Annotated in this window: 58 protein-coding genes (2 of these 58 running past the window's edge); 30 read left to right on the plus strand and 28 right to left on the minus strand. The window is 62.4% G+C overall.

Annotated features, from left to right (window positions below):
- Nucleotides 1-481: the 3' end of a GlxA family transcriptional regulator gene (locus BG60_RS01275; protein ID WP_008346327.1), read on the plus strand. 485 nt of this gene lie to the left of the window's left edge; the window shows 481 of its 966 coding nt (coding positions 486-966); its start codon lies off the left edge, out of view; it ends in the stop codon at nucleotides 479-481.
- A gap of 6 nt (nucleotides 482-487) precedes the next feature.
- Here BG60_RS01275 and BG60_RS01280 read toward each other — a convergent pair whose 3' ends face one another.
- The gene (locus BG60_RS01280) at nucleotides 488-1789 is read right to left on the minus strand and encodes an aspartate aminotransferase family protein (protein ID WP_008346328.1); all 1302 of its coding nucleotides are present in this window, start codon (nucleotides 1787-1789) and stop codon (nucleotides 488-490) included.
- 76 nt (nucleotides 1790-1865) lie between these two features.
- Between BG60_RS01280 and BG60_RS01285 the strand changes: the two genes are divergently transcribed.
- The 5 genes from BG60_RS01285 (at nucleotide 1866) to BG60_RS01305 (ending at nucleotide 5537) form a co-directional block, all read left to right on the plus strand.
- Nucleotides 1866-2750, plus strand: a complete 885-nt coding sequence (locus BG60_RS01285; protein ID WP_008346329.1) for a LysR family transcriptional regulator — start codon at nucleotides 1866-1868, stop codon at nucleotides 2748-2750.
- Between the two features lie 211 nt (nucleotides 2751-2961).
- Entirely contained in the window at nucleotides 2962-3471 is a 510-nt protein-coding gene (locus BG60_RS01290; protein WP_008346330.1) for a helix-turn-helix domain-containing protein, read from the plus strand.
- Nucleotides 3468-3881, plus strand: a complete 414-nt coding sequence (locus tag BG60_RS01295; protein ID WP_008346331.1) for a VOC family protein — start codon at nucleotides 3468-3470, stop codon at nucleotides 3879-3881. Before BG60_RS01290 ends, BG60_RS01295 begins: the two co-directional genes overlap by 4 nt.
- A 50-nt stretch (nucleotides 3882-3931) precedes the next feature.
- Nucleotides 3932-4390: an SLATT domain-containing protein gene (locus BG60_RS01300; protein ID WP_033536018.1), complete on the plus strand. Its 459-nt coding sequence runs from the start codon at nucleotides 3932-3934 to the stop codon at nucleotides 4388-4390.
- A 385-nt stretch (nucleotides 4391-4775) separates the two neighbouring features.
- Nucleotides 4776-5537 carry a hypothetical protein gene (locus BG60_RS01305; protein WP_144403636.1) on the plus strand — a complete coding sequence of 254 codons (762 nt, stop codon included), beginning with the start codon at nucleotides 4776-4778 and terminating at the stop codon, nucleotides 5535-5537.
- Nucleotides 5538-5602: 65 nt separating this feature from the next.
- Here BG60_RS01305 and BG60_RS01310 read toward each other — a convergent pair whose 3' ends face one another.
- The 3 genes from BG60_RS01310 to BG60_RS01320 form a co-directional block, all read right to left on the minus strand.
- Nucleotides 5603-5821, minus strand: coding sequence for a hypothetical protein (locus tag BG60_RS01310; RefSeq protein ID WP_008346335.1), 219 nt, complete (start codon nucleotides 5819-5821; stop codon nucleotides 5603-5605).
- A 260-nt stretch (nucleotides 5822-6081) separates the two neighbouring features.
- On the minus strand, nucleotides 6082-8010 hold the full coding sequence (locus tag BG60_RS01315; RefSeq protein WP_008346336.1) for a bifunctional diguanylate cyclase/phosphodiesterase: 1929 nt from the start codon (nucleotides 8008-8010) through the stop codon (nucleotides 6082-6084).
- Between the two features lie 147 nt (nucleotides 8011-8157).
- Nucleotides 8158-9000 (minus strand): EamA family transporter, encoded by an 843-nt coding sequence (locus BG60_RS01320; RefSeq protein ID WP_008346337.1) that lies wholly within the window; start codon nucleotides 8998-9000, stop codon nucleotides 8158-8160.
- A gap of 105 nt (nucleotides 9001-9105) precedes the next feature.
- Between BG60_RS01320 and gcvA the strand changes: the two genes are divergently transcribed.
- From gcvA to BG60_RS01335, 3 genes are all read left to right on the plus strand, one after another.
- Complete coding sequence (gene gcvA / locus BG60_RS01325) at nucleotides 9106-10014, plus strand: transcriptional regulator GcvA (RefSeq protein WP_033536017.1); 909 nt, start codon at nucleotides 9106-9108, stop codon at nucleotides 10012-10014.
- A 273-nt stretch (nucleotides 10015-10287) separates the two neighbouring features.
- Entirely contained in the window at nucleotides 10288-12720 is a 2433-nt protein-coding gene (locus BG60_RS01330) for a glucose/quinate/shikimate family membrane-bound PQQ-dependent dehydrogenase (protein ID WP_008346343.1), read from the plus strand.
- Nucleotides 12721-12782: 62 nt separating this feature from the next.
- Nucleotides 12783-13766, plus strand: coding sequence for a porin (locus BG60_RS01335; protein ID WP_235366192.1), 984 nt, complete (start codon nucleotides 12783-12785; stop codon nucleotides 13764-13766).
- A gap of 3 nt (nucleotides 13767-13769) precedes the next feature.
- Here BG60_RS01335 and BG60_RS01340 read toward each other — a convergent pair whose 3' ends face one another.
- Nucleotides 13770-14126, minus strand: coding sequence for a MarR family transcriptional regulator (locus tag BG60_RS01340; RefSeq protein ID WP_034470239.1), 357 nt, complete (start codon nucleotides 14124-14126; stop codon nucleotides 13770-13772).
- 215 nt (nucleotides 14127-14341) lie between these two features.
- Here BG60_RS01340 and BG60_RS01345 point away from each other — a divergent pair, with 215 nt between their 5' ends.
- Nucleotides 14342-14635, plus strand: a complete 294-nt coding sequence (locus tag BG60_RS01345; protein WP_008346348.1) for a hypothetical protein — start codon at nucleotides 14342-14344, stop codon at nucleotides 14633-14635.
- Nucleotides 14632-15249: a hypothetical protein gene (locus tag BG60_RS01350; protein ID WP_235366187.1), complete on the plus strand. Its 618-nt coding sequence runs from the start codon at nucleotides 14632-14634 to the stop codon at nucleotides 15247-15249. Before BG60_RS01345 ends, BG60_RS01350 begins: the two co-directional genes overlap by 4 nt.
- Before the next feature lie 27 nt (nucleotides 15250-15276).
- Here the strand turns inward: BG60_RS01350 and BG60_RS01355 are convergent, their stop codons facing one another.
- Genes BG60_RS01355 through leuC form a run of 3 tightly spaced genes read right to left on the minus strand, consistent with a single transcriptional unit; the run spans nucleotide 15277 to nucleotide 18691 of the window.
- Entirely contained in the window at nucleotides 15277-16599 is a 1323-nt protein-coding gene (locus BG60_RS01355) for a 2-hydroxycarboxylate transporter family protein (RefSeq protein WP_034470131.1), read from the minus strand.
- A 60-nt stretch (nucleotides 16600-16659) separates the two neighbouring features.
- A complete protein-coding gene (leuD, locus tag BG60_RS01360) occupies nucleotides 16660-17304 on the minus strand; it encodes a 3-isopropylmalate dehydratase small subunit (protein ID WP_008346354.1) in 645 nt (214 codons plus the stop codon).
- Entirely contained in the window at nucleotides 17297-18691 is a 1395-nt protein-coding gene (leuC, locus tag BG60_RS01365; protein ID WP_008346356.1) for a 3-isopropylmalate dehydratase large subunit, read from the minus strand. Before leuC ends, leuD begins: the two co-directional genes overlap by 8 nt.
- 105 nt (nucleotides 18692-18796) lie before the next feature.
- On the opposite strand from leuC, the gene BG60_RS01370 reads away from it, so the two are divergent.
- The 3 genes from BG60_RS01370 to BG60_RS01380 all read left to right on the plus strand — a co-directional run bounded on the left by BG60_RS01370 (nucleotide 18797) and on the right by BG60_RS01380 (nucleotide 21304).
- The gene (locus BG60_RS01370; RefSeq protein WP_008346358.1) at nucleotides 18797-19687 is read left to right on the plus strand and encodes a LysR family transcriptional regulator; all 891 of its coding nucleotides are present in this window, start codon (nucleotides 18797-18799) and stop codon (nucleotides 19685-19687) included.
- Nucleotides 19688-19734: 47 nt separating this feature from the next.
- On the plus strand, nucleotides 19735-20073 hold the full coding sequence (locus BG60_RS01375) for a DUF3140 domain-containing protein (protein ID WP_008346360.1): 339 nt from the start codon (nucleotides 19735-19737) through the stop codon (nucleotides 20071-20073).
- A gap of 67 nt (nucleotides 20074-20140) precedes the next feature.
- Nucleotides 20141-21304, plus strand: coding sequence for a phytanoyl-CoA dioxygenase family protein (locus BG60_RS01380; RefSeq protein ID WP_034470134.1), 1164 nt, complete (start codon nucleotides 20141-20143; stop codon nucleotides 21302-21304).
- 4 nt (nucleotides 21305-21308) lie between these two features.
- Here the strand turns inward: BG60_RS01380 and BG60_RS01385 are convergent, their stop codons facing one another.
- From BG60_RS01385 to BG60_RS01405, 5 genes are read right to left on the minus strand one after another with little or no spacing between them, the layout of a single operon-like run.
- The gene (locus tag BG60_RS01385; protein WP_033536016.1) at nucleotides 21309-22031 is read right to left on the minus strand and encodes a FadR/GntR family transcriptional regulator; all 723 of its coding nucleotides are present in this window, start codon (nucleotides 22029-22031) and stop codon (nucleotides 21309-21311) included.
- 7 nt (nucleotides 22032-22038) lie between these two features.
- Nucleotides 22039-23076, minus strand: a complete 1038-nt coding sequence (gene yjfF, locus BG60_RS01390) for a galactofuranose ABC transporter, permease protein YjfF (protein ID WP_008346364.1) — start codon at nucleotides 23074-23076, stop codon at nucleotides 22039-22041.
- The gene (locus tag BG60_RS01395; protein WP_008346365.1) at nucleotides 23073-24131 is read right to left on the minus strand and encodes an ABC transporter permease; all 1059 of its coding nucleotides are present in this window, start codon (nucleotides 24129-24131) and stop codon (nucleotides 23073-23075) included. The genes yjfF and BG60_RS01395 overlap by 4 nt, the downstream gene beginning before the upstream one ends.
- Nucleotides 24124-25644, minus strand: coding sequence for a sugar ABC transporter ATP-binding protein (locus tag BG60_RS01400; protein WP_034470137.1), 1521 nt, complete (start codon nucleotides 25642-25644; stop codon nucleotides 24124-24126). The genes BG60_RS01395 and BG60_RS01400 overlap by 8 nt, the downstream gene beginning before the upstream one ends.
- 6 nt (nucleotides 25645-25650) lie before the next feature.
- Nucleotides 25651-26610 (minus strand): ABC transporter substrate-binding protein, encoded by a 960-nt coding sequence (locus BG60_RS01405; protein ID WP_008346369.1) that lies wholly within the window; start codon nucleotides 26608-26610, stop codon nucleotides 25651-25653.
- A gap of 412 nt (nucleotides 26611-27022) precedes the next feature.
- On the opposite strand from BG60_RS01405, the gene BG60_RS38645 reads away from it, so the two are divergent.
- The 4 genes from BG60_RS38645 to BG60_RS01420 are packed head-to-tail and all read left to right on the plus strand — an operon-like array spanning nucleotide 27023 to nucleotide 28687.
- Entirely contained in the window at nucleotides 27023-27190 is a 168-nt protein-coding gene (locus tag BG60_RS38645; protein WP_160172871.1) for a hypothetical protein, read from the plus strand.
- A 3-nt stretch (nucleotides 27191-27193) separates the two neighbouring features.
- Nucleotides 27194-27376, plus strand: coding sequence for a DUF6726 family protein (locus BG60_RS01410; RefSeq protein ID WP_033536015.1), 183 nt, complete (start codon nucleotides 27194-27196; stop codon nucleotides 27374-27376).
- Nucleotides 27377-27422: 46 nt separating this feature from the next.
- Nucleotides 27423-27998, plus strand: a complete 576-nt coding sequence (locus BG60_RS01415; protein ID WP_235366186.1) for a hypothetical protein — start codon at nucleotides 27423-27425, stop codon at nucleotides 27996-27998.
- 20 nt (nucleotides 27999-28018) lie between these two features.
- Nucleotides 28019-28687, plus strand: a complete 669-nt coding sequence (locus tag BG60_RS01420; RefSeq protein ID WP_008346373.1) for a flagellar basal body L-ring protein FlgH — start codon at nucleotides 28019-28021, stop codon at nucleotides 28685-28687.
- Nucleotides 28688-28704: 17 nt separating this feature from the next.
- On the opposite strand, the gene BG60_RS01425 is transcribed toward BG60_RS01420, so the two are convergent.
- On the minus strand, nucleotides 28705-29454 hold the full coding sequence (locus BG60_RS01425; RefSeq protein ID WP_033536014.1) for a response regulator: 750 nt from the start codon (nucleotides 29452-29454) through the stop codon (nucleotides 28705-28707).
- Between the two features lie 244 nt (nucleotides 29455-29698).
- On the opposite strand from BG60_RS01425, the gene BG60_RS01430 reads away from it, so the two are divergent.
- The 4 genes from BG60_RS01430 to BG60_RS01445 all read left to right on the plus strand — a co-directional run bounded on the left by BG60_RS01430 (nucleotide 29699) and on the right by BG60_RS01445 (nucleotide 34297).
- Nucleotides 29699-30427, plus strand: a complete 729-nt coding sequence (locus BG60_RS01430; protein WP_008346377.1) for a response regulator — start codon at nucleotides 29699-29701, stop codon at nucleotides 30425-30427.
- A 38-nt stretch (nucleotides 30428-30465) separates the two neighbouring features.
- Entirely contained in the window at nucleotides 30466-31740 is a 1275-nt protein-coding gene (locus BG60_RS01435; protein ID WP_033536043.1) for an ATP-binding protein, read from the plus strand.
- A complete protein-coding gene (locus BG60_RS01440) occupies nucleotides 31737-32630 on the plus strand; it encodes a tyrosine-protein phosphatase (protein WP_034470139.1) in 894 nt (297 codons plus the stop codon). Before BG60_RS01435 ends, BG60_RS01440 begins: the two co-directional genes overlap by 4 nt.
- Before the next feature lie 317 nt (nucleotides 32631-32947).
- Nucleotides 32948-34297 (plus strand): ATP-binding protein, encoded by a 1350-nt coding sequence (locus BG60_RS01445; RefSeq protein ID WP_033536013.1) that lies wholly within the window; start codon nucleotides 32948-32950, stop codon nucleotides 34295-34297.
- Between the two features lie 134 nt (nucleotides 34298-34431).
- Here the strand turns inward: BG60_RS01445 and BG60_RS01450 are convergent, their stop codons facing one another.
- The 7 genes from BG60_RS01450 to BG60_RS01480 form a co-directional block, all read right to left on the minus strand.
- Nucleotides 34432-34989, minus strand: a complete 558-nt coding sequence (locus tag BG60_RS01450; protein WP_008346383.1) for a hypothetical protein — start codon at nucleotides 34987-34989, stop codon at nucleotides 34432-34434.
- 143 nt (nucleotides 34990-35132) lie between these two features.
- Nucleotides 35133-35423, minus strand: coding sequence for a hypothetical protein (locus tag BG60_RS01455; RefSeq protein ID WP_008346386.1), 291 nt, complete (start codon nucleotides 35421-35423; stop codon nucleotides 35133-35135).
- Between the two features lie 100 nt (nucleotides 35424-35523).
- The gene (locus BG60_RS01460) at nucleotides 35524-36594 is read right to left on the minus strand and encodes a hypothetical protein (RefSeq protein WP_033536012.1); all 1071 of its coding nucleotides are present in this window, start codon (nucleotides 36592-36594) and stop codon (nucleotides 35524-35526) included.
- A 74-nt stretch (nucleotides 36595-36668) separates the two neighbouring features.
- Nucleotides 36669-36899, minus strand: coding sequence for a hypothetical protein (locus BG60_RS01465; RefSeq protein WP_033536011.1), 231 nt, complete (start codon nucleotides 36897-36899; stop codon nucleotides 36669-36671).
- A 404-nt stretch (nucleotides 36900-37303) separates the two neighbouring features.
- Nucleotides 37304-39049 carry a tannase/feruloyl esterase family alpha/beta hydrolase gene (locus tag BG60_RS01470; RefSeq protein WP_144403633.1) on the minus strand — a complete coding sequence of 582 codons (1746 nt, stop codon included), beginning with the start codon at nucleotides 39047-39049 and terminating at the stop codon, nucleotides 37304-37306.
- Between the two features lie 102 nt (nucleotides 39050-39151).
- Complete coding sequence (locus tag BG60_RS01475; RefSeq protein WP_051996387.1) at nucleotides 39152-40405, minus strand: porin; 1254 nt, start codon at nucleotides 40403-40405, stop codon at nucleotides 39152-39154.
- Nucleotides 40406-40660: 255 nt separating this feature from the next.
- The gene (locus BG60_RS01480; RefSeq protein WP_008346397.1) at nucleotides 40661-41608 is read right to left on the minus strand and encodes a LysR family transcriptional regulator; all 948 of its coding nucleotides are present in this window, start codon (nucleotides 41606-41608) and stop codon (nucleotides 40661-40663) included.
- A 100-nt stretch (nucleotides 41609-41708) separates the two neighbouring features.
- Between BG60_RS01480 and BG60_RS01485 the strand changes: the two genes are divergently transcribed.
- On the plus strand, nucleotides 41709-43166 hold the full coding sequence (locus BG60_RS01485; RefSeq protein WP_008346399.1) for an aldehyde dehydrogenase family protein: 1458 nt from the start codon (nucleotides 41709-41711) through the stop codon (nucleotides 43164-43166).
- On the opposite strand, the gene BG60_RS01490 is transcribed toward BG60_RS01485, so the two are convergent.
- Both BG60_RS01490 and yghU read right to left on the minus strand, forming a co-directional pair.
- A complete protein-coding gene (locus tag BG60_RS01490; protein ID WP_033536010.1) occupies nucleotides 43127-44422 on the minus strand; it encodes a glycosyltransferase family 87 protein in 1296 nt (431 codons plus the stop codon). The two genes, BG60_RS01485 and BG60_RS01490, sit on opposite strands and share 40 nt — an antisense overlap.
- Nucleotides 44423-44701: 279 nt before the next feature.
- On the minus strand, nucleotides 44702-45577 hold the full coding sequence (yghU, locus tag BG60_RS01495) for a glutathione-dependent disulfide-bond oxidoreductase (protein ID WP_008346404.1): 876 nt from the start codon (nucleotides 45575-45577) through the stop codon (nucleotides 44702-44704).
- Between the two features lie 108 nt (nucleotides 45578-45685).
- Between yghU and BG60_RS01500 the strand changes: the two genes are divergently transcribed.
- Nucleotides 45686-46297, plus strand: a complete 612-nt coding sequence (locus tag BG60_RS01500) for a TetR/AcrR family transcriptional regulator (RefSeq protein ID WP_008346406.1) — start codon at nucleotides 45686-45688, stop codon at nucleotides 46295-46297.
- A gap of 141 nt (nucleotides 46298-46438) precedes the next feature.
- Nucleotides 46439-46825 (plus strand): VOC family protein, encoded by a 387-nt coding sequence (locus tag BG60_RS01505; RefSeq protein WP_008346408.1) that lies wholly within the window; start codon nucleotides 46439-46441, stop codon nucleotides 46823-46825.
- A gap of 18 nt (nucleotides 46826-46843) precedes the next feature.
- Here BG60_RS01505 and BG60_RS01510 read toward each other — a convergent pair whose 3' ends face one another.
- Nucleotides 46844-47647: a family 1 encapsulin nanocompartment shell protein gene (locus tag BG60_RS01510; RefSeq protein WP_008346410.1), complete on the minus strand. Its 804-nt coding sequence runs from the start codon at nucleotides 47645-47647 to the stop codon at nucleotides 46844-46846.
- Nucleotides 47640-48683: a Dyp-type peroxidase gene (locus tag BG60_RS01515; protein WP_033536009.1), complete on the minus strand. Its 1044-nt coding sequence runs from the start codon at nucleotides 48681-48683 to the stop codon at nucleotides 47640-47642. Before BG60_RS01515 ends, BG60_RS01510 begins: the two co-directional genes overlap by 8 nt.
- A 169-nt stretch (nucleotides 48684-48852) precedes the next feature.
- On the opposite strand from BG60_RS01515, the gene BG60_RS01520 reads away from it, so the two are divergent.
- A complete protein-coding gene (locus BG60_RS01520) occupies nucleotides 48853-49569 on the plus strand; it encodes a haloacid dehalogenase type II (protein ID WP_008346414.1) in 717 nt (238 codons plus the stop codon).
- On the opposite strand, the gene BG60_RS01525 is transcribed toward BG60_RS01520, so the two are convergent.
- Nucleotides 49566-50183, minus strand: coding sequence for an NUDIX hydrolase (locus tag BG60_RS01525; protein WP_193788591.1), 618 nt, complete (start codon nucleotides 50181-50183; stop codon nucleotides 49566-49568). The two genes, BG60_RS01520 and BG60_RS01525, sit on opposite strands and share 4 nt — an antisense overlap.
- 372 nt (nucleotides 50184-50555) lie before the next feature.
- Between BG60_RS01525 and BG60_RS01535 the strand changes: the two genes are divergently transcribed.
- From BG60_RS01535 to BG60_RS38945, 3 genes are all read left to right on the plus strand, one after another.
- On the plus strand, nucleotides 50556-51191 hold the full coding sequence (locus BG60_RS01535; RefSeq protein ID WP_008346417.1) for a TetR/AcrR family transcriptional regulator: 636 nt from the start codon (nucleotides 50556-50558) through the stop codon (nucleotides 51189-51191).
- A 197-nt stretch (nucleotides 51192-51388) separates the two neighbouring features.
- Entirely contained in the window at nucleotides 51389-52807 is a 1419-nt protein-coding gene (gene aspA / locus BG60_RS01540) for an aspartate ammonia-lyase (protein ID WP_034470240.1), read from the plus strand.
- 66 nt (nucleotides 52808-52873) lie between these two features.
- Nucleotides 52874-53038 carry a hypothetical protein gene (locus BG60_RS38945; RefSeq protein WP_008346421.1) on the plus strand — a complete coding sequence of 55 codons (165 nt, stop codon included), beginning with the start codon at nucleotides 52874-52876 and terminating at the stop codon, nucleotides 53036-53038.
- A 54-nt stretch (nucleotides 53039-53092) separates the two neighbouring features.
- On the opposite strand, the gene BG60_RS01550 is transcribed toward BG60_RS38945, so the two are convergent.
- Nucleotides 53093-54289: a DUF2235 domain-containing protein gene (locus BG60_RS01550; protein WP_008346423.1), complete on the minus strand. Its 1197-nt coding sequence runs from the start codon at nucleotides 54287-54289 to the stop codon at nucleotides 53093-53095.
- A 195-nt stretch (nucleotides 54290-54484) separates the two neighbouring features.
- Between BG60_RS01550 and BG60_RS01555 the strand changes: the two genes are divergently transcribed.
- On the plus strand, nucleotides 54485-55399 hold the full coding sequence (locus BG60_RS01555; RefSeq protein WP_008346425.1) for a LysR family transcriptional regulator: 915 nt from the start codon (nucleotides 54485-54487) through the stop codon (nucleotides 55397-55399).
- 3 nt (nucleotides 55400-55402) lie between these two features.
- On the opposite strand, the gene BG60_RS01560 is transcribed toward BG60_RS01555, so the two are convergent.
- Nucleotides 55403-55830 carry the 3' portion of a hypothetical protein gene (locus BG60_RS01560; protein ID WP_008346426.1) on the minus strand. 325 nt of this gene lie beyond the right edge of the window, so the window shows 428 of its 753 coding nt (coding positions 326-753); its start codon lies off the right edge, out of view — the gene reads right to left on this strand; it ends in the stop codon at nucleotides 55403-55405.

A 55830-nucleotide genomic window follows, 5' to 3' on the forward strand; every position in this document is an offset into this window, starting at 1 on the left:
TATCGGCGTGACGGCCGGCGCCGCGATGGGGCATCTCGATCTCGCGCTGTGGCTCGTGCGCAAGTCGAGCCCCGAGCTGGCCGCGCTCGTGTCGCGCTTTCTGCTCGCCGATATCCGCACGTCGCAGGCGCCGTACATCATCCCGAACCATCTCGCGCAGGCAGATCCGCTGATCCAGCGTTTCGAGCGCTGGGCGCGCGACCATCTGAAGGAAGGGTTTTCGCTGCAGCACGCGGCGAACGCGCTGGCGACGAGCACGCGCTCGCTTCAGCGCCGATGCCAGGAAGTGCTCGGCAAATCGCCGCTGGCGTACTTTCAGGACTTGCGCGTCGAACGCGCGCAATCGCTTCTGCACGGCAGCGGACTCGATCTCGGAGCGATCGCCGCCGAAGTCGGCTACGAAGACGGCGCGACTTTGCGAACGCTTTTACGTCAGCGCTTGGGACGCGGCGTGCGCGATCTGCGCGCCGGCCTGCGCTGACGATGCCTACAACGAACGCTCGATAGCCTTGCCGAGCAGATCGAGCCCGAGGTCGATCTCTTCCTCGCTCACGGTCAGCGGCGGCGCGATGCGGAACACGCCCCCCATGCCCGGCAATTGCACGATGTTCATGCTCAGGCCGAGATTCATGCATTCGCGCGTGATCTTCGCGCCGAGACCATCGGCGGGTTCCTTCGTGCGGCGATCCTTGACGATCTCCACGCCGAGCAGCAAGCCGCGGCCGCGCACGTCGCCGATGCAGTCGAAGCGCTCCATCAGATCGAGCAGGCCGCGTTGCAGGCGCGCGCTCATCACGTTCGCGCGCGCGACGAGGCCATCGCGTTCGACCACATCCAGCACGCGCAGGCCGACGGCGGCGGGCAGCGGATCGGATACGTGCGTCGTGTAGAACAGATAGCCGAGCGCATGCGCCTTCTCTTCGATTTCCGCCGATGTGACGACGGCCGCGAGCGGCAAGCCCGCGCCGAGCGTCTTCGATAGCGTGAGGATGTCGGGCGTGACGCCGTCGCGCTGGCACGCGAACATGGTGCCCGTCCGGCCGATGCCGGTTTGCGCTTCGTCGAGAATCAGCAGCATGCCGCGCTCTTCGCACTTGCGCTTTAGCGCCGCCATGTAGCCTTCCGGCAATTCGATGATGCCGCCAGAGCTCAGAATCGGTTCCGCGATGAACGCGGCGAGATTGCCGCTCGACTGCCGGTCGATGAGATCGAATGCGTAGTCGAGTTCCGCGAGCCAGTCGTATCGGCCGTTGTGCTCGAAGCGCGCGCGATATGGGAACGGCGCGGGAATCGCGAATGACCCGACCGCCGCGGGACCGACGCCCTTGCGCCCCGCGCTGTACGTTGCGGACGCCGCGTGACCCGTCATGCCGTGCCACGACTGCGCAAAGCCGACGACTTCGTATTTGCCGGTGACGAGCTTCGCCATGCGGATCGCGGCCTCGTTCGATTCGGCGCCGGTGCTCAGCAAGAGCGCGCGATCGAGACCGGCGGGCGTGATATCGGCGAGACGCGTCGCGAGATCGACGACGGGACGCGATAGCATCCCGCTGAAGAGATGATCCAGCTTGCCCGCATATTCGCCGATCACCGACACGATCTCGGGATGGCTGTGGCCAAGCACGGCGCTCATTTGTCCGGAGGTGAAATCGAGGATGGCGCGGCCATCGGCATCGTAGACGAAGCTGCCTTGCGCGCGCTCGATGATCATCGGCTCGAACGTGCCGCCGTAGCGGATGAGGTGCTGTCTGGCGTTGCGCCAGAAAGTTGCGTCGTTGTTCAGGGACACCGTGCTTCTCCTGGCGGGATAGGAAGGAATCTGCAGTGTAGACAACGCTCAGGTTTTATAGAATCGAATAGTTCTAATGCGAGATAGAAGAGGCGCTAATACCTTGAGCCTGTCACTGGAAATCGAGTTGTTGCGCTCGTTTGCCGTCATCGCGGAAGTGCGTGCGCTGAGTCGCGCGGCCGAGCGCATCGGACGGACGCAATCGGCGCTGAGCCAGCAGATGAAGCGGCTCGAGGATATCGTCGATCAGCCGCTTTTTCAGCGCACCGGACGCGGCGTCGTCCTGACGAATCCCGGCGAGCGCCTGCTGGTTCACGCACAGCGCATCCTGCGTCTGCACGACGAGGCGATGGCCGATCTGTGCGGAAAAGGCTTGTCGGGCAGCATCCGCTTCGGCTGTCCGGACGATTACGCCGCCGTGTTCCTGCCGAGCCTGCTGCGGCAATTTTCGAGTCAGCATCCGCACGCGCTGGTGGAAGTCGTGTGCGGGCCGACGCCCCGGCTCGCCGAGCAACTGAAAAAGCGCGCGCTCGATCTCGCGATGCTCTCGCTTCCCGAAGACAAACCCGGCGGCGAGGTCATCCGGCGCCAGCAACTGGTCTGGATCGGCTGTCCGGGGATGGATTCCGCGCATTACGATCCGTTGCCGCTCGCGCTCTCCGATCCGGACACGCTCGATCACATCGCCGCATGCGAAGCCTTGCAGCGCGCGGGCAGGGCGTATCGCATCGCGTACGCGAGCAGCAGTCTCGCGGGGCTCACGGCGCTGGTGCGCTCGGGGCAGGCGTTCGCGGTCATCACGCAGACCGCCGTGCCCGCCGATCTGTGCGTGCTGAATGCGGATGCCGGGTTGCCGGCCTTGCCGGGCGTCGGCATAACGCTGAAGTTCGCGCGCGAGCGTCCTTCGATGTTGACATCGGCGTTCGCGGAACACATCCGTCTCACGCTGCCGTTGTTGTGATGCAAGACCGATTGCGCGAATTGGGCCGCAAAACGGCCGCTTTCCGGCACATCGCGCATCGGGGACGCGGGCTAAGATACTTTCCATCTCCTCTAGCTCTTTCTTCTCAGGGAATGAGCGACTTTTGCGTCGTGCGGATAGCCTCTGCACGACGTTTTTCTTTGTGCGCGCCGGGCTACACTAGCCGCTCGTTTTCCGCACCCCGAACGCCATGCCGACTCGCAAACCCGCCACCGCCGATGCGTTGCAAGATCCGGCATTGTTGCGGCGTCTGTTGCGCGCCAAAGATCGCATGGACGCGTGTTCGCACGAGGACTGGCCGGTCAGCCGTCTGGCCGAAGTCAGCGGGGTCTCCGAAGCGCATTTCGCGCGATCGTTCAAGCGCGCGTTCGGCGTTCCGCCGCATCGCTATCTGCTGACGCGGCGCATCGAGCAGGCCGTCACGCTGTTGCGCGACACCGAGCTCGCCATCACGGATATTGCCTTCGTCACCGGCTGGGAAAGTCTCGGAACGTTCGGCCGCATCTTTCGCGATATCACCGGCCACAGTCCGAGCGCGATGCGCGTGCAAGCGCGCGCCGGCGTCGACGCGCTCGATCGCGTGCCCGCGTGCGTGCTGAAGGCCGCGCAACGACCCGATCTCACGATCGCAGTTTTGGAGAAGCGGCGGCGCGGTGCGAAAGGTACAGTGCGGCCATCTTCAACGAAGGAGGTCACATGAATCAGGGCATCGGCGTGGTGGGCATCTATGTCGACGATCAGGACGAAGCGCTTGCGTTTTACGTCGACAAGCTCGGTTTTCGGGTTCATACCGACGTGCGCAACGGCACGTATCGATGGCTCACGGTGCAGCATCCGGATCAGCCGTCGTTTCAGCTCGGCCTGTTCGCGCCGGGCGCGCCGATCCACGACGATGCGACCGCGCAAACGCTGCGCGCGATGGTCGCAAAGGGCGCGATGCCGCCGCTCGTGCTGTCCGTCGCGGACTGCCGCGCGACTTACGAGCGGCTGAAGGCGAGCGGCGTGGAGTTCACGCAGGAACCGGTCGATCGCTACGGCAGCGTCGATGCCGGTTTTCGCGATCCCGCGGGCAATGGCTGGAAGATGATTCAAGCGCCATCGGGACGGTAAATGTCCTGATTAGCCGGGAGGATGAAGTCTGTTCGTAGAGTGCTTAGAACATGACCGAAACCTCATATCAACCGCCCCGAGACATGTCGACGCTCGTGCTGGCGTGGATCCGGCGCGCGCGCGAATCGCAGATTCGTCATTACACGATGGCCGACCGGCTGACGCGCTGCGGCAGACGGCTCGGGCTTGCGGTCATCGGCATCACGGCGGCGACGGGCACGTCCGCGTTTTTATCGCTCGTAGCGACGGCGGTGTCGCCGGATGTGCACATCCTGATCGGGATGACGAGTCTGAGCGCTGCCGTGCTCGCCTCGTTGCAGACGTTTTTGCGCTATAGCGAGCGTGCGGAATTGCATCGCCGTGCGGGTGCGCAGTACGGCGCCGTGCGGCGGCGTCTCGAAGCGATTCATGCGGCAGATGTTTCTCTGCGTGATGCGTGTGTCGTCGATGCGGTGCGCGATGAACTCGACCAGATCGCACAGACGGCGCCGCATTTGCCGCGCGCATGATTAACCGTTACTAAAGTTCCGAGTGCTGATTAGTCATTGATTAGACGTAGCGAAGCGAAACCCGCTATTCGACTGACAAATGACCCTGTTCAAAGGGGGTTGTTTGTGCTTCCGAAACAATGCCCGGTGTGCTACGGTAATTCGTATGTATTACTTGCGACCGGACGATCGCTGATTGTCGATCGGCCTTCCGAAATGATTCGGATGGAGTGTGACAATGGAACAGCGAGGCGATGGCTCGCTTTATTTCGTCATCTGCCCCCGATGTGAAACCCTTTCATCAGTAGAAGAAAGCGTGTGCCCGTTTTGCGGCGCCGACCGCCACGGGGCCGTGCTGACGAGGGGCGCGGAGACAGCTCTGCGGGCAGTCGAGGCGGCGCGAGGCGTGACGCGCCAGTTTGCGCCACAGGGCGAAGTGGCCCGCGTGCGATGGCCGGCGCGTTCGAGAACATACGAAGCGCGTTTACCCGCGCCTGCGCCTGCCTCCATCGCCAATGGCACTGCCGTGCTTGCGACGGGGCGTCCATCGCATTCGATACTCGCAACGGTCGTCATGGCCGCCGTCGTGCTCGGTGCGTGTTTTCTCGCGCGTGCTTACTTCGAGCAGCACGGATCGACACCACGCGCGGGAACGCTGCCTGTGGCCGTCGCAGGCACGGTCCGTCCGATCGAGACGAAGGCCGCGCCGATCGCCGCCATCAATATCGATTCGGCGGACAGAATCGTGGACGGCCCGCTGCGCTCCGCCGCGCGTCCGTCAGCGGAAGCTGCGTCGCCACTGATTCCTGTCACGGCATCGAGCAAGGACAGCACGCGGCAGAGCGTGATTCCCGAACGCTCGATCGCAAAAAAACCGTCGACGCACGGCGCGAAGCAATCGGTCAAGACATCGAAAGCGAAACCCGTATCGAAGTCGGCTTCTGCATGTTCGCGCAAGTCCGAGCGCGCGTGCGCTGAAGCAGCGAAAGGCCGCGTATCCAGGACCGAGCCGAAGCAGCGTCAGACGCGCGCGGCGCCGCCTGCTGCGCCCGCCGCACGAGCGAAAACCGACACGAAGGAATTTCAGAAGGTCGCGGCCATCGCTCCGGCGGTGAAGCCCGCGATGACCGCCGACGATAGCTGGCGTCCGAGCAAGAAGAAGAACTGAAAACCCGCGCGGATCGGAAAGGAAAGGGAAGCGCTTCGCGCGGGACGCGAAGCGCGCTGACGATCTTATTCGACGGCTTCCCAGTGTTCGTCGACTGTCTTATCGGTCACGCGTACCTTCGCGACCATCGGCGCATAGCCGCGCAGCTTGATCTCATCGACGGCGAGCCGCTCCGAACGATAACTCTGCTGCGTCATTCTCGTACCGTCAGGGAATTCGAGCGCGTAACCGTCGATCGGTCCCCACTGGCCCTTCGGCATCGGTTCGACATAGACATTCTGCATCGCGTTTCTCCAGCTTGATTGGAAAGCACCGGGCGGTTCGCATCGGCGAACGTGCGCCTCTTGTATAAGAGGTTAGCGAAGAAAGGGACGCGGCCGGCGACGAGGCGTGAGGCCGCGAAGCAAATATTTATCGAAGTAAATCAATGCTCTAGTTGCGGGTTCCCATGATGAGAAAGCCCATTCTCCGATATGCAACTCGCGGCATGCTGCCATGCAGCGCGCGTTTTCGTGAAACGGACCTTCATTGCATATCGTGGAAGTCAGTGATGCACGGCGCTGCGGCGATCGGCATCGAGATAGTTGTTGATCGTCGGCGCGACGTCCGCCGCGACGGATGCGAAGCGAAAGCCGTTGCGTCCCTTGCGCTTCGCTTCGTACATCGCGCGATCCGCGTCGCCGAGCATCGCTTCGGCGGACGTGTCGAAGCCGCCCGCGCACATCGCGATGCCGACGCTCGTGCCGAGATGCGCTTCGACGCGGCCGAGTTCGAACGGCCGTCCGATCGCGCGGCAAATGTCCTGCGCGATGCGGCTGCATGCACTCGATGACGAAATCCCGCGCGCCAGCAGCACGAATTCATCGCCGGCGAGGCGGCAGACGAGATCGCCCGCGCGCGTCGTCTTTTTCAGGCGCGCGGCCACCTGTATCAACAGCGCGTCGCCGACGTCGTGACCGTGCTGATCGTTGATGCTCTTGAAGCCGTCGAGGTCCATGAAGAAGAGCGCGAAAGGCACGGCGTCATCGCGGGCGGCATCGACGGAAAGCGCGAGTTGCTCGGCGAGCGCGCGCCGGTTCGGCAGGCCCGTGAGCGCGTCCAGCATGACTTCGGAGCGCATCTGATTTTCGCGCCGCTTGGTCTCGGTGATGTCCTGCGACATGATGTAGAAACCGGCAATTTCCTCGCGCTGAAACTCGGGAATATACGTCGCGTTCCAGACGCGGCTCGGCGCGCCTTCATAGACGATGTCCTCGTGCGTCACGCGTTCGCCGGCGAGCACGCGGCGAAAGTAAGGCAGACAGCGCTCGAAGGTCGACGCGCCGATCGTGTCGCGCACAGTCTTGCCACGCAACGCCGAAGGCTCGACGCCGAACACCTCGCGATACACCTGATTGTTGAAGCGATAGCGCAGGTCAGCATCGACGTGTGCGATGAGAACGGGCAGATTGTCCGTGATCGTCTGCAGCGCGGCGCGATTGCTGGTGAGCTCGCGCGTGCGTTCGAGCACGCGGCGCTCCAGTTCCTGCCGATAATCGCGCAACACCTGTTCGCTGTATTTGCGGCTCGAGATGTCGTGCGCGACGCTCACGAAATGCAGCGGCTCGCCGCGTTCGTCCCGAATCAGCGCGACGGAAAGCTCGACCCAAACCGGCTCGCCGTTACGGCGGCGATATCGTTTTTCCAGCGTATACGTCTTGCTCGTGCCGTCGAGCAGTTCCGCGACGAGTTGCAGATCGGCCGACAGATCCGCTTCGTCGGTGATCTGCTGAAAGGTCATCGTGACGAGTTCATCGGCGCTATAACCGGTGATTTCGCACAGCTTCGGATTCACTTCGACGAAGCGGCCCTCCAGATCGACGATAGCCTTGCCCGTCGGCGTCTGTTCGAAGATCGTATGAAAGCGCGTCTCGGACAGGCGCAGCTTGCGGCGGTCGGCTTCCTGAATCTCACGCGTTTCGCGCGCGGCTTCGCGCTGCACGATCTCGCGCTCGACGGTCGCCGCGAGATCGCACAGCGCGGCCTGCGAGCTTGCCGTGAGTTTGCGCGGCTTCGTGTCGATCGCGCAAAGCGTGCCGAGCACGAGACCTCTGGACGAGCGCAACGGCACGCCCGCATAGAAGCGGATGTGTGGCGCGCCCCTGACGAGCGGATTGCCGGCGAAGCGCGCATCCGCGTGAGCGTCCTCGACGAGCAGCAGACGTTCGGAGTGAAGCGCGTGCGCGCAGAACGACACGTCGCGCGCGGTTTCGCATACATCGAGTCCGACACGCGACTTGAACCATTGCCGATGTTCATCGACGAGCGATACCAGCGCGATCGGCACCTGCAACAGCTCGGCGACGACGCGCGTTACGCGGTCGAACACTTCTTCCTGTGGCGTGTCGAGCAGGTCGAGACTGTGCAGCAACTGGAGCCGCTTCGCTTCGTCGGCGGGCAGAGGCGCCGTGTGCCATTCGTGTACGGGTTGCAAGGTTCTTCTCGATTCGGTATTCGCCATCGGGCCCAATGCCACGATGAGCAATTTATCGAACCTTCCGCAATCCCGATTCGCCGATCAAAGGCCGGCTTTTCCCTCAGTTCGCGAGATGTGCCTTACGGACGAAATGACGCAGAGCGGTCAGAGCCCCAGGCAAACCGCCCCGACCGCGACCACCACGCAGGCGAGCCAGCGCCTCGCGCTGACGGCTTCCTGAAGGAACACGCGCCCGATGAGCGCCGCGAACACGACGCTCGTTTCGCGCAACGCGGAGACCGTGCCCATCGCGCCGGATTGCATCGCCCAGATCACGATGCCGTAAGCCGCGATCGACACGAGGCCGCCCGCGAGCGACGAACCCACGGCCATCGGCGCTCGCTTCACGGGCGTCCATAGCGCCGCGGGCCCGCGTTTCGCGACGAAAATCATCGGCATGAACCAATAGAACATGAACATCCACGCGGTGTAGGTGAGCGCTTCGCCATCGGACAGACGCACGCCGATGCCGTCGATCACCGTGTAGATCGCGATGGTCACGCCCGTCGTCAACGCGGCGAGCACCCCCGCGCGCGATACGCGGCCGCCCTGCAATGCAAGCGCGATGATGCCGCCCGAGATCAGCACGATCCCGAGCGCATGCAGCGGGCCGATCGCCTCGTGCGCGAAGATGGCCGCGCCGAGCGTGACGAGCATTGGCGACGATCCGCGCGCGATCGGATAAGCCTGGGCGAGATCGCCGCGCCGATACGAGCGCACGAGGCTCACGTTGTAGACGATATGCACGAGCCCCGACGCGACGATGTAGGGCCACGCGGCTTTCGCGGGCATCGGCAGATAGAAGACGACGATCGCGGACACGGCGCCGATCGCGATGCTCATCCACGTCATCGAGAGGAACCGGTCGCGGTTGCCATGGAGCATCGCGTTCCAGCTTGCGTGGAGCACGGCTGCCAAGAGAACGACACCGCCGGTGTAGGTGAACATGCTTTCTTATGTCGGTTATATGACGGATAGTTACTAGAATAACTATCTTGTGAGCCGCCCACAAACCATATAAATTGCATCGTCGCGTTAGAAAAGCTCTTGCGAATGAGACCGGCATTGCCTTCACTCAATGCGTTGCGCGCTTTCGAAGCCGCTGGGCGACTCGGTAGCTTCAAGGAAGCCGCCGCCGAGCTGCATGTCACGCACGGGGCGATCAGCCAGCAAGTGCGTTTGCTCGAAGCGTGGCTCGGCGCACCCCTGTTCGAGCGTCATAACCGGCGTGTGGTGTTGACCCCGGCGGCGCGCGTTTATCTCGCGCAAATCGGTCCGCTCTTCGATCGGCTCTCGCAGGCCACGGCGCGCTATGGCGTGTCCGAGGCCGTGTCGCGCACGCTCACCGTGAATGCGCCCGCTACCTTCACGTTGCGCTGGCTCGTGCCGAGGCTCGAACAATTTCGCGCGCGTCATCCCGATGTGGAAGTCAGGATAGAGACATCGAACGAACCGGTAGAAAGCCTGAAGGACACTTACGACATCGTGATTCGCGGCGGCCCCGACACGTTTTACGGTTACGTGATGCGGCGCTTTCTCGAAGAGGAACGTCTGCCGGTGTGCAGCCCCACGCTGTCCAAACGTCTTCCTTTGCAGACGCCTGAAGACTTGCGGCGGCACACGCTGCTGCACACGTCGAGCTTGCCGCGCGTCTGGCCGGATTGGCTCGCGCAGGCGGGCATCGCGGCGCTCACGCCAGCGGCGGTGCTCACCTTCGATCACTTCTATCTGACCTTGCAGGCCGCTGTCGATGGCATGGGCATCGCGATGGGCCCGACCGCGCTCGTCGCCGACGATCTCGCGTCAGGCCGTCTCATTGCGCCATTCGACGGGCCGCGTTTGCCGTCGCGAAGCTATTGCACGTATGTCGCCGATGAGAAAGCGGGGCACGATCTGATCGTGCTGTTTCGCGCATGGCTCGAACAAGAAGGACAAGCGTTCGCGACCGAGCACGACGTGTGAGCCTGCGCCGCGCTGCATTCGTGCGAACTATGCAGAAATTTAACTATCTGGTTAGAATGCACGGGTTTACGCTAATGCCCCGGCCGGTCTGACTGATCGCGCGGGACATGCGATCCAGCCGCGCACATCGGCGCACGCGTTCATGCGTCGCCGCTTCTCGCGTGTCGCGGTATCGACTTCACGGAACGCTTTCATCGCGCGGTGCGATACGGCCGCGGCATTCCTATCGTCGCCGAAGCCGGATCGCATGGCAGATTCCTGGAGAAGATTTCGATGTCTACGAGTAAAGCCCGTCTTTCAGCCGCGCTGAGAGCAGGGTGTGTTGTGCTGGGCCTCGCGCTGCTGGCCACTGGTCTGATTTTCGTCGTCGGCGGCGCAAAGCTCGCGCTTCTGCACGGCAGCGCGTATTTCGTGATCGCGGGAGCGGTTATCGCCGTATCCGCGGTGCAGTTCATGCGGGCGAAGTCGTCGGCTGTGCTCGCCTTCGGCGCGGTATTTATCGGCACGCTCGTGTGGGCGCCCATCGACGGCGGTTTCGATTTCTGGCCGCTCGTGTCGCGGCTGATGCTGCCGGCCGGCTTCATGATGCTCGCGCTGCTTACATGGCCATCGTTGCGCACGCATGAGACGGGCAAGCCCGCGCCGAAGCGCGCGTATGCGTTCGCTGGCGTCATCGCGCTTTGCATGCTCGTTACCTTCGTGCAGATGTTCGAGCCGCATCCGACCGTCGCATCCGATGGCAATGAAACGCCGCTCGTGCCCGTCGCGAAGGAGCACGCGCAGAAGGACTGGAGCAACTACGGCAACACGGCCGGCGGCAGCCGCTTCGTGGCGCTCGATCAGATCACGCGCGATAACGTGAAGGATCTGCGTGTCGCGTGGACCTTCCATACGGGCGATGTCCCCGAAAGCCCGACCGGCAACGGCGCGGAAGATCAGGAGACGCCACTGCAGATCGGCGACCGCATCTACCTGTGCACGCCGCACAACAACGTGATCGCCGTCGATGCCGACAGCGGCAAGCAGATCTGGAAGCGCGAGATCAACGCGCGGGCGCAGGTCTGGAACCGCTGTCGCGGCCTCGCGTATTTCGATGCGACGAAACCTGTGGCGCAACCGACGATAAACGGTTCGACGCCTGTGACCCCCGTTTCCATCGCGGCGGGCGCAAGCTGCCAGCGCCGCTTGCTGATGAACACGATCGATGCGCGTCTCGTCGCCATCGATGCCAACACCGGCGCGCTGTGCGAAGGCTTCGGCGAACACGGCTTCGTGAACCTGAAAGCGGGTCTCGGCGCGGCCGACGATCCGAAGTATCAGCTCACGTCGGCGCCGACGCTCGCGGGCACGACGGTCGTGGTGGGCGGACGCGTGGCCGACAACGTGCAGACCGACATGCCGGGCGGCGTATTGCGCGGCTTCGACGTCATTACCGGCGAGATGCGCTGGGCTTTCGATCCGGGCCACGACGACCCCAACGCGCGCCTGCAACCGGGTCAGAGTTACGCGCGCAGCACGCCGAATTCGTGGGCGCCGATGTCCTACGACGCCGCGATGAACACTGTCTTCATCCCGATGGGCAGCTCGTCGGTGGACTTGTGGGGCGGCAATCGCACGCCGCTGGATCACAAGTACGCGACGTCGATCCTCGCGCTCGATGCGACCACCGGCAAGGAAAAGTGGGTGTACCAGACGGTCCACAACGATCTGTGGGACTTCGACGTTCCGATGCAGCCGAGCCTCGTCGACTTTCCCGAGAAGGATGGATCGACGAAGCCCGCGGTCGTGTTCGGCACGAAATCCGGTCAGATCTTCGTGCTCGACCGCATGACGGGCAAGCCGCTTACGCGCGTCGAAGAACGCAAGGTGAAGACGGGCACGATCGCGCAGGAACAGTACTCGTCGACGCAGCCGTTCTCGGCCGGCATGCCGACGATCGGCGCGGACACGCTGAAGGAATCCGACATGTGGGGCGCGACGCCGTTCGATCAGTTGATGTGCCGCATCAGTTTCAAGTCGATGCGCTATGACGGCCTCTTCACCGCCCCCGACACCGATGTCTCGCTGAGCTTCCCGGGATCGCTCGGCGGCATGAACTGGGGCAGCCTGTCGACGGATCCGAATCATCACGTCGTCTTCGTGAACGACATGCGCCTCGGTCTCTGGGTGCAGATGATTCCGCAAAAGACCGACAGCGCGCCCGCGAGCAACGGCGGCGAAGCCGTGAACACGGGCATGGGCGCGGTGCCGCTGAAGGGCACGCCGTATGCCGTGAACAAGAACCGCTTCATGTCGCCGCTCGGCATTCCGTGCCAGAAGCCGCCGTTCGGCACGCTCTCGGCGGTCGATCTGAAGACGCAAAAGATCGTGTGGCAAGTGCCCGTCGGCACCGTGCAGGACACGGGTCCGTTCGGCATCAAGATGCGCGTGAAGATGCCCATCGGCATGCCGACGCTCGGCGGCACGCTCGCGACGCAAGGCGGCCTCGTGTTCATCGCGGGCACGCAGGACTATTATCTGCGTGCGTTCGACAGCGCCACCGGCAAGGAAGTGTGGAAGGCGCGCTTGCCGGTCGGAAGCCAGGGCGGTCCGATGAGCTATGTGTCGCCGAAGACGGGCAAGCAATACGTGCTGATTTCGGCGGGCGGCGCGCGGCAATCGCCGGATCGTGGCGATTACGTCATCGCGTATGCATTGAACCACTGATCGTACGAACCGAAGATTTCATGCGTCTGACCAACACTTTCATTTGCCTGCTGGCTGTATCGATGCTGTGCGGCATCGGTGCAACGTCCGCGCATGCGCAGAGCGCCGTGACCTTGTACGGCAGCATCGATACGAGCATCGAAGTGACGAACCCGGGCTCGTCGTGGACGCCGCGCATGGATTCGGGCGCGTATCGCGGCTCGCGCTTCGGCTTGCGCGGCTACGAGCAATTGAGCGGCGATACGCGTCTGCTCTTCGATCTGGAAAGCGGCTTCAGTTCCGCCGACGGCACCTTCGCGACGGCCAACACGATCTTCAATCGACAGGCGTGGATCGGGCTCGGCGCGCCGTGGGGCGAGTTGCGCTTCGGCCGGCAGTATTCGCCGATCTACATTCCGTTCAAGGGCGGACTCGATGCATTCGGTGCGGGCACGATCGCGTCGGGGCTCAACAATCTGTCGAAGATCACGCCTTACACGAATAACGGCATCACGTATCTGTCGCCCGATTTTCACGGCTTCACGACGACGCTCATGGTCGCATTGCGCGATAGCGGCAACGGCAACGGGCTATCGGGGAACTACGAGACGTTCGCGTATCACAGCGGGCCGTTTCGCATTTCGTACGCGCATCAGGACACGCAAGGCGACACCGGCTTGCGTGCGAATCTCGGCGGCGTGTCGTATCGCTTCGGCAAGACGACGGCCTTCCTCTCGCACTTCAACGGCGATGGCGGGTCGCCGCGCTATCACAACGACGGTCTTTCGGTCTCGATGCGCTACGCGGTGACGCCGCGCCTGCGCGCATCGCTCGGCTATGCGTATGCACGCGATCGCTCGGGCAGCGATAACGACGCTGACCAGTTCAGCGTTGCGTGCGAATACGATCTCTCGCCGAAGGTGCTGCTTTACGCGAGCGGCGCGATGCTGCGCAATCATGGCGACGCGACCTTCACGCTGCGCGGCGTGAACGTAGTCGGGATTCCGGCGGCTTATCCCGGCGCGCCGGTGCGCGGCGTGCAGGTTGGCATGATCGACCGGTTCTGATTCTCAGCGTCTCTTCTTCGCCTCATCGAGGCACGCCGCGAGCTTCTCGAAGTAATCCAGTGCTTTTCGCGTCGGCACGACGGTCTTGATGCGCAGATCGTCGCTGCTTTCATCGACGGATACGAGGCCTTGCTTTCTGAGGTTCGTCAGCTTGCGATGCACCGTCGCCGGCGCGCCCGCGATAGACAGCGCCATCGTCTCCGTGACCGTCAGCGCATGGCCCGCGTGCCACGACGCCGTGAGCGCTTCGAGCAAGCGTTCTTCGGCAGCATCGAGCTTCGGCACCGAAGGCAATGCCTGCACTGCCTGAGCCAGATTCAGGAAGCGGAAATAGGCATCGAACGCGCTCTTTTTGGCCATGAAGAAATCGCTTTTAGGGAACGAACCGATCATAGCATTCGCGATATACGGCAAACCACAATCGACGATCTATTTATCAAGTTGATAAGTAAGTGCTAAGATAGTGCGTCGAGCAAGGGCGCAATACAAGGTCGCAATACAAGGTCGCAATACGAAGAGCGGACGAGTGAGCGCGTTTCGCTATCGCCCGAGCGATTTCCCGGGAGGGCAGGGGCGTGGTTCAGGAACGCGATAACAACTACATCACGGCGCATTTCATCGAGCAGGAGATCGAACATCTCGCGAGGATGATCCGCTCGCGCCACTGGCATCGCAGCGCGGCGTGGCCCGTTTCGTACTGGCGCGAGCGCATCGAGGAATTGCAGCATGCGCCCGCCATCGCGCCGCTTCAGCGCATGGAGCTCGAATCGCTTCTGAACGAACTGGAGCGCATCGCGGCCAAACTCGAATCGTCGGCGAATTACGGCGGAAGAGCGCAAGGCCAGACGCGCACGATGCGCGACGCATGAATTCGCGCGGTGCTGCGATAAGATGTGCGTCCTTACCGCCGCTCACTGGCACGCCGCCAATGTCTTCCCTTCAACTTCGCTTATGTTCCGTCGTCGGAACGGCGCTCGTCTTTATCACCTCGCTCTGGGCCAATCAGGAAATCTTTACTCATTCCGAGTTCGTGCGAGGCGTGAACTGGATTTATCTTCCGGCCGGCATTCGGCTGCTCAGCACGCTGTTGTTGGGCGCGGACGGCGCACTCGGGCTGCTTTTCGCAAGCTGGCTCGTCGATTTCTTTTATTTCTTTCCGAATGATCCGGTGAGATCTTTCGTCGGCGGCATCATTGCGACCGTCGCGCCTTATGCCGTGTATCGACTCGCGCGCGAGGTCTATGGACTCGACGCGTCGCTATCGAATCTGACGGCGGGCAGATTGATGATGCTCACCGTCGCTTATGCGCTTGCCGGTCCGCTGCTGCATAACATCTGGTTTTATCTTCAGGGCGATACGGAGCATATCGTCGCGCGATTCTTCGCGATGTTCATCGGCGATCTTGCCGGGACCATGATCGTCATCTATACGCTCAAGGCCTTGCTGCATTTCCTGCCCGTTCCGCGCGCGCCGAACCGCTAATCGTGCGACGCGCGCGCCGCATGCACGTCAGCCGAACCACTTCATCATCAGCGTGGCGAACACGACCATGCCCGCGCCGCCGATGCGCGTCGAAATCTGCGCGAAGGGCATGAGTCCCATGCGATTCGACGACGACAGAATCGCGACATCGCCCGTGCCGCCGAGACCGCTATGGCAAGCGGTGATGATCGCCGCTTCGACTGGATACATCTTCAGCCACGCGCCGACGAAGAATCCCGATACGACCATCGCCGCGACCGTCGACGCGCAGATCACGAAGTACGCGGGCGAGAATGCGCCGACGAGCTTGTCCCACGACACGAAGAGCGTGCCCAGTCCGACGAGGATCGCGAAGGTGAGATTCGTCGACATGAACTTGTAGATCTGATACGCGCCGATCTCCATGCGTTCGGGAATCGCGCGCACGACCTTCAGCACGGCGGCTGCGACGATCATCAGCACGGGTCCGGGAATGCCGGTGACGGGCGCGAGCAGCATGCCGAGAATGAACAGCGTGCAGCCGAGCAGCAGCCCGAAACCCATCAGGCGCAGATCGAGCGCGGCCTCGGCTTTCTGTTCCTTCAGCAGCGCCTGATCGTCGCCGCTCTTCACGAGCATGCCGTCGCCGCTATATGCGCGATGTTTCTCACCGAAGCGCTTGAGCAAGCCGCTCGCGAGAATCGCGACGACGTTGCCGATGAGCGCGGCGGGCACCATCATCGCGATCAGATGACCTTGCGCCGCGCCGGTGATTTCCGCATAACCGATCGACAAGGGCAGAATGCCTTCGCCGATGCCCCCGCCCAGAATCGGCATGACGATATAGAAGAACGTGTGCTTCGGGTCATAGCCGAACATCAGTCCGACTAGCACGCCCGCCGCGATCGCCGTCACCGTGCCGACCAGCAATGGCACGAACATCTTCAGAAAGCCTTGAATCAGGATCTTGCGATTCATGCCGAGAATGCTGCCCGCGACGAGACACGCGATATAGAGGTATTGCAGGTTCGCGGTCTTCATCGTCGTGGTGATGGCCTTGAGCGCGGCATCGTCCATCAGCTTGTAGCCGAGCAGCGCCGAAGGCACGAAGAGACAGAGAATCGCGGGCCCGCCGATATGCCTGAACACCGGAATGCGTTTGCCGACTTCGCCGAGCAACAGGCCCGATAACATCAGCACGGCGAAGCCGCCGATCATGTCGTTCGGCAATTTGCCGGTGATGGCGGCGAGTATCGTCACCAGTGCGAGCGCGACGAACATCGCGACCGGCATGCCGCCGATGGTCATCAACGAGAAGCGCGCGCGCAGTCCGAGCGGCGTCGCGCCCGTGCGCAACGAAGGGCTTTCCATATCGTGTCTCCTGATTGAGAAGTGATGCGGCGATGGACGCTCGTGCGTCTCTTTTTCGCCTTACGCTGCTTGCTTGTTGCGTAGCGCGGGCAAATCGATCTTCATCCACGGATGCAGCGCCTCGTGCTTCGCTTCGAATGCGCGGATCGCGTCGCTGTCGGCGAGCGTCATGCCGATCATGTCCAGTCCTTCGATGAACATGCGCTTCGGTCGCTGCGGAAGATCGAACGCGTAGTGCGTGCCGTCGCTCGTGCTCACGCGTTGATTCGCGACGTCGATGGTCAACTGATTCGTCTTTGCATCGCTCGCGAGCGCGCTCAATGCAGCGACGACGGCTTCATCGAGCGCGATCAGCAGCAAGCGATTGTTCTGCGCGTTGAAGTAGAAGATTTCGCCGAAGCTCGGCGCGATAACGGCATCGATTCCCGCTTGCTGCAAGCCCCATACGGCGTGCTCGCGGCTCGATCCGCAGCCGAAGTTCGCGCCCGCGATGAGAATGCGCGCGCCCGCATAGTCGGGCCTGTTCAGCACGAAGTCTTTGCGTGCGTTGCCCGATGCATCGAAGCGCAAGTCATACAGAACGCCGCGCGCGAGACCGGACTTGTCGATGCCGAACAGAAACTGCTTCGGCATGATCTGGTCGGTGTCGAGATTGTTCAGCGGCAACGGCGCGGCGATGCCGGTCAATGTTGCGTGTTCAGACATGCTCCAGCTCCTTGCGTACGTCGACGATACGGCCCGCGAGCGCGGCGGCGGCAGCCATCGCGGGACTCATCAGATGGGTGCGGGCGCCGCGTCCCTGGCGGCCCTCGAAATTGCGGTTGGTCGTGGACGCGCAGCGCTGGCCGGGTTGCAGGATGTCGTCGTTCATCGCGAGGCACATCGAGCAGCCAGGCTGACGCCATTCGAAGCCCGCCTCGATCAGCGCGCTGGCGATGCCTTCGCGTTCCGCCTGCTCGCGGACCATGCCGGAACCGGGCACGACCATCGCACGCACGGAAGGCGCGACCTTGCGGCCGCGCACGATATCGGCGACGGCGCGCAAGTCTTCGATGCGCGCGTTCGTGCATGAACCGATGAATACGTGATCGATCGCGAGGCCGTCGATCGCCTGATTGGCATCGAGTCCCATGTAGTCCAGCGCCTTCGATGCATTGCGTTGCGCGACCGGTTCATCGGCGAGGCGGGGAATGCGCGCATCGATCGCGATGGCCTGATCCGGGCTCGTGCCCCATGTGACGAACGGCGCGACATCGCGCGCGTCGAAGCGATGCGTGATGTCGAACGATGCGTCGGCGTCGGACGCGAACTGCTTCCATTGCGCGACGAATGCATCGGTTGCGATGCGCTCGGCGACATAGCGAATCGTCGTCTCGTCGGGGGCGATCAACGCACCGCGCGCACCTGCTTCGACGGTCATGTTGCACAAGGTCATGCGCGCCTCGGCGGAGAGCGCATCGATCGCGCTGCCCGCATACTCGACGACGTAACCGCGCGCGCCCTGCGCACCGATCTTCGCGATGATGTAGAGCACGAGATCCTTCGATGTCGTGCCGCGAGGCAGCGCGCCATCCACGACGATGCGCATGTCCTTCGCGACGCGATAGACGAGCGTCTGCGTCGCGAGCACATGTTCCACTTCCGATGTGCCGATGCCGAAGCCCAGCGCACCGAGTGCGCCATACGTCGTGGTGTGACTGTCGCCGCACAGCACGACCATGCCGGGGCGAATCAGGCCGATCTCCGGCGCGACCACATGCTCGATGCCTTGCGCATGGTCGCGCACATCGAACAGATGGATGCCGTGCTCCGCGCAGTTGCGCGTGAAGTTCGCGGCCTGCTGCGCGGCGGCGCCGATCATGATCGTGCGCTTGTCGACCGCGACGGGATGCGTCGGAATCACATGATCGACGACACCCATCTGCTTTTCCGGGCAACGCACCGGCAGGTTTTTTTGCGCGAGTCCCGCGAATGCTTGCGGGCTCGTGTACTCGTTCATGATGTGCAGGTCGGCGTAAAGCGCGACGTGTTCATCGTCGACGTGAAAAACCGTGTGGCTGTCCACGATCTTCCGATAAAGCGTCTGTCCCATGCTGTCTCCGTTCTTGCTTCTCCGATAAGTCGAAGCCAGTGTAATTCGATAACGGAGACCGTAAAATGCAGCTTGTCTTAACCCATTGTTAAGCTAAATTTAAAAATGGACTCGATCGCCGACCTGGAGTTTTTCGCGCGGCTCGTCACGCAAGGCAGCTTGTCGGCGCTCGCGCGCGAGCTCGGCGTGACGCCGCCCGCCGTGAGCGCGCGCCTCAGCCAGCTCGAACGGCGTCTCGGCGTGAAGCTGCTGAACCGCACGACGCGGCGGCTCGCGATGACGCAGGAAGGCGAGCTCTATTTCGGCACCGGCTCGCGCCTGCTCGAACAGGTGCAGGAACTGGAGCGCATGGTGTCGAGCAGCCGCGATCTGCCGCGCGGCCTGTTGAAAGTGAACGCGACCTTCGGCTTCGGGCGGCGTCATATCGCGCCGGCGCTGTCGGAGTTTCGTCGGCAATATCCGGATGTCGAAGTGCAGCTCGATCTCACCGATCGTCCGATGAATCTCGCCGAATTCGCGTTCGATGTCGGCATTCGCTTCGGTGAATTGCCGGACATGCGCGTGGTCGGCAGAAAGATCGCGGCGAACCGGCGCTTCGTATGCGCAGCGCCGGCGTATCTGAAAGCGCATGGCACGCCGAAGGAGCCGGACGATCTGCGCGGTCATCGCTGCATCGTGCTGCGCGAGAACGACACGGCGTACGGCACCTGGCATTTCACGAAGGGCAAGCGGCACGAAACGGTGAAAGTCCACGGCACGATGAGCAGCAACGATGGCGAAGCGACGCTGCGCTGGGCGCTCGACGGTCACGGCGTGCTGACGCGTTCCGAATGGGACGCGCAGTCGTTTATCGATTCCGGCGCGCTCGAACGCGTGCTCACCGACTGGTCGATGCCGCCCGCCGATATCTATGCGATCTATCCCGAGCGGCTGAATTTGTCGGCGAAAGTGCGCGTATTCATCGAGTTCCTTGAGCGGTATCTGAAGCGGGTGTGATGCTTGCTGAATCGCGGGCATGACATCGCCGACGACGGAGGCAACTCATGACCGCGCAGCACCACGATGACGACGCCGCGACTTACGGCACCTTCAAGGATCTCGTCAACATGACGCCCGCTCAACTCGAAAAGTGGCTCGCGACCGACGAGTCGCGCGAAGTCGGCCAGAAGAACGGCGGCGGCGAATCGGTGGGGCACAAGTCGGGTCGGCATATCATCGACATTCTCGGCAAGAAGAAGGCCGATCTCGGCGAAGACGACTACGCGCACATGCGCAAGGTCGTCGGTTACATCAAGCGGCACCTCGCGCAGCGCCCGCACGAAGTCGAGCATTCGCACTGGCGATACTCGCTGATGAACTGGGGCCACGATCCGCTGAAGTAGGCTGCCGTCATTCGTGCCGCGCATTCGGCAGCATCAGCCGCTATGCTTGTCGAAAACGGAGCGAGACATGAATCAGACGAACCGGTACACCGAAAGCGATTGCTCACTCGATGAATTCGCGAGCCTGCTCGAGCGCGACGCGCGACCGAAGCTGACATTCGCGTCGCACATTCAGCGCGGCATTCCGTTATATGACTGCGGCGCGCTCGCCCCCGCGCTGGACGATTCATCGACATGCATGGCGTTGCAGGCGGAATGGGCCACGGTCCTGCGCGATGGCGCAGGCGTGTTCGTGCTCAAGCATGCGTATGCGGATGTCGATCCTATCGACGAGGCCGCCGCGATCTTCGAATCGATCATCCGGCAAGAGCGGGAACGCGGTGCGAGTGCCGCCGATCACTTCGCGAAGGCGGGCGCGAACGATCGTATCTGGAATGCGCAGGAAAAGCTCTGTCTGCACGCGCCGCGCGTGTTCGCGCGTTACTTTGCGAACCGGTTCATCGAATGCGCGGCGCTTGCATGGCTCGGCCCCGGTTTTCAGATGACATCGCAAGTCAATGTCGTGCGTCCGGGCGGCGACGCGCAGCAGGCGCATCGCGACTATCATCTCGGTTTCCAGACTGCCGATGAAGTGCGGCGCTATCCGGCGCATGTTCACGCGATCTCGCCGTATCTCACGCTGAAAGGCGCGGTCGCACATAGCGACATGCCTGTGGAAAGCGGTCCGACGAAGCTGCTGCCGTTTTCGCAGCGCTATGCGCAAGGGTATCTCGCGTGGCGGCGCGCGGACTTCCGCGAATATTTCGAAGCGCATCACGTTCAATTGCCGCTCGAAAAGGGCGATGCACTTTTCTTCAGCCCCGCGCTCTTTCATGCCGCGGGCGCGAACCGCACGCGCGACGTGCAGCGCATGGCGAATCTGCTGCAGGTGTCATCGGCATATGGACGCGCGATGGAAACGCTCGATCGCGCGCGCATGTGCGAATCCGTCTATCCGGTACTGCTCGATTTCAAGTCGACGGAAAGCATGAGCGATGCGGAGATCGATGCGGTCATCGCTGCGTGCGCGGAAGGCTACGCGTTCCCGACGAACCTCGATCGCGATCCGCCCATCGGCGGTCTTGCGCCGAAGAGTCAGCAGGCGCTATTGCGTCAGGCGCTCGATGAAACATGGTCTGTCGATGCGCTCGCGAACGCGCTGAAGGACAACGCGTGGCGGCGCAATACTTGAAGCCTTACTCCTGATAAACCGCCGTCAACACGCTTTGGGCATCGGCGAGCGCATTGTCGAGTTGCACGAGACTCGCGTGACGCGCGCCGAGCGGATCGCGATTCGCGATCGCGGTGAGTATTGCCTTGTGGCGCGGCAAGGACAGCGCGTGCGTATCCGGATGACGGCTCGTCAGCTTGATCGACTCCGACAGCGCGAGCGATAACATGTGCCCGATATACATCAGCATGTCGTTGTGCGTCGCCGTCATGATCGCGCGATGAAACTCCAGATCGGGCGTAAGCAGTGCCTCGGGCGTCGGCGCATGCGACATGCGCTCGTACGCATCGCGGATGCGCGTGACATCTTCCTCTGTCGCATTCGATGCGGCGAGCGCGGCCGCCGCCGGTTCGACGATCCTGCGCACCACGAGCAGCGACTGAAAGAACGCGCCTTCATGCACGCTGGTGATCGTCCAGAAGAGGACATCGGGATCGAGCGTGTGCCATTCATCGCGCGGACGCACGACGCTGCCAAGACGCGGCTTCGACAGCACGAGCCCTTTCGCGACCAGCACGCGCGTCGCTTCGCGCAGCACGGGCCGGCTCACGCCGTAGGCTTCGCACAGCTTCGCTTCGGCGGGCAGGCGATCGCCGGGACTGAGCTTGCCGCTCACGATGTCGATGCCGAGCTCCTGCACGATGCGCGCGTGCATGCTCTTGCGAGGTTGTGGATGACGATAGTCCATGGCGTCGTCAGCGCTTCGCCGCGGAGCGATCGCCGAACGCGCGCTGCGACAGACAGAACACGAGCAGCAATGCGCCGACCGCGATCTTCGTCCACCATGAACTGAGCGAGCCGTCGAACGAGATCAGCGTCTGAATGATGCCGAGAAGAAGCACGCCGAACAGCGTGCCGATCACATAGCCGACGCCGCCCGTCAAGAGCGTTCCGCCGATGACGACCGAGGCGATCGCATCGAGTTCGAGACCCATCGCGTGCAGGCCGTATCCCGAGAGCATGTAGAACGTGAACAGCACGCCGCCGAGCGCGGAGCAGAAGCCCGATAGCGCGTACGCACCGATGGTCGCGGCGTTCACCGGCAAGCCCATCAGAAGCGCCGAATGCGGATTGCCGCCGACCGCATAAATGGTGCGGCCGAACGGCGTGTAATGCGCGATGAACACGGCGGCCGCGAGCACGACTAGCGCGATCACCGCACCGAGCGAGAGCGACGCGCCGCTCATGACCGGTATGCGAATCTGCGATACGGCCGCATACCACGGATCGGTGATGCTGATCGAATCGATGCTGATGAGATAGCACAGCCCGCGCGCGAGGAACATGCCCGCCAGCGTGACGATGAACGGCTGCAGGCGAAAGCGCGCGATGAGCCAGCCCATGAGCGTGCCGAATGCGGTGCCCATCGCGAGCACGAGCGGGATCACGACGAGCGGATGCCAGCCCGCTTTTTCGACGAGCGCGGCGGATACCATCGTCGTCAGCGCAATCACCGATCCCACCGAAAGGTCGATGCCGCCCGACAGAATCACAAAGGTCTCGCCTACCGCGACGACGATCAGAAACGCATTGTCGATCAGCAGATTGAGAAAGACCTGCGGCGAGAAGAAGCCGGTGTACATCACCGAGCCGAGTACCGAGATCGCGATGAACAGCGTGATTGTCGCGGCGAGCGGCAGATAGCGGCTCGTCGAGAAGCTGCGCTTCGGTGCAGCGGCGTCGCGAGGATGCGCAAGCGTGACGCCCGGCGGCTTGGGCAAGGGCGAACTCATCGGCGCACCTCGCTGCGGCCAATAGCAGGGCGGCGCGCGAACTTCACGACCGTCGCGCGGAACTCGCCCGATTGCAGCATCATCACCGCGAACACGACGATGGCTTTCACCACGAGATTCACCTCCGGAGGCACGCCGAGCGAATAGATCAGATACGTGAGCGTCTGGATGATGAGCGCGCCGATCACGCTGCCCGCGAGCGTAAAGCGACCGCCCGTGAGCGCGGTGCCGCCGAGCGTGACGGCGAGGATCGCATCGAGTTCGAGCAAGAGGCCCGCGTTGTTGCCGTCGGCGCTCTTGACGTTCGAGCTGATGAGAATGCCCGCCACGCCCGCGCACAAACCGCTGAATGCATACGCGCCGAGCGTGAGCCGTTTCGCCTGCACGCCCGCGACGCGCGCGGCGGTCGGATTGATGCCGATCGCCTGCAGGAAGAGGCCGAGCGCCGTGCGCGTGATCGCAAGATACAGCAGCACGAACACGAGCGCGACGATCCATATCGATGTCGGCAATCCGAGCAGATAGCCGCCGCCGAAGAAGAAGTAGGGCGTGTAGTAGATCGTGATGATCTGACCGTTCGTGATGAGCTGCGCGATGCCGCGTCCCGCGACCATCAGGATGAGCGTCGCGATGATCGGCTGCATGCCCGCGCGCGCGACGAGCAGGCCGTTCCACAAGCCGCACAGCAACGCGACGCCGAGCGCCGCCACGATCACGACAGGCAACGGGAAGCGCGTGACGTTGCCCGCGATCGATCCGCCGATCGCCCACGCGGCGACCGCTCCCGCGATGGCGACGACCGCGCCGACGGAGATATCGATGCCGCGCGTGGCGATCACGATAGTCATGCCGAGCGCGACGACCGCGAGCGGCGCGGCGCGATTGAGGATATCGACGAGACTGCCGTAGACGTGACCGTTGCGCCACTCGACATGCAGAAAGCCCGGATTGAACGCAGCGTTCAGCGCGAGCAGCAGCACGAGCGTGACGATCGGCCAGCCGAGCCGATGTTCCATCATCGAACGAAGCGTCATGCGGCGCGCGGTGTCATCCATGTTCGGCTCCGATCATTTCGCATACCGTATCTTCGCTGGTTCCGGCGGGCAACTCGCCGACCTTGCGCCGGTCGCGCAACACGACGATGCGATTCGCGATACGCACCACCTCCGATATCTCCGAAGAAATGAACAGCACGGCCATGCCCGTCGATGCGAGCCGGAGTATTTCGTCCATGATTTCCTGCTTCGCGGCGACGTCGATGCCGCGCGTCGGCTCGTCGAGAATCAGAAGGCGCGGCTCGGTCGCGAGCCACCGCGCGATGAGCGCCTTCTGCTGATTGCCGCCGGACAAGAGACCGATAGGCATGTCGAGCGTCGCGGCCTTGATGCCGAGCGCGCGCACGAAGCGTTCGGCGAGCGCGTTCTGTTCGGCGCGCGTGAGGCAGCGCCGCGCGCCCATGCGTGCCTGCAACGCCAGCGCGATGTTCTCGCGCAGCGACAGCTCCGCGACGATGCCGTCCGCTTTGCGCTCTTCCGGACAGAACGCGATGCCGTGACGGATCGCCTGCGCGGGCGTCGTGAAGGAGACCGGCATGCCATCGATGCGCAGTTCGCCTTCGTCGGGCTTTTCGAGGCCGAAGAGCAGCTTCGCGAGTTCGGTGCGCCCCGAACCGAGCAGGCCCGCGACGCCCACCACTTCGCCCGCGCGCACGCGCAGATCGAGCGGTTGAAGCTGGCCTTTCTGGCCGAGTCGCGTGGCATCGAGCAACGCCGTTTCCTGCGTGGCCGTTTCGATGTCGTCGGGCGGCGACTGACGCGCCTGCGCGGCGGCAAGCTCACGGCCGAGCATCGCCGCGATGAGCGCCTGCGCGCCCAGTTCGCTCGTCGGCCATTCACCGACGCGCCGGCTGTTGCGCAATACCGTGATGCGATCCGAGATCGCATAGACCTGATTCAGAAAGTGCGTGACGAAGAGAATCGCGAGCCCTTGTTCGCGCAAGCGGCGCAGTACATCGAAGAGGCGGCGCACTTCGTCGTCGTCGAGGCTGGAGGTCGGCTCGTCGAGAATCAGCACTTTGGACGATAGCTTGAGCGCGCGCGCGATCGCGACCATCTGCTGCACGGCGACCGAATAGCTCGTCAGCACACGCGTCACGTCGATATCGAGACCGATGCGCGCAAGCAGCTCACGCGCTTGCCCGTGCGTCTTATCCCAGTCGATGCGATAGCCATGCAGCGCGCCGCGCCGCGGAAAATAGCCTGCGAAGATGTTCTCCGCCACCGACAGGTTCGGGCACAGATTCACTTCCTGATAGACCGTGCTGATGCCGAGCTTCTGCGCGTCAAGCGGCGAATCGGGATGGATCGCGCGGCCCTCGAGCAGAATCTCGCCGGCGTCGAGACTCACGACGCCGGTCAGCACTTTTATGAGCGTCGACTTGCCCGCGCCGTTCTGCCCCATGAGCGCGTGAACCTCGCCCGGATAGAGCGCAAGGTTCACGTCCTGCAGCGCATGAACGCCGGCGAAGCGCTTGTCGATGCCGCGCAACTCCAGTACTGGCGATGTCATCGGCGGTCAGTATTTGCGGTTGGGGAATTCCTTCGCCGCGACCTCCATCGGGAAGATGCTTTCCTGCGTAACGATCCGCTTGGGCACCGACTTGCCCGCCTTGATGTCCTTCACCACGGACATCAGCTGCGGCCCGAGCAGCGGGCTGCATTCCACGGATACGTTGAGCTTGCCCGCCATCATCGCTTCGAACGCGCCCTTCACGCCATCGACGGAAATGATGATGATGTCCTTGCCCGGCTTCATGCCCGCTTCCTCGATCGCCTGAATCGCGCCGATCGCCATGTCGTCGTTGTGTGCGTAAAGCACGTTGATCTTCTTGCCTTCGGCCTTGAGAAATGCCTCCATCACTTCCTTGCCCTTCGCGCGCGTGAAGTCGCCGGTCTGCGAGCGAATGATCTTGAACTTCGGATCGGATTTGATGATTTCCTCGAAGCCCTTCTTGCGATCGATCGCGGGCGCGGAGCCCACCGTTCCCTGCAATTCGACGATATTGATCGGCCCCGGATTGCCTTTCTCCTTCTCGACGAGCCAGCGGCCCGCCTTGCGGCCTTCCTCGGTGAAGTCCGAGCCGATGAACGTGACATAGAGCGAGTCGTCCTTGCTGCTGATCGCGCGGTCCGTTAGCACGACGGGAATCTTCGCGTTCTTTGCTTCGACGAGCACGGTCTCCCAGCCAGTCTCCACGACGGGCGAGAACGCGATCACATCGACCTTTTGCGCGATGTACGAGCGGATTGCCTTGATCTGATTCTCCTGCTTCTGCTGCGCGTCGGAGAACTTCAGGTCGATGCCGGCTTCCTTCGCGCTCGACTTGATCGACTCGGTGTTGGCGGTGCGCCATTCGCTTTCGGCGCCCACCTGCGCGAACCCGAGGACGATGGGCTTCTGCGCGAACGCGGAAAGCGGGAGCATTGCGCCGAGTGGCGCGGCGGCCATCGCAACTAACACGGTGCGGCGTTTCATGTCAGTGGTTCCTCCATCCGTTGGCTATGTATCCGTGCTTGTTCGAATGATTATGGAATAACCTGTTAATTCGTTGTTCTATTCATCCCGATGCCATTCCGGTATTTGGGTTTTGAGACGAGCGAGGCAACGGCGCCGAGATAGATTGACTATATGAAGGTATTCGGCCAGTTTTAATTCACGTTAACCCGCTTTTACTACCGAAACAGTCATACCATCTCGCACCGCGCGCTGCGCCGCAACATGCAGATTCGCACGCGAGGAAAGAACTGGTAACGCCTGCGTAATCGCTGCTAATGGCTCGTAAGCACTCGGGGAAACGACGTTTTGCTTGTGTGATCGTGGCATCGCGCGCTCGACGAAGATTGCTCCCGTTGCAATCCGCAACGTCCCTTATCCGAAAAGGAGCAGCATGAACGTCACCAGCCCTGCCACTCAACATACGACGCAAGCGACGTCGCACACGCTGCCGATCAAGCGCGGCACCGAAACGCCGACCGTCGAAACCGGCACGCCCGCGGCGAAGACGCCCGCGAGCAATCCGGCGCATCTCGGCAATCACGTCGATACGACTGCGTAAATCATGCGGAGGTCTTTTCGTCTTGCCCTTGCGTGCGCGGCGCTTGCGGCGTGCCCGTTCGTGCTCGACGGCTGCGCGCTCGCCGCGTTGCCGTGCCGCGCGACATCGGCGTTGCTGAAGGTCGTGCCGGTCGTGGGTCATGCCGCGTCCACGCCTTTCGACGCCTGCGCTACTGCCATCGACTGATATGAAGCGAACGATTCTTCGTTGCGCGTTTTTCGTTTGCATGGCGATGCCGGCATTCGCCGCGGCGCAGAAGCCTTTCGACTTCCGCGGCCTGCAGCTCGGCATCGCGCTCGATGCATTCCGGCGCGACGAGCCCGCGCGCGCGACGCCGCCCGGCAGCGTCGCCGTATGCGACACGGATATCGACGCGGCATCGCTCGGCATGGTGCTGCGCGATACGCACAGCCTGTCGATCGCCTGCAAGTGGGCGCATCGCACGCAAGGCGGCTGGAGGGAATCGGCGGCCGTCGTCGATGGCACGCTCGCCCGCGATCACGTATTGCGCTTCCTGGCGATGCCGGGCGATCCGTCGCCGCGGCTGTATCGCATGTCGTTCGTGATCGATGCGCGCGTCGCCGACGACTTCGCCGAAGGTCTGTCGTCGAAGTTCGGCCGAAGCCGCGTCGAGCGCGCGAACGGTTATCAGACGCGCACCTGGGAGAACGCGACCAGCTCGATCACGCTGGAAGCGAACGGCGCGGCGGCCTCGGCGCGCGTGATTTATCGGCTGAAGGCGTACGAAGCGTGGCTGCGCGATACGACCGACCGGTGGCGTCTTGCCGCGGTGCACGACGCGCCCTGAATCAAAGGAGAGGATTGTTCATGAAATTCGCGACATTGCCCTGCTCGGCGTTCGCACTCGCACTGGCGGCGTGCTCGTCGTCGGGCTCGCACTCGATCGTCGAGATGCCCACTTATGCGCCGGCCGTCGCGCAACCGGTCAACGTCAACACGCTGGGCGCGATCTATCAGGCGGGATCGTCGGTGTCGCTGTACGAGACTTCGCGCGCGCAGAAGGTCGGCGACGTGCTGACGATCCGTCTTGCGGAGTCGTATCAGGGCAGCAATTCCGCCGATGCCAAGGCGAGCCGCGCGAGCAGCATCAGCGCCGAGGCCGCCGACAAGTCCAGCAGCGCGGCGGCGCGGCTTGCGCGTCTTTTCAACGTCGGTTCGGCGGATACGTCGTTCAAGGGCAATGGCAGCACGAGCAATCTGTCGGCGATGAGCGGCACGCTCGCGGTGTCGGTCATCGGCACGTTGCCGGGCGGCAATCTCGTGGTCGCGGGCGACAAGATCATCGCGATGAGCGGCAATCAGGACCGGCTGCGTTTCTCGGGCATCGTCAATCCGAAGGACATCGAGGCAGGCAATTACGTCGCGTCGAACAAGGTGGCGAATGCGCGCATCGAGCAGGCGGGCGTCGGCATGCTCGCGGATTCAACGACGATGGGCTGGCTGCAACGTCTGTTCATGAGCGTGCTGACTTTCTGACGATGAAGCCGCGCGCGCTACAGGGTCGCGCGCGCCGCGATGCGCCCGGCCGCGGTCGGATCGCCGTGCGGCACGAAGATATAGCCTTGGCCCCACACCGTCTGCACGTAACGCGGTTCGGACGGATCGATTTCGAGCAGACGGCGCAGACGCCAGATCGCGACATCGAGACTGCGATCGCGATGCGCGCCGTTGCCGCGCATTTTTTCGTTGAGCTGCGCGCGCGTGAGCACGACCATCGCGTTCTTCACGAGTGTCTTGAGCAGCGCGAATTCGCCGGAGCGCAGCGCGATGCGTTCGCCGTCGCGGCGCAACTCGCGCGCGCCGAAGTCCATTTCGAACGGGCCGAAACGATAGGCCGGGCGAATTTCGGGCGCGCTCGCCGTGTCGGACGACACGGGCTCGCGGCGTCGCAGGATCGAGCGGATGCGCGCCAGAAGCTCGCGCGGATCGAAGGGCTTGCCGAGATAATCGTCTGCGCCGAGCTCCAGCCCGATGACGCGATCGAGCACGTCGGAGCGGGCCGTCAGCAGAATCACGGGGATATCGTCGCGCGCATTGCGCAGTTCGCGCAGCGCGCTGATGCCGTCCTTGCCGGGCATCATCACGTCGAGCACGACCATCGAAGGGCGCTCGGCCTGCACGCGACGGCGCAACTCCGTCCCGTCGTCGAGAACGGAGACGTCGAAGCCGTGCTGCTCCAGATAATCGCGGACGTGATCGCGCACGACGGGGTCGTCGTCGACCATCAGTACATGTGGTGTCATGCCCAAATTCTAAGCGCGACGCCGAGGCCCCCGCGACGCTTGCGAACTTTCCATTTCTTTCCGTTACGGCCTGTTTCGGCGCGCGTTTCGACGGCGCTTTACCGACGCGCGGGGCTTGTCGCGGGAATGGAACGCGTGTGCTGCGAGGCTTCATCGCGCGAAAGACGCGTCCGGTAAGAATCCGTAACGTTGCGCGACGCGCGAGACGCGCTGTAAGGCATTTGTGTACGAATAGAATTTTGGGATGGCTACATCGGTTCTTATCGTCGACGACGATCCCGCGGTGCGCGACCTGCTGCGCCGCTTCTTTCAAGAGCAAGGCATCGACGTTTCCGTGCTGCACGATGGCGCCGGTTTGCGTCGGCGTCTGGAGCTCGAACGTCCGTCCATCGTCGTGCTCGACATCATGATGCCGGTCACGGACGGCTTGCGCGCGCTGCGCGATCTGCGCGCGGCGGGCGAAGACATTCCGGTGATCTTCGTGACCGGTTGCGACAGCGTTCCGCAAAAAATCGCCGGCCTGCAATCGGGTGCGGACGACTATCTCGCCAAGCCGTTCGATCCGCATGAATTGCTCGCGCGGATCGAAGCGGTGCTGCGGCGGCGCACGGCCGCGCCGAGCCGGCCCGAACCCGCGCCGCGCGAACGCTTCGGGCGCTTCGAAGTCGATTTCGTGTCGCGTTCGCTGTTGCGCGGCGACGAGCGCATCGCGTTGCGCGACAGCGAGTTCGCGCTGCTGAAGGTCTTCATCAAGAATCCGTACAAGGTGCTGTCGCGCGTGCTGATCCACGATCTCGTGCATCGCGACGATCTGCCTTTCCGCGATCGCGGCCTCGATGTGCCGATCTGGCGTCTGCGCCGTCTGATCGAAGACGATCCGTCGCATCCGCGTCATGTGCAGACCGTGCGCGGGCAAGGCTATGTCTTCGTTCCCGATGCGGACGATTCGGCATCCGGCTGGATCGAGGCGTAGCCGCGATGCGTTCGGGTTTCTGGCAGTCCGCGCGGACGCTGCGCGGTTTCATCGATTCGCTGTTCGGCCGCATGGCGATCGTGTCGATCGGCGTGCTGGTCACGCTGCAGGTCGGATGGTTCGCGATTCTCCACGTACAAGGGCCGCACAAGGAAGCGGATGGTTACGCGCGCGCGCTGCTGATCGTGCTGGAAGCGGCGCACAACGATGTCGCGCTCGGCGGACGGCTGATGCGCGAGACGCGCGTGCATATCGTGCCGGTGTGGAACATGCCGGAGCCGCTGACGCTGCGCGATCCCGCGAAGACGCGTCACGGGCATCTCGCGCGGCAGCTCGCCAGTCGTTTGCCGCCCGGAACGCAGATCGCGATCGATATCGACGGCCATAACAAATCGCGGCTCTGGGTGCGCTATCCGTCGAGCAATGTGTGGATCGTCGCGCCGATCGATCTGCCGCCGCCCGCGCCCTTCATGACCGAAGGCGTCGTGCTGCTCGCCGGCGCGCTCGTGCTTTCGCTGATTGCGACATGGCAGTTGCAGCGGCCGCTCGCGCGCGTCGCGCAGGCCGCGCGACGCTTCGGCGGCGGCGAGCGGCCGGTGCCCGTCGAGGAAAACGGGCCGCGCGAATTGCGCGAGCTCATCGGCGCGTTCAATCAGATGATGAAAAAGCTCACCGACGCCGACGACGATCGCGCCGTGATGCTGGCCGGCATCGCGCACGATCTGAAGGCGCCGCTCACGCGCCTGTCGCTGCGGGCGAGCGTGCTCGCGAAGGACGAACGCGAGCGCGCGAATTTTCTGCGCGACATCGATTCGATGACGCGCATCGTGCAGCAGTTTCTCGAATTCGCGGGACGGTCGTCGTCGGACGGCGCGACGACCGGCGTCGATGCGTTCATCGCCGAGCAGTTCGCGTCGCCCGAGGATGGCGACGATCCGTTGTTCGCGCTGTCGCTCGAAGCGGGCGATGCGTTTCACTTGCCGCGCACTTTCATCGACCGGCTGATGACCAATCTCGTCGACAACGCGCTCGAACATGGCGAGCCGCCCGTCGAGATTCGCACCGCGCTGCGGGATAGCGACTGGCTGATCGAAGTGCGCGATCACGGACCCGGCATTCCCGACGAGCGCCTGGACGAAGCGCTGCGTCCCTTCGTGCGGCTCGATCCCGCGCGCAGCGGCAACGGGCATTGCGGCCTCGGGCTCACCATCGTCGAACGTCTGGCGCGCGAGCAGCGCGGCCGCTGCGAGATCGCCAATGCCGAGGGCGGCGGGCTGATCGTGCGTATCGTCATTCCCTTTGATCAAACATGATGCTTGCTTCGTCCACGCGTGAGGCGCCTTTGTCGCGCCGCGCTTTCATTCGCGGCGGCGCGCGCGTCGCATTGCTTTCGACCACTTTCGGCGCGGGCGCATTGCTATCGGCGTGCGGCGGCGCGAGCGAAGAGCGCAGCGTGATGGAAACGCCGAGGCTCTCGACGGTCGAAAATTTCCGCGATGTGGCCGGCGTGGGCGACGGCTATCCGACCGTCGATGGCGGCCGCTTGCGTCGTGGCGTGTTCTATCGGTCCGGCGCACTGACACCCGGCGATGCGGACGCGGCGTTGCTTGCGCGCTTGTCGTTGCGCGCGGTGCACGATCTTCGCGTGGTGGCGGAGGCGTCGCTTGCGCCGGACCGCGTGCCGACGGACGCGGTGCGCGAGACCCACGAGATCGCGCCGATCGACGCAGCCGGCGCGACGCCCGTCGATGCGGCCGCCGCGACCGCGTGGATGAACGCGCGACAGCGTCAGCTCGTGACCGATCCGGCCGCGCGCTTGCAATTCGGCGCGCTGCTGACTCGGCTTGCGCGTGTTTCAGGCGCGCAGGTGGTCCACGGCACGGCGGGCAAGGATCGGACGGGCTGGGCGGCGGCGCTGCTGCTCGCCATCGCCGATGTGCCGCTCGATGTGATCATCCAGGACTATCTGCTGACGAACACGGCGGCAGAGACGCAGATCGATGCGCGCGTGAAAGCGCATGCGGCGCGTGCCGGGATGAATGCGCAGGCGGTCGCGCCGCTTTATCGGGCGCAAAGCGCGACGATCGAAGCCGCGTTCGAGGAGATGCACAGCGGGTTCGGGACGTTGAGTAACTATCTCGCGCAGGGGTTGGCGGTGAGTGCCGCCGATGTGGCGATATTGCGGGCGAAGTTGGTGGGGTAGGGTGGTGGAGGATTCGAGCGCGGCCTTCCGATTCGCCGCGCGCTCCGATGTCTTACCGATTCCGCAATTGAAGCAGTTGCTCAGATAAGCTCGCTCGGTTTCTCGCCGCGCCGGCGTCGCTCCAGTCCTTCGAACGAGGCTCTCTGCCTCGCTTTCCCGCACGGGCCGTCATCGTGGCGATATGCACGCTCCCGTATCGCCTGTCAAAATCAAATCTCCTTCGCGGCGGTGCTAGCATTCCCGCCACGAATCAAGCACGCCCGCCATTCTGAAAAAATAGAACCCTGCGATACATAAAAAAATAGACGAGGCCTCGAATGGAGACACACCAGATCCGCTCACCCCGCTCGATGACCTCGCGGCTCACCTGGTGGATTGCCTCCGTCGTCGCCGCGCTGAGCGTAATGGCGGGCGTCGCCTCGTTTGCCGCCGCGTCTCACGAAGCGAACAAGCTTCAGGACGGTCATCTGCGCGAGATCGGCGCGCTCATCGATGCGAAAAAGCTGGTTCTGGATACGACCGCCGTCGCGTGGCAAGGCAGTCAGGATTCGGACGTGCGGCTCGTCATCTCGCGCCTGGAGCCTGAATGGGAAGCCGCGAACGCATCGGCACCGATCATCGTTCCGGCGACGCTCAAGGACGGCCTGCATGACCTCGAAACGCATGGCAGGCGCTGGCGTGTCGATGTCCGCACGCTGCATTCCGGAGACCGGATCGCGGTCGCGGAGCTGTCCACGATCCGCGATGAAATCGCCAGCGACGGCGCAATGCGTACCCTCTTTCCGATGCTCGCCCTGACGCCCGTGATTGTCGCGCTGGTCTTCTTTCTCGTGCGGCGGATGCTCCTGCCGGTGCGCCGTCTCGCGAGTGTCGTGGACTCGCAGGACGATGCAACGCTCGACACGCTGTCCGAGGAAGACATCCCGGCAGAACTGCTGCCGTTCGTCACGTCGATCAACCGGCTCATCGGCCGCCTGAAGGATGCGATGGCCCAGCAGCGCCGTTTCATCGCCGATGCCGCGCACGAGTTGCGTTCGCCGCTTGCCGCGCTGTCGTTGCAGGCGGAGCATCTCGGCGCCGCGGACTCGGCCATCGTCGCGCGCGAGCGTCTCGTCACGTTTCACGCCGCGATACGGCGCACTGCGCGGCTCGTCGAACAGTTGCTCGCGCTCGCGCGTTCGCAGCATGGATCGTCGATGAAGCCATCGGTCGTATCGCTGCGAGAGCTCGCAACCGATATCGTGATCCAGTCGGTGAACATGGCCGAGGACAAGCATGTCGATCTCGGGCTCGAACGCGTCGACGATGTCGACGTGATCGCCGACGCGCCCGCGCTGGCCGTCGTGTTGCGCAATCTCGTCGACAATGCCGTGCGCTACACGCCGGAAGGCGGCAGAGTGGATGTATCCGTCACTGTGAGCGGACAGGACTTGCTGCTGGAGGTGCAAGACTCGGGACCAGGCATCCCCGACGACGAACTGACTCGCGTGCTCGAGCCGTTCTATCGCATCCCCGGCACGCGCACGATGGGCAGCGGCCTCGGCCTTTCGATCGTGTCCGAAACCGCGCGGCGCAGTGGCGCTCGCTTCGTGCTCCAGAACACAGAGACGGGGCTGCGCGTGTGCTATTGGCATCCGCTGCGCGAGCGGACCGCCGGGAGCATGTGATAAAAAAAAGGCGACTCGCCAGAAGAACGATGGCGAGCCGCAAGAGGGATCGGTCAACAACTACTGCGCAGGCAGATTAGCACCGGTTTCACGCGTGAAATCGCATCGGAAAGATGCCGTAAGGAAAGCGCCCTTCACTGTGTGCGCGAGACCACCATACGGTCGACCAGCGCATCGAGCTTCTGCCGCGCGCTCGCGAAACGGTCTACGTTCAGACCATTGGTGTCGTAGCGCGCCGTCACGAGAATCTGCCCTTGACGCACGATCGTGAGATCGATCGCCGACAGATACGGCACCGGCTCGCTGCCGAACGCGCGCTTGTTCCAGCTCGTCGTCGCGGCGTAGACGAACATCGCCTCGCAACCGGGCGGCGACGTGCCGGGGTTATAGACCGTCGAAATCACACCGCGCCGCTGCAACGCGACCTGCAGCGAGGGCACGAAGTCGCCTGTCGCGACGTTCTGGTTCAGTTCGATGCATACGGATTGCAACGAGGCAGGCGAGCCCGTCACCGATGTCGGCGACGAATAGTTCGACGCGACCGTCATGCCCGCCTGCACGAGCGAGCCGGCGGCATCGGCGGCCGTAATCAGCGTCCACGTACAGCCGGAAAGCGCGCTTGCCCCGAAGGCAAGGAGCGCGCGAGCGATGAGCGTGCCGAACATGCTCGGGCCGCCGAATTGAACTTGCATGGCTTGGCGTCGTATCGATGGAAAGAAGGGCGGTGTGTCTGTCGACATCACGCATCGATATCTTCCCGCGACGCGCCGTCATCCGATATGCGGAGCAAGGCGCCAATCCGGCGAGTTATTTCCAGGTATTAATCCGCGAGCGATCAGACGAACAGGGACACGATTCCGCCGATGGTCGCCGCTGCTGCAACCCATTTGCCCGCGGTGTAGAAGCCATTCGTATCGGTCGCCTGCACTTCGGGACGTTCCAGCCCGAGCGCGCCATAAGCGAACGATTTCACCGATGACGGCGTGTTGGTTTGCTGAGGCACGGCGGCATCGTCGGCCGATGCGTCCTGCTCGACGTCGGTCGTGTCATCGGCAGGCGCGTCGCGGCGGGGAAGAGGCGTATCGGCGCTCGTATAGGCGGCCGTGGTCGCACTGTTGATCTGCATCGCTGGCCTCGTCTTTATGCGCTACTGCAAAGCCGCAATAACGGCCTGTCGCGACGATGCTTGAACACGCCCGCCTTTCGGTTCCTTACCGCTGGCCCGATCACATCGGATGGTTCTGCACGAAGGTCTTGTATGCCCAGTAGGCGGCCTTCTGCGTGAGTCCGTCGCTCTGGATAAGACCGTAATCGCCTTCGCTGTCGTCGTAGAGTTCGAAGGCCTGAATCGACTGGATGTTGTACTTCGACGCGACGCTCGCGAACTGCGCCATCATCAGACTGCCTGTCATGTATGTCGCGATCTGGCTGTACGAGCCGAAGTCTGGGCGCACGCCGAACTCGTTGATCCATACCGGCTTGCCCATATCGTGCAGAAACTGGAGCACGTCATGACATCCCGTGCCGCCGCATGCGTGCGTCATGTCGCCCTGACTCGAATACCAGTGCCACGACGTGACATCCCAACTCACCGCCGGATGACCCCAGGTGCCGTCCGGTTGCGAACCGTCGGCGAGCATCTGGAAGAAAGCGGTGTGCAGCCAGGTGCCGCCGAGGACGATCTTCGCGGAGCTGTCCACGGACTTCACGCCTGCGATCATCCCGCGGATCACGCCGCGCGCGAGCATGAACGACCAGTTGTTGTACTGATACCAGACGGTGCCGTCGACATTGCCGATAAGCGCCTTCGCTTCGAGTTCGTTGCCGACCTCGTAGTACTTGTAGGGGTAGCTGTTGGCCGTCTGCTGGCCGAGCGTGTAGCCCGCCTTGTAGGCGTCGTTCTCGCTGTTGTAGTTCAGGTTCATGAGCATCACCGGATACACGGTGACGCCGCCTTCTTCCATCGTCTTCGCGATGTTCGCAACCATGTTGGCCGATGTCTGGCTGTACACGTCATTGCGATAGATCGTTGCGCCGAGATCCTGCAATTGCGACAACTGCGTCTTCGCGCCCACGACGTCGTAAGCGCCGCCGTTGCTGTTGTGGCCGTTCGCGCCGTAAAAGATCGAGCCGCTGCCGCTTGCGGCCTTCGCGGTCGACTTCAGCGATGCCGCGCTCGTGCTCGCCGCGGCGGTGTCGGCGGGGTTGTCGCTGCCACCGCAGGCGGCAAGCACCATGCTTGCGGCGAGGGTTGCCGCAATGGATCGGGGCAGGAAGGAGGCAATTCTGTTCTTCATGGCGTTTAGTATGACTAACGGAGATGCGCGCTTTCGCAACGATCAGGGCACACGTTGAGCGCCGGGTCGAGCGATCAACGAGGCGATGCGCAGAATCGGTCGCGCATCCGAAATAGTTGAAAGAGCTTGTTAGTAATCCGAATGACCGGCTCAGGGTGAACGCCATTGACGACGCGTATCGGTGCGCCGAAAAAGCCAAGCCAGTGCAGATTCGCTGAAGCAAAGCCGAGCACAAAAGCGATGTGCATGCGGAAGGGCCAGCGTTCGATGACGATGATCCGCGAAGGTGAATTCGCGTCGGTCATCGGTAACATGTGCAGCGATACGACTTCGATGACGTCAAAATTGCTGACGGCGGCGCGATGCAGTTCGCGCCCTGAGCGTGCGTTGCCGGTATTAAGTCAGCGGGGAAAGGTTACTTTGTTCCGACGTAGAAGTAAACCCGATAGCAGAAAAAATATCTTGTGTACGGCAACATTTCGACTGGTCTTTTCTGCCGTTTATCGTTTTCTGCGTAGCCGTTTCTACTGCAGCAAGGGTGCTGATAATCGTTTCGCTTGCCTTGCTTGGATTGCCATGCTTCGGCGAGAACGGCACAGGAACTTCTCGTGGCAGCAGAACTGACTCTGTGCCCGCGTGAGTCAAGGGGGAAGTGCGCGCCGCTGCATCACCGGTAATGATGGAACGACAGCGGCGCGCTCGATGCAACTTACGGTGCAGCCACGCCCTGCGTCTTCGGGCTATACGACGTATAGAAGCTCGCGCCCGCCCATGTCGGCGCAGCGTCGTTATACAGCGGCGCACCTTGGCTCCAGTTCGCACCGTCGTGCCAGTCGCCGCTGCCGCTGAACTTCGCCACGGCCGGATACGGATACACCGGACGCGATGCCGTCACCTTGCTCGTCGTCGCATCGGTCTGATAGGTCATCACCGCATTCGGCGATGTGCCTTGTTCGACCCAGCCCGTGATCTGCGATACGAGATCGATGTTCGGAAAGCCTTCGCCGCCGCCGCAGTGACCCACGCCCGGCACGACATACAAACGCGAGAACTCGTTCGCGCTCGCTTCGCCCATCGTGTCCTTCACGGCCTGGTAATAGCGGATCGTGAAAAGCGGGGAGATGTGCTGATCCGCCCAGCCGTGCCACAGGATCAGCTTGCCGCCCGCGTTCTTGAACGCCGACAGATCGGGGCTCGTTGCATCGTTGAGCGGATGGTTCGCCTGCAGATAGCTCGAATAGAAGCTCGCATCGTGATAGCCGAAGGTGTCGACATTCGGCATCGACGGCGACCCCGTGAAGATCAGGTTATATGCCCCGGTCACGATCATGTAGCTGAAGAGACTGGTGACGGGCACGGCTGCGTCCGTCGAGTTCGTCGTCGGCACTTCGACACCGATCCAGTTCGCTTCCGAGCCGAACTGCGGCGAGCCGCCCAGCATGGGCATGCCGGTATTCGTATCGGTCGGGCCGCTGTAGATCTTCGAGGCCGTTGCGACTTCGGCGGCCGTCAGACAGTTGCTCGTGCTCGATGCATTGGCCGCGCATTGAATCGATGCGGGATCGAAGTGACAGGTACGCGGATCGGCGAGGAGACCATCGGGTACGTTGGCTTGACCGCCGCATGCAGCCACGACTGCCTTGTGCAGCAGTTGAGCCTTGTCGGCATAGAGCACGGCCTTGCCTGCGCTCGTACCCGTCGTGCTGTTCGATTCGACGTTCCAGCCGTGATAGAGCGAGTTTTGAATCTGGAAATGCGCAGCCGGCGCGCCCGCGACGATGCCGTTGTAATCCGACGGATAACGTTGCGCGGCCATCAGCGCTTCACGGCCGCCATCCGAACAGCCGACGAAGTAAGCGTATTTCTGCTCCTGTCCGTAGTAAGCCTTGATCAACTTCTTCGCGGCGAGCGTCGTGATGTGCTGGCCGCGATACGCAAAGTCGGCCTGCTTTTGCGGATCGGTCGACCATGTCGAATCCTGACCCGAATGACCCATGTCGGTCGCTGCCGTGACAAAGCCGCCTTGTTGAACGAGCGGGCACGTATAGCTGAAACTGAAGGAGCTTTGCTGAGTCGGATCGCTCAGATTGCCGCACAAGCCGCCGCAGCCGAGTTCGGCGAAGCGCTGTGTCCACGAGTCGACGGGCAGTGCGACCTCGAACGTATTCGAAGGCGCGAGCGTGCCTTTGACCGTGCAGAAGTTGACGGTGGCGCCGTTGACGGTCGCGGCCGTGACCGTCGCCGATGTGATCGTGCTGCCGGTGCCGCCGATATCGCTCAAATCGACCGATGCCAGCTTCGAGCAATCGACCGTAGGTTTCACCACGGCCAACGGTGTTTGCGCGGCGTTGCCGCTACCGCTATTGTTGCCACTGCCTCCGCATGCCGTGACGACGACGGTCACGAGGCAGGCGGTTATCAGCGCCATTAATCGCTTGGGATCCAGAGCTCTCATAGTTATCTCCTAGACTTCGTTTTGATGGCGTACGGACGAACGTCGCCAGCACGCCGAAGCGTGCGGACGATATGAAACGATCGTGGTGCTACGCGCGTTCGATCAGAAGCGATGGATGATGCCGACGCCCGCCGCGAACATGCTGCGCGATGCCGACGGCGCGCTCTGGAAGCCGTCGCCGATCGTTGCGTTGGCGGCCGTCTGACGGTTCGTAGCGGTGCCCGAGGGCGCCGCCAGCGTGTTGCCGTTCGCACGCTGGAACGCTTCCAGTGCGTACAGTCCCGTGCGCTTCGACAGCGAGTAGTACTGCGAGAGATTGAACTGGTGGTACGACGCGGCGTCGTTGATGCCGTTCGCCTTGCTGGCCCATGTATAGCTGTAGCCCGCTGCGAAGTCCCATGCCGACGTCGCCTTCCAGTGCAACACCGAGCCGACCGTGTTGAACACGGCTTCGTCGGTGAATTGCGAATTCACGCCCGGGATGTATTGAACGTTCGTGTACGTGGCCGAGATGTCCCACGCGCTGTTGAACTGATAACCGCCTGCAACCGCGAAGCGCTGTTGCGCTTGTGCGCGTTGATAACCGGCCGTCACCGCCGACACGCCCGGCTGGCCCGAACCATCGGTCGCTGCCGTGCTGTTGATCGTCGTCGAGCTGCTGCTGTAGATGCCGCCGCCATTGGCCGCGTTGTTGATGCGCGAGAACGCGACCGTGCCGCCGATCGGGCCTTGCTGGTATTGCAGCGCAGCCGACCACGTCGAGCCCTGATACACGCTGTCAGGCACGCCTGCAAGCGAGTACGAGCCGCTTACGGTGAAGCCATACATCTTCGGCGACGTATAGACGATCGAATTGTTCGCGCGATAGATCGTGTCGAGGCCGTCCAGATCGCCCGGATGCGCGCCGAAGTAACCGGTCAGCCAGTTCGTCGGGCTATACGGCGAGAGCAGCGTGTAGTACGAGGTGTATTGACGACCCAACGTCAACGTACCGTACGCCGGATTCGTGAGACCGACCCATGCCTGACGGCCGAACATCGCATTGGTGAACTGTGCTTGTCCGCTATTGATGTCGAAGCCCGATTCCAACTGGAAGATGGCCTTGTTGCCGCCGCCGAGATCTTCGGCGCCCTTCAAACCGAAGCGGCTACCGGCCCAGATGCCCGATCCGGTCTTGACGTTCGAGCGGCCCGGGTTCGTCTTTGCGAGATTGGTCTGGCTGCTCTGATAGACGATCGAATCGTCGACGATACCGTACAGCGTGACGCTGCTTTGCGCTAACGCCGGCGTTGCGATCGCCGCCGCATAGAACAACACGCCCGCGCTCAATGGCTTCAGTTGATGTCTCACTCTCATACACCCTCATCGTTGTCGTTGGATTGGTGAGCGATAGCATCGCGCGTAGTGCGACGATTACCCGCCGGTGCGAACGTACGCCGATGACAGGGCATGAAAAGAAAGGGTTAACCATTGATCCGATACCGAAAGTGAAATGCAAGGTCGCGTCCGGAAATGAGGCGAGCCTTGCAGGCACAGTGTCGGAATGCCGCTTTCAAGCGACAATCGAACGCCTCACACCGAAAACCGCGATAAACAAAACTGATGGCGGCGTTAAGTCTTTGAATTGACCTTTCGACGCTTCTTTTTCGGCGCCGGGTGCTTTCGATTTGCGTCGGCATATTCGCGGATCATGTGCGTCAATGCGCGCAAGCCCGCCGGCACATGACGACGGCCGGGATAGTAGAGGCATAGTCCGTCGAGCGGCGGCGTCCAGTCTTCGAGCACGCGCACGAGGGCGCCTGCTTCGAGATCCGCGGCGACATTCCATTCGGTCAGGTAAGCGAGACCGATCCCCGCGCGCGCGGCGGTCAGCATCATGCCCGGTTCGTCGAGCGTCAGCGCGCCGTCGCCATCGATGCGTATGGATTCGCCATGCCGCTCGAATTCCCATTGATAGATCGACCCGCTCGGCATGCGGCTGCGAATGCAGCGATGCGTCGCGAGGTCGGCAGGCGCGCGTGGCGGCTTGTGCTGTTCGAAGTACGCGGGACTGCCGACGACGGCGAAGCGCTGGCGATCGCCGAACGGCACCGCGATCATGTCTTGCGGTACGGTTTCCAGCAGACGAATGCCCGCATCGAAACCTTCGACGACGATATCGATGAGCCGGCCTTCGGTGACGATATCGAGCTTCATGTCCGGATAGCGCTTCAGGAACGCGATGAAAAGCGGCATCGCCTGATGCGCCGCGCCCACCGATGTATTGATACGCAACGTACCCGATGGCGTGTCGCGAAAGCTGCCGGCCTGTTCGAGCGCGTCGCGAATCGTCGAAAGCGCGGGCGCGATGTTCTGCACGAATTGCGCGCCGGCCTCGGAAAGCGACACGCTTCGGGTCGTGCGATTGAAGAGCCGCACGCCGATGCGAGCCTCCAGCGCGGCGATCGCATGACTCAGCGCGGACGTCGATACGCTCAGTTCATTCGCCGCCGCGCGAAAGCTGCGATGCCGCGCGACGGAAAGAACCGCTTCGAGTTCGGTGAGCCCCGATGTTTTCATTATGCTAAATCGTTCAATAGGTCATGCCGGATTGTACGTCTAGTCGAATCAATGCAAACGCCTTATCTTTTGCTCAATACATCGACCGAGCGAATTCATCATGCATGACATCGACCAGATTTATATCGGCGGCGCGTTTGTCACGCCGCACGGCAACGAGCTTTTCGAACTCTTCAATCCCGCGACAGAAAAAGTTATCGGCCGCGTGCGCCTCGCAGACAAGGACGATGCGCGCAATGCAATTGCGGCGGCGAAACGCGCATTTCCCGCATTCTCGCGGACGGACAAGCGCGAACGTATCGACATGCTGAAGCGCATGCACGCCGCCGTCATCGCGAAAGAGGATGAGCTTTTCGAGGCCATCGTCGAAGAATACGGCGCACCGGTTTCGCGCGGCCGCTGGATGGCGCGACATGCGAGCAACGTGCTGCTCGAAGCGGCGAAGGTGCTCGAAGACTATGCGTTCGTGCGTGACGCGGGTACGGCAAAAGTAATGATGCAACCGCTCGGCGTTGCCGGGCTGATCACGCCGTGGAATAGCGACGCCGGCTTTATCTGCGGCAAGCTGGCGGCGGCGCTCGCGGCGGGTTGCACGGCGGTCATCAAACCGAGCGAAATGAGCGCGATGCAAACGCGCGTCGTCACCGAAGCGCTGCATGAGGCGGGACTTCCGGCAGGCGTGTTCAACATCGTCACGGGCCGAGGCGATATTGTGGGCGCGGAGATCAGCGCGCATCCCGATGTCGCGAAGCTGTCGTTCACGGGATCGACGGTCGTCGGCAAGACGATCCTGCGCACAGCCGCCGATACGCTCAAGCGCGTGACGCTCGAACTCGGCGGCAAGTCGCCGACGATCGTGCTCGACGATGCGAACTTCGACGAAGCCGTGCCGCTCGCGCTCGATGCGGGCTTCATGAACAGCGGTCAGGCATGCATCGCGGGCACGCGCATTCTGGTGCCGCGTGCGCGGCTCGCGGAGTTCGAAGAGAAAATCGTGAGCGCCATCGAGAAGACTCGCTCGGGCGATCCGCGCGATCCGCATACGAGCATCGGCCCGATGGTGAGCCGCAAGCAATGGGAGCGCGTGCAGCGTTATATCCGTATTGGCATCGATGAGGGCGCGCGACTGATCGCGGGTGGCGAGGGGCGTCCGGATCACGTCGGCGCCGGCTGGTTCGTGCGTCCGACGCTCTTCAGCGACGTGACCAACGACATGACCATTGCCCGAGAGGAAATCTTCGGGCCGGTGCTGTCGATCATCGCGTACGGCGATATCGAAGATGCCATCGCGATCGCCAACGATACGCCTTATGGTTTGCAGGCGTACATCGCTTCATCGGACGCCGCGCGCGCGAACGCGGTGGCGTCGCGCATCGACGCGGGGCGCGTGCTCGTCAACACGCTCGCGCATGAACCTGCTGCCCCGTTCGGCGGATTCAAGCAATCGGGCATCGGACGCGAATACGGCACGTTCGGCATCGAAGCGTTCCTCGAACCGAAGGCACTGCTGGGCGTCCGTCAAGCCCGCGACTCGAGGCCGCCCGATTCCGCGTGCTGATTGCGCCGCACCGCTGTGGCAGGCCCGAAATAACGCGCGATGCAGAGCGCGTAGGTGATCAGCGCCGAGATCGTGTACATCGCGGATCGCTCCATGAAGAACAGCAAGAGCACGGCAATCGCGAGAAGCAGCATCTCGATGCGAAGCGAGATCGCGGACAGTTGCAGATCGCGGCGCTCGATTGCCGTGCCGAGCAGAATCACGAGCGGAATCAGCGCGACGACCATGTGGATCGGCTCGAGGATCGGCGCGGCAAGCAGCATCGTCATGCATGCGAGCGCGTAGTCCATGCGTTTGTCGCGGCTGCGGAAGAAGACGAGGTAACACGCGAACACGCAGATGATCGCGGCGAAGATCGTCGATGTCGCGTGAAGCGTCGCTTCGGATGCGGGCGTGCCGAGCTTTTCGGATATGGTCTGCAATGCGCCGCGCACCGAACTGTTGCCGGGCAAGCCACCCGCACCGAGGATGTACGTCTGCGCTCGCCCGATCTCGACGGTCAGATATTCCCAGATCACGCGAAAGCCGAGCTTGCTCGCGGTGAAGAGCGTGATCGCGATGGCGCAGACGCCCGTCGAGATTACCGTGCGCCATTCGCGTCGCAAGAGAAGCAAGCCGACGATGGCGAGCGGTGTCACCTTGAAGACGACGGCGAACGCGAGAAAGACTCCCGCGAGCCAGCGATTGCCGCGCTCGATCAAGAAGAACGACGTCACGAGAAGAAAGAAAAGAAGCTGGTTCGATTGCGCGAGATAGGCGTCATGCAGAACCGGAAAGCTCAGCATGGTCACGCCGATGAGCAGCGCGGTCACGCGCCTGTCTTCGCCGCGATAGGCCATCTTCGCGAGAAGCACTGCGCCGATGATGGACAGCACGACCGACATCGCGACCCAGGCGAGCTTCGCGGTGAACGACGGCAATAACGCGAACGGCGCAAAGATCAGCGCGAATTGCGGCGGATAACAATAGATCAGGATATCGTCGAGATTGGCGCCGAGCGTCGTCAGATAGGCGACGAGCCGCTCGTTGTTATAGATGAGCGACGGATCGTGCGGCGAATTCAGCACGCTGCTGAAGGCGTAATAGTAGAAATTGAAATCGCTGAAGGCCTTCGGATGATCGGCCGAATAACTCAGCGTGTAGTGATAGATGATGACCATACGAATCGCGAGAAAACCCGCCGCGACCAGCATGAGCAAAGCCGCGATGATCCGGACGTTATCCGCAGATCTGGCGCCAACCCGAGCGTTCAACATGGACGTTCTCCCGTGTGCCGGCTATCACGTTGTAAGGACGCTGTAATGAATCCTTTGGGATTGATCCACTATTCGTCGCATGAAATCGGGCGAGAGAACCGTTAGCGGATCGTATGGCCTACGAATCGTGACAGCATCACAGGGGCCGCGTCAATCTGGTATTTGCGCAGTGCAATGAAGAAACTGCTTTTTGAAAAATGGATGACGCTCGTGCGTTTTTATGCATGCCGCGTGTTGAACAAAAATATCAGATTCTTATCGTCACGCGGCTCGCAGTCGTCACTTCTCCGCGGCGATCTTGTCCTGAGTGCGCGTATCGAAATCGGATCCGTCATGGCGCTCATGCAACTGGCTCGACGGCTCGCCGAAAGTACGGTTCACCATGCGGCCGCGTTTAACGGCCGGACGTACGCCGATCAATTCGGCCCAGCGGCGCACATGCTTGTATTCATGCACGGAAAGGAACTCGGCGGCGTTGTATAGCCAGCCGTTCACGAGACCGCCGTACCACGGAAAGATCGCGATATCCGCAATGGTGTATTCGTCGCCGGCGATATAAGTGCTCTGCGCGAGACGCTTGTCGAGCACGTCGAGTTGACGCTTCACTTCCATGGCGAAGCGATCGATCGGATATTCCATCTTGCTCGGCGCATAAGCATAGAAGTGCCCGAATCCACCGCCCAGATAGGGCGCGCTTCCCATCTGCCAAAAAAGCCACGACAAGCACTCGGCGCGCTTTGCCGGTTCCGTCGGCACGAACGCGCCGAATTTCTCGGCGAGATAAAGCAGGATCGCGCCGGATTCGAAAACGCGCACAGGCGTTGCGCCGCTGCGATCCACGAGCGCCGGAATCTTCGAATTCGGATTGATATCGACGAAGCCGCTGCCGAACTGATCGCCATCGCCGATGCGAATGAGCCACGCATCGTATTCCGCATCGCGATGACCAAGCGCCAGCAACTCTTCGAGCATCACGGTGACTTTCACGCCGTTGGGCGTGGCGAGCGAATAGAGCTGTAACGGATGACGGCCAACGGGCAACGCCTTTTCATGTGTCGGACCGGAGACCGGCCGATTGATATTGGCGAATTGTCCGCCGCTTTCCTTGGTCCAGGTCCATACGGCCGGCGGCACATATTCGTTCGATGCGCTCATGCTTCAAGCTCCTTTGCAATATGAATTCGGACGAGGTTATCAGGTCGTCCGAAAACATGCTTGACCGGGCTTTGTACAATCGGCTCCGCAATCCACGAGAGGAAACGAATGAGCCAGCGTCCATCGCACAAACCGTATCGCCCGCGAAAAGCGCCCGCGCAATCGCGCTCCGAAGCCACGGTGGCATCCATCGTCGAAGCAGCGGCGCAAGTGCTCGAAAGCGAGGGCTTCGAAGGATTCAACACGAACGCGGTCGCGCGTCGCGCGGGCGTCAGCATCGGTTCGCTCTATCAATACTTTCCGGGCAAGGATGCGCTCATCGTCGCGCTGATTCGTCGTGAAAGCGCGCGCTTTTATGAGGATGCATCGGTCGCGCTCACCAAACGTAGCGGCAAGGCGGCGCTCGAATATCTGATCGGCGCGTCCGTGCGTCAGCAACTACAGCGTCCGATGCTCGCGCGTCTGCTCGATATCGCGGAAGGACGGCCGGCATTGCGCGGCGAAGTGGCGAAAGGGGAAATGGACGCGCTGGTCGAGACGATCGTCGGTCGTGCCGCACCACGTCATCCGAATCCGGAAGTGGCGGCGGCCGATCTGCTCGCCATCGTCAAAGGCATGGTCGATGCCGCGGGCGAACGCGGCGAGCGCGATCTCGACGACCTCGAACGCCGCGTTCGGGCCGCTGTTTTCGGCTATCTGTCGAGAAGCGGCGGCGCGTAAATGCGAGCAATGGAAGCGACGCGACGGTGCAAGCCGCATCGCTGCGGGCTTTCGGCGGCTGTTCGCAATGCGAGTAGTCGAATGTGAGCTTTTGCTTATATTCTGAAGTCTCTATCAACCCAGTAGAGACCGAGCCAAGACATGAAGCTCAATCACCTCAGTTTCCCTTCCGCCGACACACCCGCGACCGCTCGATTCTTCGAGCAGTATCTCGGCTTCACGATATCCGGAACGTGGGACCAGTCGTACATACTCAAGCGTCCCGGTTTCGATGTCGTGATCGATCACGCGCGCGACGATGCACCGGAATGGCCGCGCGCGTTTCATGTCGGCTTCGAATTGCCGAGCCTCGATGATGTGCGCGATCTATACGAACGCTTCAAGTCGGAAGGCGTGGAGATGGAGACGGACATCTTCAACAACGGGCGCGGCTCGCGCTTCTTCTGCCGCGCCCCGGGCGGCGTGATGTTCGAAATGAATACGCGCTCCGATGCCGCGCCCGAGTATCAGGGCACATTCGACAACTGAAGCGATCGCGACGAAACGCTATTCGCCCGCCGCGATGGACACGGACGCTTCGCTCGTCAGCATCAGGAACGTGAGCGTTTCGCGCAGATAGAGCTGCACGGTCGTGTCGGTATGACTCGTATAGCCGATCGACAAGTCCTGGCCGAGATGCAGCTCGTAATCGCCGCCACGCGTCGAGAGCACACAGCCGCCCTGAAGCGCGGGCGCCCACACGAGATCGCCGCTCACGATGCGCTTGATGTGCTGAATGACCGGATAGCCCTGATCGCTCGCTTCGGCGAGCGCGGTATAAGCATCCGCGCCGAGCAGCACGGAATAGGGTCCGTCGACGCCGGCAAGGCGCAGCTTCTCGAGCGCCTGACTGATCGCGGCGGGATAATCGGCGACGTCCGCGGGGAGATACGTCGGCGCATTGGAGCTGCCCTCGCGGATGCCGGTGATGCCGGCGGCCGCGAAGCCGTCGAAGATCGCGCTGTCTTCCGCGAGCGCCAGTTCGTTCGCGGCGGTCTTCGCGGGTTGCCAGTCGCCATCGTTGGAGCCGCGTTCGACGCTGTCGATCGCTTCGCGCTGCAACGTGAACGGCACGGTGAGTTGCACGAGTTGCTTCACGTCGTATAACTTCGCCGCGACGCCTTGCTTCGGTGAAGCGATGTTCGTCTGATGCCCCGTACCGATGCCCGATAGCGCCGTGCCGCCGGGACTCTTCACGTCGACGACGCGGCGGCCCGCGAGCGCGCGCTTGAACGTGCGCGCGACTTCGGCTTCGATCTGCGACCATGCGGCGCCGGAGATCGGCGCGAGCTCTCGATGCAAGTTATTCATCTTGTGAAGTTCCTTTGAGTGAGCCGATGTTCAATGTTCCTGCGCGGCTATCTTCAGGCGCGTTATCGCTGGCGGAAGAAGTCGCGGCATCCGGGTTGCGGTCGGGAAGTTCGTCGAGCAGATCGTTGGACGGCACGAAGAACAGGCCGCCCGTCACCGCGCGGCTGTAATCGAGCAGGCGGTCGTAATTGCCCGGCGGCCTGCCGACGAACATGTTCTCGAGCATCTGTTCGATCGGCGCGGGCGTGCGCGCATAGCCGATGAAATACGTGCCGAACTCCTTCGCTCCCGGACGTCCGAACGCCATGTTATGCCGAAGGATCTTCACTTCCTTGCCGTTCTCTTCGATCGTCGTGAGCGAGCTATGCGAGCACGACGGCTTGATCGAATCGTCCAGTTCGACATCGGATAACTTTTCACGTCCGATGATCAGTTCCTGTTGCTCGACGGTGAGGCCATTCCACGCATCCAGGTTATGCAGATACTTCTGCACGATCACATAACTGCCGCCGGCGAAATCGGGATCTTCTTCATCGATGATCGTGTAATGCGCGGCGCTCTTTCCTGTCGGGTTCTCGGTACCATCGACGAAGCCCACCATGTCGCGCAGATCGAAGTAGCGAAAGCCATGCACTTCATCGACGACCGTCACTGCATCGCCGAGCTTGTTGAGCATCTGCGCGGCGAGCTCGAAACAAAGGTCCATGTGATCCGCGCGGATATGCATGAGGATGTCGCCGGGCGTCGCGATCGCGCGGCGCTCGCCCGAGCCGAACTCGCGAAACGGATGCAGCGACGCGGGGCGCGGCGCGCCGAAGAGCATGTCCCACGCATCGGCGCTGAAGCCGCATACGCAGGACAAATTCGCGGTCGGCGCGCGCGTGCCGACCGCGCGGACCAGCGCCGCGATGTCGCCGCACCATGAGCGCACGACATCGGCCTTGCCTTCGCCGCGCGCCACGGTGGCGACGATGAAGATCGCGCTTCGGGAAATAGGATCACAGACGGCTTGTGGTTCGGGTGTGTTGTTTGGCATCTGAAAATACAACCTGAAGTTTCATCGGATCATAAGCTGGCGTATCACTGCTGCGAACCGACGATACACCAAGTTCATGTGATCAATACCCGAAATCGCACGGTTATGTAACATCACGGAGCGCCAAACTTCGTGATCCAATCATCTTCATCGACCGACAGGAGCGACTGTGAAACTGACTGACTTCGATACGCTGACCTTCGACTGCTACGGCACGCTGATCGACTGGGAAACCGGTATCTTCGAAGCGCTGCGTCCGCTGCTGGATCGCGTTCAGCCCGCGCTGACTCGCGATCAGGTGCTCGAGGCCCATGCGCGTCACGAGTCGTCGCAACAGAAGTACACGCCGGGCAAGCGCTATCAGGAGTTACTGGCTATCGTGTACAAGCGGCTCGCGGAAGAGTGGGGCGTTTCTTTCACTCAGGAAGATTGCATGGTCTATGGCCGCTCGATTCGCGACTGGCCCGCATTCCCCGATTCCGCCGATGCCCTTCGATATCTGAAGCAGCATTACAAGCTCGTGATTCTGTCGAATGTCGACAATGAGAGCTTTGCCCATAGCAATGCAAGGCTACAGGTGGAGTTCGACGCAATCATTACGGCGGAAGATATCGGATCTTATAAGCCTTCGCCGCGCAATTTCGAATACATGCTGGAAAAGCTGGGCGAGCGCGGAATCCGCAAGGAAAAGATCCTGCATACGGCCGAAAGCCTTTTCCACGATCACAAGCCTGCGAATGGTTTTGGCCTTGCATCGTGCTGGATTTATCGCCGTCATTCGCAGCCCGGCTTCGGCGCGACGATGGACCCGGGCGTTCAGCCGAAGATCGACTTCCGCTTCAACAGCATGGCCGATCTGGTCGAAGCCCATCAGAATTCGCTTTAGTCGAAGTCGACTTCGCCGCCGCGTCGCAGCGCGTCCAGACGCCGGATCTGCGCGGGCATGATGCGGCCCAGCGACAGCGGCGGAAGGTCGTCGAGACTGAAGAACTCGACGGCATCGGTTTCCACGCCGATCACATTGCCGGTTCCCACGATCTCGCCGAGAAAGACGAGCTTCCAGATGTGAAAGACCGACGGCGGATGCGGGTGCTTCGCCGTATCCCACGCGGCCAGCAGCCGCACGATGTCGACCGTATAGCCGCTTTCCTCACGCACTTCCTTCGCGGCATTCTCCGCAGGCGACAGGCCGACATCCGCCCAGCCGCCGGGAAGCGACCACAATCCATCGGCTGCTTCGCGCACGAGCAGGATGTACCCGGACTCGTTGAACACGGCGCATCTGACGTCGAGCTTCGGGTTCGCATAACCCGACTCGAATGCGAAAAGCTCCGCCACTTCGCCCGCTTTCATCGATGCGATCTCGGCAAGCTGTTCATGCGCGATCGTCGCTATTTCTTCGTAGCGTTCCTTGTCGAATGCGCCGTTCGTATAGTGCAGTCCCGTTTGTGCGAGGGCCAACAGGCGTCGCGCTTGTTCGAGTCGTCGATTCGAGGACATGTTCATTCCTGCGTTTCCATGTATGACTGTGTGGTCGTGAGCAGCGGGTGCTCTAAGGTTCGAAAGAGCGGTGAGTTTTGCTTGCGCCTCGTCGCAAAATCGATGCATGCGACGCTTTACCGCAAGCATCTTGCGCCGGACCGTTTTCTGCATTGCGGCGCAGGGAGGCGGCCGCCTGCCGCGGCGAGAGTCAAGCTGGACTGACGGTTTCCTATGGTTTCTCATCGATTCGACGATATCGCTAGCGTTTCATTTTTTCGTCGTCAAGGCGGCAAGATTACTTATACTCGGATCTATGCTCTGGCCCATTACGGTCGGCATAATGTCATCTATCAAAATGACAATCGTAATTCGATCCGTAGCCGCAAAGATATGAGCGAACAACGAACAAAACGAGACCCCGAGGGGACGCGGCGGCGCATTCTGGAGGCCGCCACGGAGCAATTCACGAAGTTCGGCCTCGCGGGCGCGAGAGTCGACGCCATCGCCACGGCCGCGGGCACGAACGAGCGCATGCTCTACTACTACTTCGCGAGCAAGGAAGGGCTCTACGTCGCCGTGCTCGAAGCGATGTACATGCAGTTTTCGCAACGCGAGCAAGGCCTCAATCTGTCCGGCCTGCAACCAGCGGAAGCGGTCCGCGAACTGGCTCATTCGATCTGGACGCATCTTCGGGAAAACCCTCAGTGGCTGAGTCTCATCAACAACGAGAATCTGCACGAAGGCCGTTATCTGGAGCGTTCGAGCCATTTGCGCGAGACCATTTCGCCAGTGGTCGATCTGCTGCGCGCGACGCTCGAACGTGGCGCCGCCGCCGGACACTTTCGTCAGGGCGTCGATCCGCTCGATTTTTACGTGACGCTCGTCGGCATGGGCTATTACATCGTGTCGAACCGCTTCACCATCGACATGTTCACCGGCCGCAATTACGCCGAGCCCGAACGTCAGCACGCGATCGCGGAGATGCATCTCGACATGTTGCTCACCTACCTGCGTCCAACCAACTGACCAACGCGGGTCTGGACGTCATGCAAAAGTTGCATAGCCGTATGCGACAGTAGCATTCACGTTTTTTCTGCCTTCCCTAAGATTCCAACCTGACACAAGAAAGCGGCGCATCGACTTCGATGCGCCTGCCATTCCCGAGCGCGCGCGCCGGTTATGACCGATCGTTCGTGCGTCATCCCAAGTCAGGACGGAAATTCATGCTCGCGCCCATCGAACGTATCGAACACGATCTGCTCGGCGATCTCGCCGTGCCCGCCAACGCGTACTACGGCGTGCACACGCTGCGCGCGCTGCAGAACTTTCCGATCACCGGCATCGCCATTTCCGCTTACCCGAATCTCGTCGATGCACTGGCGAGCGTGAAGGAGGCGGCCGCGCTCGCCAACCACGAACTCGGCGTGCTGAGCGAAGTGAAAATGCAGGCCATCGTGCACGCATGCAGGCAAGTGCGCTCGGGCACGGCGCACGAGCATTTCGTCGTCGATGTGATTCAGGGCGGCGCGGGCACGTCGACGAACATGAACGCGAACGAAGTCATCGCCAATCTCGCGCTCGAACATCTCGGGCATCGACGCGGCGAATACGGCGTGTTGCACCCGAACGAGGACGTGAACCTCGGCCAGAGCACCAACGACGTCTATCCGACCGCACTGAAGATCGCCACGTACGCGGGCATCATGCAACTGATCGAAGCGATGGGCGTGCTGCGCGCATCGTTCGAACGCAAGGCGCTCGAGTTCCGCGACGATCTGAAAATGGGCCGCACGCAGCTTCAGGACGCGGTGCCGATGACGCTCGGCCAGGAGTTCAGCACCTTCGCCGTGATGCTCGGCGAGGACGAAGCGCGCTTGAAGGAAGCGGCGAAACTGATCTGCGAAATCAATCTCGGCGCCACCGCGATCGGCACGGGCATCAACACGCATCCGCGCTACGCGCAGCTCGCGTGCAGGCATTTGAGCGACGTGACCGGCATCGCGCTGACGACATCGCCGAATCTCGTCGAAGCGACGCAGGATGTCGGCGCATTCGTGCAGCTTTCCGGTGTGCTGAAGCGCGTCGCGGTCAAGCTCTCGAAGACCTGCAACGATCTTCGTCTGCTGTCGAGCGGACCGCGCGCGGGACTCGGCGAAATCAACCTGCCGCCGGTGCAGGCCGGGTCGAGCATCATGCCGGGCAAGGTGAATCCGGTGATTCCGGAAGTTGTCAATCAGATCGCGTTCGAAGTCATCGGCAACGATGTGACCGTGAGCTTCGCCGCCGAGGCGGGCCAGCTTCAGCTCAATGCGTTCGAGCCGATCATCGCGCACAGTCTCTTCAAGAGCATCGCGCATTTGCGCGCGGGATGCCTCACGCTCGCGTCGAAATGCGTCGACGGCATCAGCGCGAATCGCGACCGCTTGCGCGCGATCCTCGAAAGCTCGATCGGCATCGTGACGGCGCTCAATCCGTATATCGGCTACACGCATTCGACGGAAGTCGCGAAGGAAGCGCTCGTGTCCGGCAAGAGCGTGGCGCAGATCGTCATCGAAAAAGGGCTGTTGAGCCCGTTGCAACTCGACGAAATCCTGCAGCCCGCGATGCTGACGCAGCCGCGCGGCATCGCGTCGGCGGCTTGAGAAGCCGTTTCGCGCCAGCCGGAGTAGACTGTTTTGGCGGTGTGCCTGCCGCGAAAGGAGGTTGCGATGAGATTCGCCGATATGTTCAAGCGCCCGAAACGCGGCGCGACGGCTGCTCCCGGGGACGCGGAGCCTCACCACGAGGAACACGCGAAATCGGTGCAGAAAGAGGCGCGCAAGCTGTGGGACGTCATTGGCCGAAATCGCCATAAGAGCGCGAAGTGGCACTAGCGAAGTGGCGTAGGAAGCGGGCCCGGGAACGAAAGTCCCGGGCCCGCAACGTTTTCAGGTCGTGATCCAGTTGGTGTGCGCCGGGAAGAGCGTGCCGAGCACGGCGGGCGAGTACGTGTTGGGAACCGGCACCGGCTTGCCCGCCACCATCACGAGGCCCAAACGCTGCGCGACCGACACATGCGCGCCAATGTCCTGCGGAAACGCGAACGGGCCGCGCGGCCCGAATGGACGCAGCGAGAAGGGCGGCTCCGTCCACGGCGAATGCGACTTGCCGAGAAAATCCGGCTGCAGGGACCAGGGCGGCGTCTTCAGACGCATGCCGATGGCCGGATCGGCGAGGCGCTTCAGCATCCATTCGCAGGCGATATCCGAAAGCCCCGATTCGGCATTCGGATAACCGCCGCCGACATCCGCGTGAGCGCCCGCGAACAGCACCTGCGTGATGCCCTCGCGTGAATCCCACAGCGTCGGCGTGAAATCGCCGCGCTGCTCGTCGAGACTGATCGCGTGAATGCCGAACTTGACCTTCGGGCTGAGCGCGGTATCGGCGAAGCGGAACAGATCGACCGTCGAATCCTTGCTGTCGAGATAAATCGGAATGCCGAGCGCGCCGACCGTATCCCAGACGCCGATGGCGCGAATTTCATCGACGGGCAGCGTGTCATCCGGCTGCAGTCTCGCTAACGCGAGCTTCGGATCGAAATTGACGATCTTTTCGAGCAGCCCCCGCAGTCCGCCCGCGTTGCGCGCCGGCGGTCTCGCCTCGCGATACTTGCGCCACGCGAGTATGCCCATGCGATACGCGAGCGCCTTGTCGTTCACGTCGTAACGGCTCGTGTCGAGCACGCCGACGCTCGCGATCATTCCGCCGAGCGCGCGCGCCGTGTACGCGCCGCGGCTGAAGCCCATCAGGATGATGCGGTCGCCCGGCCGGTAGTGACGCGATATGAACGTATAGCCCCGCACGATGCGCGCGATGATGCCATCGCCGAATGCGCCGCCCACGAGTTTCGCGATGACGTTGCGCGAATCGCCGACGCCATGCAGATATTTCGCGACCTGTCCGTCCGGCCCCGGTTCGGCGATTTCCTGTTCGGAGGCGAGCAGCGTGGACGCGGGGTCCGGTTCGCCGGACAGCAGCATGAACGCCTTGAATACGTTCGTGGGATCCGGCGTGCCGTCGTTGTCGTGATCGGTGTCGGGACCGTTCCAGGTTCCATCCGCGCAGAAAATGATGTTCTTGCTCATGATGCACCTTCCTTTCCATCGTGACGCCGCAAGCACTCGCTCAGTATGTCTTAGTGTCTCGGCGATCGATCGGCAAGCCGCACGTCTTCTGCGAACGACGCTTTGGCCGAAAGAGCCTAACCGAGATCGAATGGCGGCTTTACTTTTGCAAAAGGACGGGTTTATAAAGGAGCCATCCTTGAAAAAAACTCAATTATGAAAGTCACGCTCGACGAGCTTCAGACCTTCGCGACGGTCGTCGATACAGGCTCCATCACGGCGGCTGCGGAGCAACTGGATCAGACGGTTTCGGGCGCGAGCCGCACGCTCGGCCGCCTCGAAGAGAAACTGCAGACGACGCTCCTGCGCAGGACCACGCGCCGCCTCGAACTGACGGAAGAGGGCAGGAGCTTCCTGCAGCATGCGCGCGAGATCATCGACGCGGTGGAGAGCGCCGAAGAGCAGGTCGCCGCGCGCCGCGACCGGCCGTCGGGCCTCTTGCGCGTCGATGCCGCGACGCCCTTCATGCTGCATGTCATCGTGCCGCTCGTCGCGGGTTATCGCGAGCGCTATCCGCATGTGGAGCTGGAGCTGAACAGCAACGAAGGCGTGATCGATCTGCTGGAACGCCGCACCGATGTCGCGATCCGCATCGGCAAGCTGAAGGATTCGACGCTGCATAGCCGTCCGATCGGCAGCAGCCGCATTCGCGTGCTGGCGACGCCGCATTATCTGGAAACGCACGGGCATCCGAAGCGCGTCGACGAGCTCGCCAATCACGCGCTGCTCGGCTTCACGCAGCCGGAATCGCTCAACGTCTGGCCGCTCGCGGGGCGCGATGACGAGCCGTATCGCATCAAGCCGAGCATCGCTTCGTCGAGCGGCGAGACGCTGCGGCATCTCGCGCTGGAGAGTGCGGGCATCGTGTGCCTGTCGGACTTCATGACGCTGCGCGACCGGCGCGAAGGGCGGCTCGTGCAGATTCTCGCGCGTCATACGCAGGAAGTGCGGCAGCCGATCAGCGCCGTCTACTATCGCAACACGGCGATCTCCGCGCGCATCGCTTCGTTCGTCGACTATCTCGCGCAAGCCGTGAAGACCACGGAGTTCGCGCTGACCGGCAATCGCTGACACTCAGCCCGCCGACTCGACCGCGAGCAGATTGAGCACGAGCAGAATCGCGGCCTGATTGTCGGCGCTGATCGCGATGCCGAGCGTGCCGCCGATCCATCTGCCGATCTTCGTCGCGGCGAAATCCGCGCTTTGCGCCGACTTCTTGAGCGTCACGCCGAGCCTCACGGCCCGATAGTGGTACGAAGGGATGTGATGCCGCGTCGCGAGCGCGAACAGGCCGCCTTTGTCCTCCGAGCACCATCCGAGCGTGCCCGCGAGAACCAGTTGCTCGTACCGGTCCAGGCCGTCGATGAACGCGCGCGCGAGACGCCGCACGCGCGCTTCGTCGAGGCCGTACTGCATCAGCACCGAGGCGACAGGATCGTCGGGCGCGTGCGCGTGCTCGTCTATCTGCGCGGCGACGCCGTCGAGTTCCATCGACACATCGC

The organism is Caballeronia zhejiangensis, assembly GCF_000698575.1.
In the GTDB taxonomy this organism is placed as follows: Bacteria; Pseudomonadota; Gammaproteobacteria; order Burkholderiales; family Burkholderiaceae; genus Caballeronia; species Caballeronia zhejiangensis.

Coding starts and splice junctions, on each gene's coding strand:
- yghU (WP_008346404.1), bottom strand. CDS start 45,577: ATGAGCGCATCGAACGAATATGTGCCGCCGGCCGTATGGACCTGGACC.
- BG60_RS01400 (WP_034470137.1), bottom strand. CDS start 25,644: ATGACATCGCCAGTACTGGAGTTGCGCGGCATCGACAAGCGCTTCGCC.
- BG60_RS01430 (WP_008346377.1), top strand. CDS start 29,699: ATGGCTACATCGGTTCTTATCGTCGACGACGATCCCGCGGTGCGCGAC.
- BG60_RS01415 (WP_235366186.1), top strand. CDS start 27,423: ATGCCGGCATTCGCCGCGGCGCAGAAGCCTTTCGACTTCCGCGGCCTG.
- BG60_RS01425 (WP_033536014.1), bottom strand. CDS start 29,454: ATGACACCACATGTACTGATGGTCGACGACGACCCCGTCGTGCGCGAT.
- BG60_RS01285 (WP_008346329.1), top strand. CDS start 1,866: ATGCGAGATAGAAGAGGCGCTAATACCTTGAGCCTGTCACTGGAAATC.
- BG60_RS01300 (WP_033536018.1), top strand. CDS start 3,932: ATGACCGAAACCTCATATCAACCGCCCCGAGACATGTCGACGCTCGTG.
- BG60_RS01375 (WP_008346360.1), top strand. CDS start 19,735: ATGACCGCGCAGCACCACGATGACGACGCCGCGACTTACGGCACCTTC.
- yjfF (WP_008346364.1), bottom strand. CDS start 23,076: ATGAGTTCGCCCTTGCCCAAGCCGCCGGGCGTCACGCTTGCGCATCCT.
- BG60_RS01410 (WP_033536015.1), top strand. CDS start 27,194: ATGCGGAGGTCTTTTCGTCTTGCCCTTGCGTGCGCGGCGCTTGCGGCG.
- BG60_RS01295 (WP_008346331.1), top strand. CDS start 3,468: ATGAATCAGGGCATCGGCGTGGTGGGCATCTATGTCGACGATCAGGAC.
- BG60_RS01525 (WP_193788591.1), bottom strand. CDS start 50,183: ATGTCCTCGAATCGACGACTCGAACAAGCGCGACGCCTGTTGGCCCTC.
- BG60_RS01445 (WP_033536013.1), top strand. CDS start 32,948: ATGGAGACACACCAGATCCGCTCACCCCGCTCGATGACCTCGCGGCTC.
- BG60_RS01355 (WP_034470131.1), bottom strand. CDS start 16,599: ATGGAAAGCCCTTCGTTGCGCACGGGCGCGACGCCGCTCGGACTGCGC.
- BG60_RS01395 (WP_008346365.1), bottom strand. CDS start 24,131: ATGGATGACACCGCGCGCCGCATGACGCTTCGTTCGATGATGGAACAT.
- BG60_RS01370 (WP_008346358.1), top strand. CDS start 18,797: ATGGACTCGATCGCCGACCTGGAGTTTTTCGCGCGGCTCGTCACGCAA.
- BG60_RS01470 (WP_144403633.1), bottom strand. CDS start 39,049: ATGAGAGCTCTGGATCCCAAGCGATTAATGGCGCTGATAACCGCCTGC.
- BG60_RS01465 (WP_033536011.1), bottom strand. CDS start 36,899: ATGACCGACGCGAATTCACCTTCGCGGATCATCGTCATCGAACGCTGG.
- BG60_RS01505 (WP_008346408.1), top strand. CDS start 46,439: ATGAAGCTCAATCACCTCAGTTTCCCTTCCGCCGACACACCCGCGACC.
- BG60_RS01485 (WP_008346399.1), top strand. CDS start 41,709: ATGCATGACATCGACCAGATTTATATCGGCGGCGCGTTTGTCACGCCG.
- BG60_RS38645 (WP_160172871.1), top strand. CDS start 27,023: ATGAACGTCACCAGCCCTGCCACTCAACATACGACGCAAGCGACGTCG.
- gcvA (WP_033536017.1), top strand. CDS start 9,106: ATGAGACCGGCATTGCCTTCACTCAATGCGTTGCGCGCTTTCGAAGCC.
- BG60_RS01550 (WP_008346423.1), bottom strand. CDS start 54,289: ATGAGCAAGAACATCATTTTCTGCGCGGATGGAACCTGGAACGGTCCC.
- BG60_RS01330 (WP_008346343.1), top strand. CDS start 10,288: ATGTCTACGAGTAAAGCCCGTCTTTCAGCCGCGCTGAGAGCAGGGTGT.
- BG60_RS01455 (WP_008346386.1), bottom strand. CDS start 35,423: ATGCAGATCAACAGTGCGACCACGGCCGCCTATACGAGCGCCGATACG.
- BG60_RS01290 (WP_008346330.1), top strand. CDS start 2,962: ATGCCGACTCGCAAACCCGCCACCGCCGATGCGTTGCAAGATCCGGCA.
- leuC (WP_008346356.1), bottom strand. CDS start 18,691: ATGGGACAGACGCTTTATCGGAAGATCGTGGACAGCCACACGGTTTTT.
- BG60_RS01480 (WP_008346397.1), bottom strand. CDS start 41,608: ATGAAAACATCGGGGCTCACCGAACTCGAAGCGGTTCTTTCCGTCGCG.
- BG60_RS01335 (WP_235366192.1), top strand. CDS start 12,783: ATGCTGTGCGGCATCGGTGCAACGTCCGCGCATGCGCAGAGCGCCGTG.
- BG60_RS01490 (WP_033536010.1), bottom strand. CDS start 44,422: ATGTTGAACGCTCGGGTTGGCGCCAGATCTGCGGATAACGTCCGGATC.
- BG60_RS01350 (WP_235366187.1), top strand. CDS start 14,632: ATGAATTCGCGCGGTGCTGCGATAAGATGTGCGTCCTTACCGCCGCTC.
- BG60_RS01420 (WP_008346373.1), top strand. CDS start 28,019: ATGAAATTCGCGACATTGCCCTGCTCGGCGTTCGCACTCGCACTGGCG.
- BG60_RS01535 (WP_008346417.1), top strand. CDS start 50,556: ATGAGCGAACAACGAACAAAACGAGACCCCGAGGGGACGCGGCGGCGC.
- BG60_RS01555 (WP_008346425.1), top strand. CDS start 54,485: ATGAAAGTCACGCTCGACGAGCTTCAGACCTTCGCGACGGTCGTCGAT.
- aspA (WP_034470240.1), top strand. CDS start 51,389: ATGCTCGCGCCCATCGAACGTATCGAACACGATCTGCTCGGCGATCTC.
- BG60_RS01460 (WP_033536012.1), bottom strand. CDS start 36,594: ATGAAGAACAGAATTGCCTCCTTCCTGCCCCGATCCATTGCGGCAACC.
- BG60_RS01500 (WP_008346406.1), top strand. CDS start 45,686: ATGAGCCAGCGTCCATCGCACAAACCGTATCGCCCGCGAAAAGCGCCC.
- BG60_RS01385 (WP_033536016.1), bottom strand. CDS start 22,031: ATGGACTATCGTCATCCACAACCTCGCAAGAGCATGCACGCGCGCATC.
- BG60_RS01450 (WP_008346383.1), bottom strand. CDS start 34,989: ATGCAAGTTCAATTCGGCGGCCCGAGCATGTTCGGCACGCTCATCGCT.
- BG60_RS38945 (WP_008346421.1), top strand. CDS start 52,874: ATGAGATTCGCCGATATGTTCAAGCGCCCGAAACGCGGCGCGACGGCT.
- BG60_RS01340 (WP_034470239.1), bottom strand. CDS start 14,126: ATGGCCAAAAAGAGCGCGTTCGATGCCTATTTCCGCTTCCTGAATCTG.
- BG60_RS01515 (WP_033536009.1), bottom strand. CDS start 48,683: ATGCCAAACAACACACCCGAACCACAAGCCGTCTGTGATCCTATTTCC.
- BG60_RS01440 (WP_034470139.1), top strand. CDS start 31,737: ATGATGCTTGCTTCGTCCACGCGTGAGGCGCCTTTGTCGCGCCGCGCT.
- BG60_RS01320 (WP_008346337.1), bottom strand. CDS start 9,000: ATGTTCACCTACACCGGCGGTGTCGTTCTCTTGGCAGCCGTGCTCCAC.
- BG60_RS01405 (WP_008346369.1), bottom strand. CDS start 26,610: ATGAAACGCCGCACCGTGTTAGTTGCGATGGCCGCCGCGCCACTCGGC.
- BG60_RS01475 (WP_051996387.1), bottom strand. CDS start 40,405: ATGAGAGTGAGACATCAACTGAAGCCATTGAGCGCGGGCGTGTTGTTC.
- BG60_RS01380 (WP_034470134.1), top strand. CDS start 20,141: ATGAATCAGACGAACCGGTACACCGAAAGCGATTGCTCACTCGATGAA.
- BG60_RS01310 (WP_008346335.1), bottom strand. CDS start 5,821: ATGCAGAATGTCTATGTCGAACCGATGCCGAAGGGCCAGTGGGGACCG.
- leuD (WP_008346354.1), bottom strand. CDS start 17,304: ATGTCTGAACACGCAACATTGACCGGCATCGCCGCGCCGTTGCCGCTG.
- BG60_RS01510 (WP_008346410.1), bottom strand. CDS start 47,647: ATGAATAACTTGCATCGAGAGCTCGCGCCGATCTCCGGCGCCGCATGG.